We start from the raw sequence: 56,621 nt of genomic DNA, 5'->3' as shown, positions 1-56,621 counted from the left end.
CCAGCTCGGCGATGGCGGCCCGGTCGGCCGACGGATAGGCCAGCAGCACGTCCTCGAACCCGGCCCGTGCCAGCCACAGCGACTCCGCCAGCGTGAACGACATGATCCCGGCGAAACCGGGCCGCGCGAGCACCCGCTCCAGCAGGGTCCGGCAGCGAACCGACTTGCTCGCCACGCGGATCGGCTTCCCGCCCGCCCGGCGGACGAGATCCTCGGCATTGGCGTCGAACGCGTCGAGATCGACTATGGCGATCGGGGCGTCCAGATGGGCGGTGGCCCGGTTGTAACGGGTCCGGTCAGCGGCACGGGCAGTCATGGCCGCAGCTTGCCAGACGTCCGTACCGCTGGGTAGGGGGATGAACTGCGCAGATCGTCCCGGGCGGGGAACCGCCCGCTCCCGCCGGGGCCGTCCCACCCCGTAGAGTGACGGCACGCGGCAATCAACGGGCCTGCCTGTGAAGTCGATCCGCGCGCGGTACGGAACGGGACCAGGGGGGCGGATGAGTACCGAGGCGCAGCGCGCTCCTGTCCCGCCCCGCCCCACGACCCCGCCACCGACGCCCCCGGCGCAGGGACCCGCGACGACCTCCACGGGCGCGCCCGTCCCGACGAGCCGGAGCACACCCGAGCCCGCGGCCGCCGTCCCGCCCGTGGAGACCACGGCCCGGCTGAGGCCGGTGCCCCCGGCGCCCGCGACCGTCCCGCCCGTCGCGGCCCCTCCCGCCACCGCTCCGCCGCGCCCCGAGCAGCCGCCCACCGCGACCCGTCGGCGGCCCGTCGGTGCCGTGGACCTCACCCCGCGCCCGGGAGCGGTTCCGCCACCGGGCGGGCCGGCCCCCGCCTTCCCGCACGCCTATCAACAGCCGCAGCTGCAGCCGCAATCGCAGCCGTACCGCGTTCCCCCTCCCGAGACACCCGCCGAGACCACCACCCGGCTGCGCCCGATCCGTACCCGGCACCCCGCCAGGACCGCGGCCGCCGCGGCCTGCGTCGTGCTCGGGCTCGGACTGATCGGCGGCGCGGCCACCGGCGCCTGGCTCACCAGCGACTCCTCGGCCGACGCCGCCGCCCACAGCGCCTACACCGTGGGCCGCTCCGCCTGGCACAACGTCCCCGTGGACACCCTCTTCCCCCGCACCCTGACCGGTGACGGAGCGGGCCCCGGCGGTGCCGACCGGGTCTGGACCCGGATCGCCGTCGCCCCGGACAGCGGCTGCCGGGAGGCCCTGGACCCGCTGCTGGCCCGGACACTCGGCCCGGTCGGCTGCGCGCGCATGCTCCGCGCCACCTACACCGACGCCACCGCCAGCAGCGTCACCACGGTCGGGGTGGTCTTCACCGAGGGCGACGAAGCGGCGATGAAGGCGCTGAGCACCCGCTTCGCCGACCAGCACCTCGGCCGGCGCACCGACCTGATGCCCCGCACCTACCCCGTCAAGGGCACCGTCGCCGCCGGATTCGGCGACCGGCAGCGCGCCAGCTGGACCGTCCACGTACTGACCGAGGTGCCCGTCGTCGTGTTCGCCGTGTCCGGCTTCGCCGACGGGCGCACCGTCACCGACCCGCAGCCCGCCGACAGCGCCATGGCCGCGGACGCCACGACGGCCGCCGCCCAGGCCGGACTCGGCCACGAGGCCAAGGGCATCGCCGACCGGATCGAGCGTGGGCTGCGCAGGACCGTCACCGACCTCACGGAGAAACCGGAATGAGCCGCCGCACCCGCCGCCACCGCGCCCTGGGCGCGGTCTGCGCCGCCACCGCGTTCGCGCTCCTGCCCGCCGTGCCGGCCAGGGCCGATGCCATCCGGGACCAGCAGTGGGGTCTCCAGGCGCTCCACACCGACCAGGCGTGGCGGACCACCAAGGGCAAGGGGATCACCGTCGCCGTCGTCGACACCGGGGTCGACGGCAACCTGCCCGATCTGTCCGGCCAAGTACTGCCCGGCAAGGACATGATCGGCTTCGGCGCGGGCCGAGGCGACCGCTCCTGGGCCCGCCACGGCACCGCGATGGCAGGCATCATCGCAGGTCACGGCCATGGAACGGGGCGCAGCGACGGGGTGCTCGGCATCGCGCCCGAGGCAAAGATCCTCCCGGTCCGGGTGATCCTCGAAGCCTCCGACCCGGCCCGCGCCAAGGCCCGGAAGTCACGCGGCACGGCCCTCGCCGACGGCATCCGCTGGGCCGCCGACCACGGCGCCGACGTCATCAACCTCTCGCTCGGCGACGACAGCAAGTCCGCGCACCCCGACCCGGGCGAGGACGCCGCCATCCAGTACGCGCTGAAGAAGGGGGCCGTCGTCGTCGCCTCCGCGGGCAACGGCGGCGAGAAGGGCGACCACATCTCGTACCCCGCCGCCTACCCCGGCGTGATCGCGGTCGCGGCCGTCGACCGGTACGGCACCCACGCCGCGTTCTCCACCCGCCGCTGGTACGCCACCGTCAGCGCACCCGGCGTAGACATCGTCGTCGCCGCGCCCGACGGGCAGTACTACGTGGAGTGGGGGACCTCGGCCGCCTCCGCGTTCGTCTCCGGCGCCGTCGCGCTGGTCCGCGCCGCGCACCCGGGGCTGACGCCCGCCCAGATCAAGAAGCTCCTCGCGGACACGGCCCGCAGCGCCCCGGCGTCCGGCCGGGACGACGCCCGGGGGTACGGCGTCGTCGACCCCGCCGCGGCGATCGAGGCAGGCGCGGCGGTCCGCCCCACCGGCCTGCGCGCCGAATCCACCGAGACCGGCTACCGGAAGCGCTACTTCGGCTCCGGTCCCACCCCCGAGCGGCACGAGAACGGCGCCGCGGGCTGGCTCGCGGCGGGCGCGGGCGGTCTGGGAGCGGTCCTGCTGGCCCTGGCCGTGGTGCTCTGGCGCGGCAGGGGCCGGGGCTTCGTCACCGTACGGGGCTGACCGCCCAGCCCGTACGCACGGGACGGTACGGACCTGTCGGCAAGACGGCACGGCCCAGGCACTAGGCTCGCCCCGTGGCGCAGAAGAACATTCCGGACCCCGGATACTCCGACGACGACGGCACGGCCGACCCGGCACTGGCGGCGGCCCTGGCGGCCTGGGCCGAGGACCGCAAGGCCGTCGGCCCGGTACTCGAAGCCCTCAAGGGCACCCGGCTCCTCGTCCCGGTCGTCGCCGTGCTCGGGGAAGTGGAAGAAGACGAGAACGGGCTGCGTCGCGAGAAGACCAGCGACATGGCCGTCCCCACCCTCCAGGCCGGGGACCGCCGGGCCCTGCCCGCCTTCACCTCGACCGACGCGCTGGCCCGCTGGGATCCGCAGGCACGCCCCGTCGCCGTACCCCTGCACCAGGCGCTGCAGGCCGCCGCGCAAGAGAAGGCGGACACGGTCGTCCTCGATCTCGCCGGCCCGGTCGCGTTCGAGCTGACCGGCCCCGCGCTGCTCGCCCTCGCCGAGGGCCGCACCAGCGCCGACCCGCTCGACGACCCCGCCGTCACCTCGGCGGTGCGCGACGCGGTCGCCGGCGAGCCCTCGGTGCTCCGCGCCCACCTCGGGCCCGGCCGGGCCGACGGCACCCTCGCCCTGGTCCTCGCGCCCGGCACCGACCCCGCCGAGGCGGCCCGCCGGGTCGCGGAAGTGCTGGCGGCCGACGAGGTCCTGCGCGCCCGCCTGGTGCGCGGCCTGGACCTGGCGCTGCTGCCGGCCGACGCCGTCACACCGGGCGAGCCGCTCTTCACGCGCTGACCGCGCCGCAACGCAATCGAGTCCCCTGCCCACCCGGGCAGGGGACTCGATCACGTCGAAGGAGCAGGAACGGGGAGGGGCTCAGCCGAAGACGGGGCCGGTGTACTTCTCGCCGGGGCCCTGACCGGGCTCGTCCGGCACGAGCGAGGCCTCGCGGAACGCGAGCTGCAGCGACTTCAGGCCGTCCCGCAGCGGGGCCGCGTGGAAGGAGCTGATCTCGGTGGCGCTGGCGTCCAGCAGCCCGGCCAGCGCGTGCACCAGCTTGCGGGCCTCGTCGAGGTCCTTGTGCTCGTCGCCGTCCTCGGTCAGCCCGAGCTTCACGGCGGCGGCGCTCATCAGATTGACCGCGACCGTCACGATCACCTCGACCGCGGGCACCTCCGCGATGTCGCGGGTCATGTCGTCGAAGCCGGGGGAATCACTGGTGGGGGTCGCGTCACTCATGCGCCATACGATAGGCCCACGCCGCTGCCGCCCCGTCCGCGGGAGCGCCGGGCGGCAGCCGGTTAGCGCCCGCCCGGGGGAGCTGCTAACCTTGTGTAACGACCGGCTGGGCAGCTATGTGCCCGGCCCACAAGTGGAGGCTCCGATCTCCCACCTTGACCGCCCTTCGGGACGGCGGGTCATCCGGTCAGGCGGTGACCATCGTTCCGTACGGACGATGGGACCGCCCGATGCGCCCCGCGGTTGACCGCGGTGGTTCCGGTTGTTCCAGGAGCCCCGCCTGTGTCCCGTCCGGGGCATTTTTATTGCACTGGTGCGGTTGGTCTCACGAAACAGACGTTACGTGGCTGCCCGCCAGGCGGCCGCGTGGTGCTACCGAGGAGGATCCATCAGCGCCGAGCCCCGCATCAACGACCGGATTCGCGTTCCCGAGGTGCGACTTGTCGGTCCCAGCGGCGAGCAGGTCGGGATTGTTCCGCTTGCCAAGGCCCTGGAACTCGCACAGGAGTACGACCTCGACCTGGTCGAGGTGGCGGCGACCGCCCGTCCGCCCGTGTGCAAGCTCATGGACTACGGGAAGTTCAAGTACGAGTCGGCCATGAAGGCCCGTGAGGCGCGCAAGAACCAGGCGCACACGGTCATCAAGGAGATGAAGCTCCGGCCGAAGATCGACCCGCACGACTATGACACCAAGAAGGGTCACGTCGTCCGGTTCCTCAAGCAGGGCGACAAGGTCAAGATCACGATCATGTTCCGTGGTCGTGAGCAGTCCCGCCCCGAGCTGGGCTTCCGACTGCTCCAGCGTTTGGCTTCGGACGTGGAGGAACTCGGCTTCATCGAGTCCAACCCGAAGCAGGACGGCCGGAACATGATCATGGTTCTGGGCCCGCACAAGAAGAAGACCGAAGCCATGGCCGAGGCCCGCGAGGCCCAGGCCGCCCGCAAGGCGGGGCGTCAGGGTTCCACCCCCGACGCCGAGGCCGCGGGCGAGGCTGCCGAAGCGCAGCCCGAGGCTCCGGCCGAGACACCTTCCGAGGCCTGACCTCAGGGGCCGCCATCCAGGCGGCCCCGGGTCTCCCCGGAATTCCCACCAAGATCTGACGCCCCTGCTGCCCGGTGCCCGCACCGCGAGGGGCGCCACTGACGAGGAGAGAACGGCGCGATGCCGAAGAACAAGACGCACAGCGGTGCCAGCAAGCGCTTCAAGATCACCGGCTCCGGCAAGGTGCTCCGTGAGCGCGCAGGCAAGCGCCACCTTCTTGAGCACAAGTCGTCCAAGAAGACCCGCTCGCTGACCGGCACGGTCGTAGTGGCTCCGTCCGACGCCAAGAAGATCAAGAAGCTTCTCGGCAAGTGAGTCCGCGGCCCGCGGTGAATCCGCGGGCGGCGTATTCGAGACCGGGACCAATTCGTTTCCGGGCTGGGTGAGTCGACACCACGAACACCAGCCCCGCTACAAGGAGTTAAAAAGTGGCACGCGTCAAGCGGGCAGTAAACGCTCACAAGAAGCGCCGGGCAATCCTCGAGCAGGCCAGCGGCTACCGCGGCCAGCGCTCCCGCCTGTACCGCAAGGCGAAGGAGCAGGTCACCCACTCCCTCGTCTACAACTACAACGACCGCAAGAAGCGCAAGGGCGACTTCCGTCAGCTGTGGATCCAGCGCATCAACGCCGCTGCCCGCCAGAACGGCATGACGTACAACCGCCTCATCCAGGGTCTGAAGGCCGCCAACATCGAGGTGGACCGCAAGATCCTGGCCGAGCTCGCGGTCAACGACAGCAACGCGTTCGCCGCCCTCGTCGAGGTTGCCCAGAAGGCCCTCCCGAGCGACGTCAACGCCCCGAAGGCCGCCTGATCCAGGTCGCACTGTCTTCCGTTCCGGACCCGCAGGCGCTCGCCGTCTGCGGGTCCGGTGCGTTGCACGACGCATTCCGTACGTCCGACACCTCCGTACGCAGAGAGGCTCGCCGCCGACCATGGGCACCCCCGAACTGATCTCCCCGCGATCGCCGCGCGTCACCGCCGCCCGGCGGCTGGCCAAGCGCAACTTCCGCGGCAAGGAGCGCAGGTTCATCGCCGAGGGGCCGCAGGCCGTGCGCGAGGCCGCCGAGCACCGCGGCAGCGACGGCGAGCCGACCCTGATCGAGCTGTTCGCCACCGTCGAGGCGGCCGAGCGGTACGCCGACATCGTCGCCGCCGCCCACGCGGCCGGCGCCCGGGTGCACCTCGCCGACGGCGACGTGCTCGCCGACGTCTCGCAGACCGTCACCCCGCAGGGCCTGATCGGTGTCTGCCGCTTCCTCGACTCCCCGTTCGACGCGATCCTCGCCGCGAAGCCGAAGCTGGTCGCCGTCCTCGCCCACGTACGCGACCCCGGGAACGCCGGGACGGTGCTGCGCTGCGCCGACGCGGCGGGCGCCGACGCCGTCGTGCTCACCGACGCCTCGGTGGACCTGTACAACCCCAAGTCGGTCCGGGCCTCGGTGGGTTCGCTCTTCCATCTGCCGGTCGCCGTCGGTGTCCCGGTCGAGCAGGCCGTGCAGGGGCTGCGGGCGGCGGGCGTACGGATCCTCGCCGCCGACGGCGCGGGCGACGACGACCTCGACGACGAGCTCGACGCGGGCACCATGGGCGGGCCGACCGCCTGGGTCTTCGGCAACGAGGCCTGGGGCCTGCCGGAGGAGACCCGGGCCCTGGCCGACGCGGTCGTGCGGGTGCCCATCCACGGCAAGGCGGAGAGCCTCAACCTGGCGACGGCGGCGGCCGTGTGTCTGTACGCCTCCGCGAGGGCCCAGCGTCCGCGGTGACAACGCAGGGTGTCGCCGCGTCACCGACGACTAGTAGGGTGGCGAACTCGGGGGCCCACTGCACCGGTTCGAGAGGTGGGGTACGGGATATGGCTGTCGGCATGAGCACGCCGCGCGAGACACATGCCGCCGTCGTGCGCGCCGAATCCGCCGCCGAGGCGGACGACGCGGCCGAGAGCCCCGAGCCCGCGGCCGCCGGCCCGGGAATCGATCCCGACGACCTGCCCGACGGCCTGGTCGTCGCCGACGGGACCGGCCGGATCATCTGCTTCAACGCCGCGGCCGCCCGGATCACCGCGATGCCCCGGGCCGCCGCCCTCGGCCGTTCCCTGGAGCACGTACTGCCGCTGGAGGACCTCAAGGGCCGCCGCTGGTGGGCCCTGACCGACCCCTACGGCGGCCTCGCCACCCGGGTCGGCCAGCCCGAACGCAATCTGCTGCTGCCCGGCGGCCGGGAGGTCCTGGTCTCCGCCCGCTACGTGCGCGAGCACCCGACCGGACCGGTGCGCCGGGTGGTGGTCTCGCTGCGCGGCACCGAGGCCCGCCGCCGCAACGAACGCAGCCACGCCGAGCTGATCGCCACGGTCGCCCATGAGCTGCGCTCCCCGCTGACCTCCGTCAAGGGCTTCACCGCGACCCTCCTCGCCAAGTGGGAGCGGTTCACCGACGACCAGAAGCGGCTGATGCTGGAGACGGTCGACGCCGACGCGGGCCGCGTCACCCGGCTCATCGCCGAACTGCTCGACATCTCCCGGATCGACTCCGGACGCCTGGAGCTGCGGCGCCAGCCGGTGGACCTCTCCCTCGCCGTCGAACGCCACGTCCAGGCCCTCACCGCGACCGGCCAGAACCCCGACCGCTTCCTCGTCCGCACCTGCCAGCCGCTGCCCGCCGTCTGGGCCGACCCGGACAAGGTCGACCAGGTGCTCGGCAACCTGCTGGAAAACGCGGTGCGCCACGGCGAGGGAACCGTCACCATTGAAGTCGCACCCGCACCCGCGAAGAGCGACGAGAAGGGAACGGCGGTCACCGTGAGCGACGAAGGCCCCGGCATCCCCGAGGAGTCGATGGGCCGTGTCTTCACCCGCTTCTGGCGGGGGAGCAAGCGCGGCGGTACGGGCCTGGGCCTCTACATCGTCAAGGGCATCGTCGAGGCGCACGGCGGCACGATCACGGTCGGCCGCGGCCCCGGCGGCGGCGCGGAATTCCGATTTATCCTGCCCGTGAGCACGCCGGCCTACCTGGTCTGAGCGGGCCCACGGGCCTCCCACACATCCTGTGGCCCTTAGACTCGACCTTTGGCACCTTTGCGTCCTCCAGTCGTCGATCGGGGCCATGGGGGTCCGGGGCCTTCCCCGGTAAGCGCAGTATCAGCCAATCGGAAGCACGGGAAGAGATGTCGGCACCGAACAAGTCGTACGACCCAGTCGAGGTCGAGGCACTGAAACCGGAAGAGATCGAGCGCATGCGGGACGAGGCGTTCGCCGCCTTCGCCGCCGCCGGTGACCTCGACGCGCTCGCCCAGGCGAAGACCGCGCACACCGGGGGCACCTCACCGCTGTCGCTCGCCAACCGCGAGATCGGCGCACTGCCGCCGCAGGCCAAGGCCGAGGCGGGCAAGCGCGTGGGCCAGGCCCGCGGCGCCGTCTCCAAGGCCCTCGCCGCCCGTCAGGCGGAGCTGGAGGCCGAGCGGGACGCCCGCGTGCTGGTCGAGGAGGCGGTGGACGTCACGCTGCCCTACGACCGCACCCAGGCCGGCGCCCGCCACCCGCTGACGACCATCATGGAGCGCGTCGCGGACGTCTTCGTGGCCATGGGCTACGAGGTCGCCGAGGGCCCCGAGGTCGAGGCGGAGTGGTTCAACTTCGACGCCCTGAACTTCGTGCCCGACCACCCGGCCCGGCAGATGCAGGACACCTTCTTCGTCCAGGGCCCCGACGGCGCCAGGAACGACGAGTCCGGGGTCGTGCTGCGCACCCACACCTCGCCGGTCCAGGCCCGCTCCCTGCTCGACCGGGAACCGCCGGTCTACGTCGTCTGCCCCGGCCGCGTCTACCGCACCGACGAGCTCGACGCGACGCACACCCCGGTCTTCCACCAGATCGAGCTGCTGGCCGTCGACGAGGGCCTCACCATGGCCGACCTCAAGGGCACCCTCGACCACATGGTCCAGGCGCTCTTCGGCCCCGACATGAAGACCCGGCTGCGGCCGAACTTCTTCCCGTTCACCGAGCCGTCCGCCGAGATGGACATGGTCTGCTACGTCTGCCGCGGCGCGTCCGTCGGCAACCCGGACCGCCCCTGCCGCACCTGCGGCAGCGAGGGCTGGATCGAGCTCGGCGGCTGCGGCATGGTCAACCCCAAGGTGCTCATCGCCTGCGGCGTCGACCCCCAGAAGTACAGCGGATTCGCCTTCGGGTTCGGCATCGAACGGATGCTGATGTTCCGCCACAACGTAGAAGACATGCGAGACATGGTCGAGGGTGACGTCCGGTTCACCCGGCCGTTCGGGATGGAGATCTGATGCGCGTCCCGCTTTCCTGGCTGCGGGAGTACGTCGACCTGCCGGCGACGGAGACCGGCCGTGACGTACAGGCCAAGCTCGTCGCTGTGGGTCTGGAGGTCGAGACCGTCGAGCAGATCGGCGCCGGCCTCAAGGGCCCGCTGGTCGTCGGACAGGTACTGACCATCGAGGAGCTGGAGGGCTTCAAGAAGCCCATCCGCTTCTGCACGGTCGACGTCGGCAGCGCCAACGGCACCGGCGAGCCGCAGGAGATCGTCTGCGGCGCCCGTAACTTCTCCGTCGGCGACAAGGTCGTCGTGGTCCTCCCGGGCGCCGTGCTGCCCGGTGACTTCGCGATCGCCGCCCGCAAGACGTACGGCAAGACCTCGCACGGCATGATCTGCTCCACCGACGAGCTCGGCATGGGCGACGACGGCACGCACGGCATCATCGTGCTGCCGCCGGAGCACGAGGTGGGCACCGACGCGATCGAGCTGCTCCAGCTCGTCGACGAGGTCCTGGACATCGCCGTCACGCCGGACCGCGGCTACTGCCTGTCCATGCGCGGCGTCGCCCGCGAGACCGCCATCGCGTACGGGCTGCCGCTGCGCGACCCGGCGCTGCTGGACGTGCCCGCGCCGAACGCGTACGGCTACCCGGTCAAGGTCGCCGACCCGATCGGCTGCGACAAGTTCACCGCGCGCACCGTGGTCGGCCTCCAGCCCGAGGCCCGCTCCCCGATCTGGCTGCAGCGCCGCCTGCAGAAGGCCGGGATGCGCCCGATCTCGCTCGCCGTCGACATCACCAACTACGTGATGCTGGAACTCGGCCAGCCGCTGCACGCCTACGACCGCACCCGCGTCGACGGGCCGATCGGGGTGCGCCGCGCCCAGCAGGGCGAGAAGCTCACCACCCTCGACGGCACGGTCCGCGTCCTGGACGCCGAGGACCTGGTCATCACGGACAACCGCGGGCCGATCGGCCTCGCGGGCGTCATGGGCGGTGCCAACACCGAGATCGCGGACATCGACGGCGAGCACCACAGCGCCGAGGTCGTCATCGAGGCCGCGCACTTCGACGCGATCTCGATCGCCCGGACCGCGCGCCGCCACAAGCTGTCCTCCGAGGCGTCCAAGCGCTTCGAGCGCGGATCCGACCCGCAGGCCGCCGCGGCCGCCGCACAGCGCACCGTCGACCTGCTGGTGCTGCTCGCCGGCGGCACCGCCGAGGCCGGGGTCACCGAGGTCAGCGCACCGTCGGCGCCCCGCACCATCGCGATGCCCGCGAACCACCCCGACAAGGTGGCCGGTGTCGAATACGGCCGCGAGACCGTCGTACGCCGCCTCCAGGAGGTCGGCTGCGACGTCTACGGGCAGGACGAGCTGATCGTCACCGTGCCGTCGTGGCGCCCCGACCTCAGCGAGCCGAACGACCTCGCCGAAGAGGTCATCCGCCTGGAGGGTTACGAGAACCTCCCGTCCACCCTCCCGACCCCGCCGTCCGGCCGCGGGCTCACCGACCGCCAGCGGCTGTACCGCAGGGTCGGCCGGGCGCTCGCCGGAGCCGGCTACGTCGAGGCGCTGAACTACCCGTTCATCGGTGAGGCCGCGCTCGACCAGCTCGGGCTCGACGCCGAGGACGCCCGCCGGCGCACCGTCAAGCTCGTCAACCCGCTCTCCGACGAGGAGCCGGCGCTGCGCACCACGCTGCTGCCGGGCCTGCTCGGCGCACTGCGGCGCAACGACGGCCGCGGCAGCCACGACCTCGCGCTCTTCGAGACCGGCCTGGTCTTCCGGCCCACCGGCACGGAGACGAAGGCAGTCCGGCTGCCCGTCGACCGCCGTCCCACCGCCGAGGAGATCGCCGGGCTCGACGCCTCGCTGCCGCGTCAGCCGCGCCGCGCCGCGGTCGTCCTCGCGGGCGCCCGCGAGCAGGCCGGCTGGTGGGGCAAGGGCCGCCCGGCCGACTGGGCGGACGCCATCGAGGCCGCCCGCACCATCGCCCACGAGGCCGGTGTCGAGGTGACCGTGCGCAGTGACCGGCACGCGCCGTGGCACCCGGGCCGCTGCGCCGCGCTGTACGTCACGGTGAACGGTGAGGAGACCCTGTTCGGTCACGCCGGTGAGCTGCACCCGCGGGTCGTCAAGGACCTCCACCTGCCCGAGCGGACCTGCGCCATGGAGGTCGAGCTCGACGTCCTGGAGCAGGCCGTCGACGGTGTGCTCCAGGCGCCGCGGATCTCCACCTTCCCGGTGGCGACCCAGGACGTCGCGCTGATCGTCGCGGAGAACGTCCCGGCCGCCGACGTGGAGCGGGCGCTGCACGAGGGCGCGGGCGAACTGCTCGAATCGGTGCGGCTGTTCGACGTCTTCACGGGTGAGCAGATCGGTGCGGGCCGCAAGTCGCTCGCGTACGCGCTGCGCTTCCGCGCGGCGGACCGCACGCTGACCGTGGACGAGGCCTCGGCCGCGCGCGACGCGGCGGTGGCCCTGGCCGCCGAGCGGACGGGCGCGGTGCTGCGCGGCGCGTAGCGTTTTCGCGCACAGACGGCGAGGAGGGGCGCATCCGGTGACCGGATGCGCCCCTCCTGCCATGCTCGCCGAACGGCGTGGACCGCACGCGGGCCCCGGCACGGCCCGGGGGAACCCGGCTCCGAGCCGACCCCGCAGCCACCCTCCGATCCGTGGGCAGTGGGCCGTGCGGTCCGGCGCCGTCCGCGCTGCCACGGAGTGTCGGGCAGGTCGGCAGGGCGGACGGCGCGGTTGCGGGTCGTCGTACTGTACGAGGGGGAGCAGACGACCCGTCCGCCTCTTGCGAGACGACTGATTCAACCCATCCGCGCACCGGCGCAACAGGGTGCGCAGCGGGACGGTTCGGGCATTGCGTTCACACCCCGTGTGAATCGTGCTCCACTGGTGCGACACGCCTCGGCGTGCCGAACCACCGGAGGGGCACATGGGGGCAACGGAGCCCAACATTCTGCTGGCTGCCCTGATCGAGGAGGCGGGCGTCTCCCGGGCGGGTCTCGCCGCGCACATCAACCGGGCCGGCCGCCCGCGCGGACTGTGCCTGCGCTACGAACACACCGCGGTGGCCCGCTGGCTGAAGGGCCAGCGCCCGCGCGGCCAGGTGCCCGACCTGATCTGCGAAGTGCTCGGCAAGCGGCTGACCAGGCCCGTCTCGCTGGACGACATCGGCATGGCGGCCCCGGGGACCGGCTCGCCCGTGCCCGGCTCCCCGCTCACCGGCTTCGTCGAGCGGGCCACCGCGCTGTGGCGCTGCGACGAGGCGCAGCGCGCGCAGGCCCTCGACCCGGCCGCCGTCACGGGCACCACGGCGGTGATGCCGGTCTGGGAGTGGGAGAACCCGCCGGAGGACGCCGACGTCTCGCGCGAGGGGCCGACCCGGGTCTCCATGGCCGACATAGAGACGCTGCGTGCGGCCCGCACCCACTACGAACTGATGTACCGCCGGGCAGGCGGAATCGCGACCCGTTCCCGCATCGTCGGCTTCCTCAACGCCGAGACCGCCCCGCTGCTGCGCGGCGGCTGCAGCGACGCGATGGGCCGCCGGCTGTACCGGGCGGCGGGCGGCCTGGTGGCGGTCGCGGGGATCTGCGCGTACGACTCGGACGCGCACGGGCTCGCCCAGCGCTACTTCCACCAGGCGCTGCGGCTGGCCAAGGCGAGCGGGGACCGGGGGCTCGGCGGCTATGTGATCGCCCTGCTGGTCAACCAGTCGCTCCACCTCGCCGACTACCGGCAGTCCGTGGCCTTCGCCCAGGCGGCACTGCGGGCCGCCACCGGACACATCAGCCCGGCGCTCGTCGCCGACCTGTACGCGATGCAGGCCAAGGCGTACGCCCGGCTCGGCGACGCGAGCGGGGCCCGGGAGTGCATCCGGCGGGCCGAGTCGGAGGCCGGGCGCATCCGGCCGGACCAGGAACCGGACGAGACGGGGTACGTCCAGCCGGGCCTGGTCGATGTGCAGGTGGCCGAGGCGCTGCTCGGCATCGGCGATCTGCCGGGCGCCCGGGAGCACGCGGCCAAGGCGGTGCGGATCCCGGCGCACGACCGGGGCCGGGTGCACCGGCTGGCCATGCTGACCCATGTCGAGCTGCGCCGGGGCGAGGCGGACCGGGCGGCGGCCACCGCCGTGGAGATGGCGGAGCAGGCCGCGGGCATGGAGTCGCGGCGGCTGCGCGACCGGATGCGCGCCGTGCGCGAGGACCTGGTCGCGAGCGGCTGCGCCGGCGCGGGGCGGGCGGCCGAACTGATCGACGGGGCGTTGCGCGTACCGCTGTGAGCGCGCTGGACGGCTCGTACTCACGGGGACCGGTACGTTCCGTTCCGGTGCCGCTCCTGCTGCGATGTTGCCACCTATTTGTCGAAAGGTGGCAGAGCCGTGCAATGGACGAACCTGAACGAACAAACCGTGTATGAGAATCGCTGGTTGCGGGTCAATCTGGCAGACGTGGTCATCCCCGATGGCAGCCATCTCGACCACTTCGTCGTCCGGCTCCGCCCTGTCGCGGCGGCCACCGTCGTCAACGGGGCCGATGAGGTGCTGCTGCTCTGGCGCCACCGGTTCATCACGGACAGCTGGGGCTGGGAACTCGCCGCCGGCGTCGTCGAGGACGGCGAGGACATCGCGGCCGCCGCCGCCCGCGAGATGGAGGAGGAGACCGGCTGGCGCCCCGGACCGCTGCGCCCGCTGCTGACCGTGGAGCCCTCGAACGGCCTCACCGACGCCCGGCACCACCTCTACTGGTCCGAGGAGGCCTGCTGGACCGGCCCGCCCAGCGACGCCTTCGAGTCCTCGCGCCGCGAGTGGATACCGCTCAAGCTGGTGCCCGGCCTGATCGCCCGAGGCGACGTCCCGGCCGCCGGAATGGCCGCCGGGCTGATGATGCTCCGTCACTTACGGCTGGGGTGAGGCGCCGCACGGAGGCGCGGCCACGCACAACCGCGTACGGGGCCGGCCGGGGATCGCCCGGACCGGCCCCGTACGGGCACGACGAAGGATCAGGAGTACGGGTAGAAGCCCGAGCCCGTCTTGCGGCCGAGCCTGCCCGCGTCCACCATGCGCTGGAGCAGCGGCGGAGCGGCGTACAGCGGCTCCTTGAACTCCGCGTACATCGAGTCGGCGACCGAGGCCACCGTGTCGAGACCGATCAGATCGGAGAGCTTGAGCGGGCCCATGGGGTGGGCACAGCCGAGCTCCATGCCGTTGTCGATGTCCTCACGGCTGGCGATCCCCGACTCGAACATCCGGATCGCGGAGAGCAGATACGGGATCAGCAGCGCGTTGACCACGAAGCCGGAGCGGTCCTGGGCGCGGATCGGGTGCTTGCCGAGCACGTCCTGCACCAGGGCCTCGGAGCGCTTCACCGTCTCGTCGGACGTGGTCAGCGCCGGGATCAGCTCGACGAGCTTCTGCACCGGGGCCGGGTTGAAGAAGTGGATGCCGATGACCTGGTCCGGGCGGGAGGTCGCCACGGCCAGCTTCACCAGCGGGATGGAGGAGGTGTTCGAGGCGAGGATCGCGTCCTGCCGGGTCACCACCTGGTCGAGCACCTGGAAGATCTCGGTCTTGACCTGCTCGTTCTCCACGACGGCCTCGATGACGAGGTCGCGGTCGGCGAACTCACCGAGGTCCGTGGTGAAGCTCAGCCGGGCGAGCGTCTCGTCGCGCTCCTCGGCTGTGATCTTGCCGCGCTCGGCGGCCTTCGAGAGGGAGTTGTGCAGCCGGGTGCGGCCGATCTCCAACGCCTCTCCGGTGGTCTCGGCCACCATGACCTCAAGACCGCTGCGCGCGCACACCTCCGCGATACCCGCGCCCATCTGGCCACAGCCCACCACTCCGACGCGTGCAATGTCGGCCATAGAGTCCGTCACCTCGTGCCTTTCGCTGTTCTGCGTGTCGCAGGTTCCCGTCTGATTCCGGTGCCCGCCCCGACCCCACGACGTTACTCCGCGGCCTACGGGTCATTGCGGGCCGGGGCGGGCATGCTCTGCGTTACGCCTGATTACAGGGGCGATGGACGATGGTGACGATGACAGAGAGACGGCAGGTGCAGCTTTATGCGGCAAATGGCCCGAAGAAGCTTTGTTGCGGGGGCGGCCGGGGTGGTCGCGGGGATGGTGAGCACCGTCACCATGGCCGGTGACGCCTTCGCGGATCCGCCCCGGCGGACCGAAGTGCCGGAGCGCTCCGGCCGCCGTCATGCCGCCCGGCGCGAGCTGCGCGGCATGTGGGTCGCCACCGTCGCCAATCTCGACTGGCCCTCGAAGCCGGGCCTGACGGCGGCCGCGCAGCAGGCCGAACTGATCGCGTACCTCGACGAGGCCGTCGAGCGGCGGCTGAACACCGTGATCCTCCAGGTCCGGCCGACCGCCGACGCGCTGTGGCCCTCGCCGTACGAGCCGTGGGCCCAGTACCTCACCGGCGTCCAGGGCAAGGACCCCGGCTGGGACCCGCTGGGCACCGCCGTCCGCGAGGCGCACAGCCGAGGCCTGGAACTGCACGCCTGGTTCAACCCGTACCGGGTTGCCAACCACACCGACCCGTCCCGGCTGACCGCCACCCACCCGGCCCGGCTGCACCCCGACTGGGTCCTGCCCTACGGCGGGAAGCTCTACTACAACCCGGGGATTCCGGAGGTCCGCCGCTTCGTCCAGGACGCGATGCTCGACGCGGTCCGCCGCTACGACATCGACGCCGTGCACTGGGACGACTACTTCTATCCGTACCCCGTGGCCGGGCAGGTCTTCGACGACGACGCCACGTACGCCAAGTACGGCGCGGGCTTCCCGGACAAGGCCGCCTGGCGGCGCGACAACACCGACAAGCTGGTGCGCGAGACCGCCGAGCGGATCAAGAAGATCAAGAAGAACGTCCAGTTCGGGATCAGCCCGTTCGGGGTGTGGCGCAACGCCGCGACCGATCCGCTCGGCTCCGACACCAGGGCGGGGGTGCAGACCTACGACGATCTGTACGCCGACACCCGTGGCTGGGTCCGGAAGGGCTGGATCGACTACATCTGCCCGCAGGTCTACTGGAACATCGGCTTCGCCGCCGCCGACTACGCCAAGCTGGTGCCCTGGTGGAGCGAGGTGGTACGCGGCACGGAAGTCGACCTGTTCGTGGGGGAGGCGCTCTACAAGGCCGGTGACCCGGCCCAGCCCGCCGCCTGGCAGGACCCGGCCGAACTGTCCCGGCACATCGACTTCGCCGCCAAGTACGACCAGGTGCGCGGTCACGTCTACTTCTCCGGGAAGGACGTGGTCGTGGACCGGATCGGGGCCATGGACCGGGTGGTCGCCGACCACTACCGCAACAGGGCGCGCCCACCCCGCTGACCGAAGGGCGGAGTGGACGCGATGGGTGATCGGGGCGGGCCGCCCGGGAACGGGCCGGCCCGCCCCCGGCCCGGGGGCGAAGAGCAGTGCCGAACGCCGGAGGCCGCTACGGAGTCTCCTAGGGCTGCTTCCGGGTTTCGGTGTGCTGTACGACGCTGTCGGGACCGGGTGAAACCAGGTGTTCGTGTCCGTCCTCGAAGCGGACGCGGTACGGGGGAGAGCCCCCGGCACCGAGCACTTCGACGATCTCTGCGACCTTGTCGTGCTGCCCCACGGTCCTGCCGTGTATCAGCAGCCGGTCGCCCGTGTGTGCCTCCATCGGGACTGACCTCCTCACGGGTGGCGGTCCATGTCGACAAGTCTATGGCCGAAAGCCGACTTCGCCCGGTGGGGGAGTACGGACAGTTCATCGCTGGGGTGTACGGACCGCTCACCGCGGCCGCCGGTCACGCCCCGCCCGCTGGGTGGCCGCGATGCAGACGAGCACCGCTACCGCGGCCACCGGCGCCGCCGCCGGGACCGTCTCGCCGAGCAGGAGGAACGACCACAGCAGGGTCAGCAGGGGCTGCCCGAGCTGGAGCTGGCTGGCCTGCGGCACCCCGATCTCCGCCATCCCGCGGTACCAGACGTACAGGCCGAGGAAGGTCGAAACGACTGCCACCCAGACCAGACCGATCACCCCGTGCGCCGTCAGCCGCACCGGCTCGGCCGGCAACGCGACCGCCGCCGCCACCACCGCGAGCGGCAGGCAGAGCACCAGCGCCCAGCCGACCACCTGCCAGCCCGGCATGACCCGGGCCAGCCTGCCCCCCTCCGTGTAACCCGCAGCGCACACCAGCAGCGCGCCGAACAGATACAGATCGCCGCCGGACAGCTCGCCGCCGCTCTGCTGCACGGTGAACACGATCACCACGGCCGCACCGGCCAGCGCCGCGGCCCAGAAGGCGCGGGGCTGCCGCGCTCCCGTCCGCAGCGAGGAGAACACCGCGGTGGTCAGCGGCAGCAGCCCCACGACCACGGCCGCGTGCGAGGTCGTCGAGGTCCGAAGGGCCAGCGTGGTCAGCAGCGGGAAGCCGATCACCACGCCCGCGGCGACCACGACGAGCCCGGCCCAGTGCCGGCGGTCCGGCATCGCGACGCGGCCCAGGAGCAGCGCGCTGCCCGCGATCGCAGCGGCGAGCAGGGTGCGCAGCGCCACCAGCGACCAGGGGCCGAAGCTCTCCAGCCCCCAGGCCGTGGAAGGAAAGGTCAGCGAGAAGGCGAGGACACCGAGCCCGGCGAGCACGAGACCGCCGCGGGACGACTTGCGGCCGGTGGCGGTACCGCTGCCGGTGCCGGTGGTCCGGGTGACGGGATCGATACCGGCCGATGGGCCGACCGCTATCGTACTGTCGTTGATAGCGCTACTCTTAGCTCTCATGCATGAGCGTAGCAGCGTCGCCGACCTCGTCGGATCTCTACGGAGCGAGCTGAACCGCTACTCACCCGGAGGAAAGCTGCCGTCCAGTCGCGCTCTCGTCGAGCGCTTCCGGGTCAGCCCTGTCACCGTCTCCCGGGCCATCGCCCAGCTCGTTGCCGAGGGGCTCGTGGTCACCAGGCCCGGCTCCGGCGCGTTCCGGGCACAGCCCCGTACCGAGGTGTCCCCGCCGGGCGACACCTCCTGGCAGGAGATCTCCCTCAGCGGCGACGGCGGGCCCGAAGCGGTGCCACGCACCGTCGACGCCTCCGGGGTCCTGGTCACGCTCGCCGCACCGCCGCCCGGAGTCATCGAGCTCAACGGCGGCTACCTCCACTCCTCCCTCCAGCCGGAGCGGGCGCTCGCCGCCGCCCTCGCCCGCGCCGGCCGCCGCCCCGGCGCCTGGGACCGGCCGCCCACCGACGGCCTGACCGAACTGCGGTCTTGGTTCGCCCGCCGGATCGGGCCCGCTCTCACCGCCGCCGACGTGCTGATCACCGCAGGCGGCCAGAGCGCCCTGGCCACCGCGCTGCGCGCGCTCGCCCCGCCCGGCGCCCCGCTGCTGGTCGAGTCGCCCACCTACCCCGGCATGCTGGCGGTCGCCCGCGCCACCGGACTGCGGCCCGTGCCGGTGCCCGTGGACGCCGACGGCGTACGGCCCGAGCTGCTGGACGCGGCGTTCCGGGCCACCGGCGCCCGCGTCTTCGTCTGCCAGCCGCTCTTCCAGAACCCGACCGGCGCGGTCCTCGCCCCCGAACGGCGCGCAGAGGTCGTCCGGATCGCCCGTGCGGCGGGCGCCTTCGTCGTCGAGGACGACTTCGCGCGCCGGCTCGTCCACGACGACGCCGGACCGCTGCCCGCCCCGCTGGCCGCCGACGACCCGGACGGGGTGGTCGTCCATGTCTGCTCCCTCACCAAGATCGCCTCGCCGAGCCTGCGGGTGGGGGCGCTCGCCGCCCGCGGGCCGGTGCTGGGCCGGCTGCGGGCCATCCAGGTCGTCGACAGCTTCTTCGTCCCCCGGCCGCTCCAGGAGGCCGCGCTCGAACTCGTCGGATCCCCGGCGTGGAGCCACCATCTGCGTTCCGTGTCGGCCGGGCTGCGCAGCCGCCGCACCGCCATGACGACGGCGCTGGGCCTGGAACTGCCCGGACTCACCCTCCCGCACATCCCCGCGGGCGGCGGCAGCCTGTGGCTGCGCCTGCCCGAGGCTGAGGCCGGTACGGACGAGTCCGCGGTGGTCTCGGCGGCCCTGCGTGCGGGCGTCGCCATCGCGCCCGGCCGCCCGTACTTCTGCGCCGAACCTCCGTCCCCGCAGATCCGGCTGAGCTTCTCCGCAGCCGCCGGGGAGTCCGAGATCGCCGAAGGGATCCGCCGGCTGCGCACCGCCTGCGACGAAGTCCTGACCGGTTCCGGGGGCGGCCGCCGGCCCTGACCGGGGCGGCCCGCACGCCCCATGAGAAGGGCGGTTCCAGCCAATCGGGGACGGGTGCCGCGGGATCCGCCTCGCCCCGGGCCGGGTCGGACGGACTTGTGGAGGCCCTCTTGACCGGAAGAGTGTTCGGATCCACGATCGCCGCCATGACTTCCAGAGTCTCGTTGGTCGCCGCGGCGCGCAGCTCCACCCTGCTTGCCGAGCGCTTCGACGACGACCGGCCGCTCGACCACACCGGTCTGTACGAGATACAGCTCGCCGCGCCCGCCCTCATACCGCTGGGCGCCGCCGAGCTGCGCTACTGCTCGCCGACGCCGCGCAGCCGCGCCACCGGCGACGCACTCGGCTTCGCCCCGCTCGTCCAGCCGGCCCTGCGCGACTGCGACATGGGCCGCTGGCGGGGCTGCACCCTCGCCGATGTCACGGCGTGCGAACCGGCGGCGGTCGACGCCTGGCTCGCGGACCCGCGCTCCGCCCCGCACGGCGGCGAACCGCTGCTCGCGTTCATCTCGCGGATAGGGGGCTGGCTGGACACCCGCCCCGCGTGCGACGGCGCCATCGTCGCCGTCGCCGAACCGGCGGTCGTCCGGGCCGCGCTCGTGTACGCGCTCAAGGCCCCGCCGTCGACGTACTGGAACGTGGATGTCGGGCCGCTCTCCACGGTCACTCTCACCGGAATGCCGGGCCGCTGGAGCCTCAGGCTCGAAGCGGGAGTCCGCTGACCGCTCGCCGCGACGGCCGGCAATCCGCGGTCCGCGCCCGCTCCGGAGGCGGGAGGCCCAGGCCCGACAGGAGCGGGAGTCCCTGGTCAACGGGACCGGAGCTCCTGGTCGACGTACGGTCCACGACCGGAGGCCGCCCGCTCCGCGCGCCATTTCGGCGGTGGCCGGGGCCGCCGTGGCCTCGCCGCCCCGGCCGCCGTGCACTGGCCGGAATTCGCCGCGACCGGCGGGGGAGGCCGCGTGCCGGCCGCCGTCACACGACGGCCGGCGCCGCCCCGCTCAGTCGTTCTCCTTCGGGGTGGTGAGCAGGGACAGGGCCTCGGCGATGGCGGCCTCGGCGGCCGCCTTGCCGATGCCGAGACCTGTCAGCACTCCCGTACCGTCCTCCTGTTCCAGCAGCGCGAGCAGGATGTGCTCGGTGCCGATGTAGTTGTGGCCCATCCGAAGGGCCTCCCGGAACGTCAGTTCCAGTGCCTTGCGGGCCCCGGCGTCGTACGGGATCAACTCCGGCAGCTCGCCGGCCGCGGCCGGCGGCAGCGCCTCGGTGGCGGCCCGGCGGACGTCCTCCAGGGTGATGCCCTGGGCCTTGACGAACGCGGCGGCCAGTCCTTCCGGCTCGCTGAGCAGCCCCAGGACCAGGTGCGCGGTGCCCACCTCGTCGTTGTGTGCCGTGCGGGCCTCGTTCTGCGCGGCCATCACGACGTTCTTGGCCCGGGGGGTGAAGCGGCTGAACCCCTGACTGGGGTCGAGGTCCGACACCTCGCCGGGGTCCTTGGCCACGAACCGCTTCTGGGCGGCCTGCCTGGTCACCCCCATGCTCTTGCCGATGTCGGTCCAGGAGGCGCCGGAGCGCCGGGCCTGGTCCACGAAGTGGCCGATCAGATGGTCGGCCACGTCACCGAGGTGGTCTGCGGCGATCACCGCGTCCGAGAGCTGGTCGAGGGCGTCGGTGTGAACCTTCTTGATGGCCTCGATCAGGTCGTCGAGGCGCACGGGATGCGTCGGGCGTACGGGATTCACCATGTGTCAACCTTAGGTTGACAGTCCCGGGGTGTCAACCATCGGTTGACAGTGGGGGTGATGAAGGGATGCGCCACGGAATCAGCGGGGCTCATCGGACCGGTTGCAGAAGACGCATGCGTCCCAGTTCGCCGGCGCGCACAGCACGCGGTGCCGTACGCATGAGGCCATGGCGGCCTCCTCCGGGCCGGGGAAGGGGGACCTGCCGCTCTGCGGTTCGGCGCCGGAGGGGTCGAACGCCTCGACCATCTCCCGGTACTGCCGCAGTTGTCCCTCGGCGAAGGGTGGCTCGTAACCCAGTTCGTCCCACCGGTGTCTGCGCAGTGCCAGATCGATCACTCGCAGGATGAAGCTCTTCGCCGTGGCCCGCTCGTCGGCGGAGCCGCCCCAGTCGATCTCCTCCAGGTCGAATCCGACCACCCCGCGCCCCACGGCGCCCTGGTCCTGGAGGGTGAGCAGGGTGGCGAAGCGGTACTCCCAGACGCTCTCGGCGAGATCGGACACGGCCAGCACGAGTACGTCGACGAAGACGTCCGTGCTCCCGTTGGACATGGACAGGCTGCGGCCACCGCCGTGGAATGTGTTTCCCATCCCGGCACCGTACCGAGGGGGCGGGGGTCGTCCGGGCGCCGGTACGACGGAGCGCGCCGCCCGGCGGGACTGCCGGGCGGCGCGCTCGATTCAGCGGTTGTGGATGCGGGTCAGAGGACGCCGCTGTCCGCGATGGTGATCTTCGCCTGCGGGCGGCCGCTCTGCGTGCCGAGGGCCTCGATCTTCTTGACCAGGTCCATGCCGGCCTCGTCGTCGACCTCGCCGAACACCACGTGCTTGCCGTCCAGCCACGACGTCACGATCGTCGTGATGAAGAACTGCGAGCCGTTGGAGTGGGGGCCGCTGTTGGCCATGGACAGCTGGCCCGGCTTGGTGTGCTTCAGCTTGAAGTTCTCGTCCGGGAACTTGGCGCCGTAGATGCTCTTGCCGCCGGTGCCGTTGCCCGCGGTGAAGTCGCCGCCCTGGAGCATGAAGTCGGGGATGATGCGGTGGAACGAGGACCCCTTGTAACCGAAGCCCTTCTCGCCGGTCGCCAGCGCGCGGAAGTTCTCCGCCGTCTTGGGAACGATGTCGTCGAACAGTTTGAACGTGATCCGCCCGGCGGGCTCGTCGTTGATGGTGATGTCGAAGTAAACCTTGCTCGTCATGGAACCATCCTGACATCGACGCCTCCGGCATCGACGGGCGGGCACGGTCACAGCGCGGCGCGGGGGCGGCGCCGGGGCCCACCGGACCCGTACCGGCTTCAGCGGATGCGTTGCAGATGGGCGCCGATCTGCAGGAACGCGGGGACGAGCGGGGCCACGGGGACGGCCGGGGACATCACCTGGGATCCGTAGTGGACGATGACGGTCTCCAGCCCGGGGGAGACGAAGAGGCGCTGGCCGTGGATGCCGCTGGCCATGAAGGATCCGTAGGGGTCGTTCAGGATCCACCAGTAGTCGTGGTACGAGAGCGTGGCGGGGGTGCTGGGCGGGGCGGCGGGGAAGCGGACGCGCCCGGCGTAGCCCTCCGGGGCGTCGGGGATGGCGGCGGTCACCGCGGCGGGCACGATCTGCCGGTCCCCGACAGCGCCCCCGCAGCGGATCATCTCGCCGAGCCGGGCCACGTCGCGGGCGGTGGCGCTGAATCCGCCGCAGGCGGCCTCGGTGCCTTCGCCGTCCAGGACGTAGTAGGCGTCCTCGTCGGCGCCGAGCCGGGACCAGATCATGTCGCTCAGCAGGGCCGAGGTGGTGGTGCCGGTGACACGGCGGAGGATTTCGGCGAGCGCTTCGACGTTGCCGTTCTCGTAGCGGAACTCGGTCCCCGGCGCGGCCGTCGCGCGTGCGGTGGCGAGGTGTTCGCGGATGCTGGTGGGGCCGCTGTAGCCGTAGGGGCGCAGGGGCGGTGCGACGACCGCGAAGTAGCGCTGGGCCTCGACGGGCTTGTCGAAGGGGCGCCCGGCGTACGAGACGTGGGTTCCCATGTGCAGCAGGTGGTCGACGGTGCTGTCCCCGAAGGCGGTGCTGGCGAGTTCGGGGACGTACTCGGAGGCTTTTGCGTCGCGGTCGAGGGTTCCCCGATGGGCCAGGGTGGCAGCCAGCAGACCTGTGTACGACTTGGCCGCCGAGGCGTTGAAGTGGGCGTCGTGGGACCGGAGTCCGTGCGGGTATGTCTCGTGGACGAGGGTGCCGCGGTGCATCACCAGGAGGGCATCGGTCTGGGCGGCCGCGAAGAGGTCCTGGAGGGTCAGGGTGCGACCGTCGGGCGCGGTGATCGTGAGCAGGTCGAGGCCGGCGGTGTCCGTCGGCAGGCTGCGGGCGGGACCCGGCCCGCGCCACACCCGGCGGCTGGGCAGTAGCTCCCGGCCCGCCGTGGTGTAGCGGCGCACCCATGCCGGGTCGGTGTAGCCGCGGGACCAGTGGAGATCAGCCAGCGGTGCGTCGGTCATGTGCGCTCCTCGATATTGAGTGACGTCCTGATCGCTACCATACACATCGTCTATTTTCGTGAGCGGCCTGCGCTCTGGCTCGATCGGCTGCGCGTGCCTGACCAGCGTGCGGCGTCCTGCCTGCCATGGAGGCATTGACCGGAAGTGGCCAGCACGTTACGTTGCCGAATCAGCAGCCCGTTAATGGACGCTTCGTTCAATTGATTTCTCGTCGCACCCCGACAGGCCGTGCCCGGACGGGAGTGGTGCCGCTGCCCGCGTGCGCCCGATGCCGAACCTCCCGCCACCGGAGCATCGCCCCCTGCTTCTCCCGAACCGCAGGAGTCTCCCTATGCCCTCGCAGCCATCACCGTCGCTGGAACTCGACGAGTCCGGCGGCCTCGGGCCGCCGGCGTTCGACCGGCGCCGCGCCTGGCTCGTCACCGCGCTGATCGTCACGTTCATGATCGTCAACTTCGCGGACAAGTCGGTGCTCGGGCTGGCGGCCGACCCGATCATGGAAGAGCTGGACATCAGCCACAGCACCTACGGCTTGATCTCCAGCTCCTACTCGATCCTGTTCAGTCTCTCCGGACTGGTCGTCGGCTTCTTCTCCTCGCGCGTCTCCAGCCGCGTGCTGCTGTTCGTGATGTGCCTGGTGTGGGGCCTGGCCCAGTTGCCCGTCCTGATCGTGGCGGCCGTACCGGCGCTGGTCGCCGGCCGGGTGCTGCTCGGCGCGGCGGAGGGGCCGGCCACGCCGATGTCGATGCACGCCCTCTACAAGTGGTTTCCGGCGGGCCGCCGCGGTCTGCCCTCGGCCCTGCAGATCAGTGGCGCCGCCCTCGGCACTCTCATAGCGGCGCCCGTGGTCACCTGGCTGATCACGCAGTTCGGGTGGCGTTCGGCCTTTGCCGCGCTGGCCGTGACGAGTCTGGCGTGGAGCGCGGTGTGGTGGTTCGTCGGGCGCGACGGCCCCTACGACCAGCCCCCGGCGCGCGTACGGACCGAGGCCGGCGGGTCCGCCCGCGTCCCCTACCGCCGACTGCTGCTGTGCGGCACGGTGATCGGGAGTGTGGCCAGCGCTTTCGGGGCGTCGTGGGCGATGGCCCTCAGTCAGGCCTGGCTGCCGTCGTATCTCAGGAACGAACTCGCCATGAGCCCGGGAACGGCGGCGGCGGTGCTCAGTGCCGTGTCCGCCCTCAGTTTCGTGCTGCTGCTGGCGCTGTCCCCCGTGATCGACCGGCTGACCCGGCGTGGCGTGTCGATGCGCCTTTCCAGCGGTGTGCCACAGGGCCTCGCGGTGGCGTGTGCCGGGACGGCGATGGCGGTGTTCCCCTTCGTCGGCCCGCTGCCGGTGCGGCTCGCCCTGATCGCGGTCGCCTTCGCGGTGCACTCCATCGCTTTCCCGCTGCACTACATGACGGCCGCGGCGGTCGTGCCCGCCTCCCGGCGCGGCGCGCTCTTCGGGATCGTGGCCGCGACGGGGACACTGCCGGGGCTGCTGGCCCCGTCCCTGACGGGTCATCTGCTGGATTCCGCGCCCTCGGAGGGCGCGGGCTACACGCAGTCGTTCGCGCTGGCGGCGGTCGTCATGATCATCTGCGGGGTCGTGGCCGCCTGCTGTATCCGCCCGGCACGGGACGCCGCACGACTCGGCGCCCTCTGAGGGCTGTCCGGCGGATCGGGGCAGGACAGGGACCGGGGCCGGTCAGCCCTGGTCCGGGGCGGTGAATCCGCTGGCCCAGTACCGGCCGTGCAGGGCCAGGTCGAGCAGCATGCGCACGGCCTCCTCGGCGGGCATCGGCGGGGTGTCCTGCTCGGCCCACCAGCGCAGTACGGCGATCTGCTCGCCCACCCAGACCCGGGCCAGCAGGTCGGCGTCGATGCGCGGCTGGACGTTGTTGCGTTCGGCGCGGGCCTTGAACTCCTGCGCCGTCGCGGCGGCGCAGGCATCCACGAACATCTGCAGCGGCTTGCCGTCCCCTTCGCCGCGCAGGATGACCCGGTAGACGTCCCGTTCGTCGCTGACATGCCGCAGCATCTCCAGCAGCGGCTTGCCGGTGAAGCCGATGGAGCTGCTGGCGACCACCGGCTCCAGACGCTGCGCGAGCTGCTCCAGCAGGTCGGTGGTCACCCGCGCGAACAGGTCGTCCTTGCCCTTGAAGTGCGCGTAGAACGTGGCGCGCGCGACATCGGCCTGCTCGGTGATGTCTTCGACGGTGAGTGCGCTGAAGCCGCGCTCCAGCACCAGCTCCACCAGTGCTCCGCCCAGCGCCCTGCGGGTACGCCTGGTGCGCCTGTCCTCGGCCATGAGGCCCCCTTCGCCCTGTCGTGGTCCGCGCACAGTCTAGATGGCTCTTGACAGCCCACAAGATACAAAACATTGTGTCTGTAAACGTTCTTGCTGTATTCAATTGGTCGGACCGTAAGGCTGGAGATCGTTGATGAACCTCGGCACCTATCTCACCCGCAGCGCCCGCTACTGGCCCGACGCCACCGCCCTGGTCTGCGGCGAGCGTTCCTGGACGTACGCGGAACTGGACGGCGCGACCAACCGTCTCGCCTCGGCCCTGACCGCCCGCGGACTGCGCCCCGGCGACGCGGTCGCCTCCCTGGCCTGGAACCGCGGGGAACTGGTCGAGGTCGAATTCGCCCTCTACAAGGCCGGACTGGTGCGCGCGCCGATCAACGCCCGGCTGGGGCGCGGCGAGATCGAGCACATCCTGCGTTACGCGCCGGTGCGCGTCCTCGTGTTCGACGCGGCGCACCGGGAGGACGCGCTTGCCGCCATCGAGGCCTCGGGCACCGGCTGTCTCCCCGTACTCCTGGAGGACGGGGAGGCCGCGGACGCGATACCGGGCGGTGCGGTCCTCGGATACCGGGCCCTGCTCGGCGAGGGGGACGCCGCCCCGGTCGCCACCGACGTGGACGAGGACGCTCCGTGCGTCCTCAACTTCACCTCCGGATCCACCGGAGCGCTCAAGGCGGCCGTCCAGACCTTCGGTAACCGTCTCGCGAACATGCGTAAACTCCTGATGAGCGACGAGTCCCGGCCCCGGCCGGGCACCCGCTACCTCGCCTGCGGCCCGATCACCCATGCCACCGGCATGACGCTGCTGGCCAACGTCTTCGCCGGGGCGGCCACCTACGTACTGCCGGCCTGGAGCGCCGGGGCGTTCGTGGACACGGTGGAGAAGGAACGCATCACCGCGACGTTCCTCGTCCCCGCCATGGTCAACATGGTGCTGGCCCACCCGGACGCGGCCGGGCGGGACCTGTCCAGCCTGACCGGCGTACGCGTGGGCGGCGCACCCATCTCGCCCCAACGCCTGCGCGACGCCGTGCGGTTCTTCGGCCCGGTCGTGGCACAGGGCTACGGCCTCGGCGAGACCACCAGCGTGGTGGCGGGGCTGAGCAGCCAGGAGATCGCCCACGCCGTCGCGGACGACCCCGAACTGCTCCAGTCCTGCGGCCGGGCGACGTACGACACCGAGGTCCGGATCGTCGACGAGACCGGCCGGCCGCTGCCGCCCCGCGAGGTGGGCGAACTCATCGTCCGCGGCCCCGACTGCGTACGCGAGTACTGGCAGGAGCCGGAACTGTCGGCGCAGACCTTCCGCGACGGCTGGGTCCACACCGGCGATCTCGCCTGGATGCGCGAGGACGGCTACCTGTTCCTCGTCGACCGCAAGAAGGACATGATCATCTCCGGCGGGTTCAACATCTACTCGACCGAGGTCGAGGCCGTCCTCTACGAACACCCCGGTGTCCAGGAAGCCTGCGTCATCGGTGTGCCCGACGAGACGTGGGGCGAGGCGGTGAAGGCCGTCATCGTGCCCCGCCCCGGCCATGCGCCGAGCGGCGACGAGATCACCGCGTTCTGCGCCGAGCGGCTCGACCGCTTCAAGAAGCCGAGGACCGTGGACTTCGTCGCGGAACTGCCCCACAACCGCAACGGAAAGCTCGACCGCAAGGCCGTGCGCGAACCGTACTGGGCCGACGCCGACCGCCGCGTGAACTGACGGGCGCCTGAACGGCCGTCTCCCGCACCGACTGCCCCCGCACCGACCCCGCCCCCGACCGGCAAGGACCACCCCGACATGACCTTCTCCCTGCGCCCCGCCTACGACGACGACCCCCGGCTCGCCGGCCTCGTCGACCGGCTCCGCGCATACCTCGACGGCGAACTGGCCGACTACGAACGAGGCCGCGGCATCACCCACGAGAGCCGCCTCACCCGCGCCGACCTCGAACCTGTCTGGCGGCGCAGCCGCGAACTGGGCTTCTACGGCATCCACTTGTCCGAGCAGCACGGCGGCCAGAACCTCTCCCACACCGCGCTGGCCGCCCTGAAGGAAGAGATCGGGGCCAGTGGACGCGTGCTCGGGCACAGCGTGCTGGGCGACATGGGCGGCCCGCTGCGCGCCGGCGACATCCTGCGGCACGCCACCGAGTACCAGCTGGACACGTACCTGCTGCCCCTGGTGCGCGGCGAGCGCGCCTGCTGCTTCTCGCTGACCGAGACCGATGCCGGCTCCGACGTCCGGTCCATGCGCACCACCGCCACCCGCGACGGCGACGGCTACCGCCTGAGCGGTCACAAGGTCTTCAGCTCGGCGGGCCCGTTCGCGGACTTCGCCATCGTCGTGGCCCGGATGGCGGGGACCGGCGGACAGGAGGGCGACAAGCCGGCCTTCTCCGCCTTCCTGGTCGACCTGGACAGCCCCGGCTGCAAGGTGCTCGACGGCGCCACGCCCATGTCCGGCGAGCACATCGAGAGCGACATCGTCCTGGACGACTGCTACGTCCCCGCCCAGAACCTCCTCGGCGAGGAGGGCAAGGGCATGCGGATCGCGCTCGGCCGCGTCACCACCAACCGGCTCCTGCACTGCCCCACCGTCATCGGCGCCACCCGCCGGGCCCTCGACCTCACCCTGGAACGCGCCCGCACCCGCAAGGTCGCCGGCGGCCGGCCCCTGCTGACACTCCAGTCGATCCAGCACAAGGTCGCCGACATGGCCACCGAGCTGTACGCGGCCCGCTCCATGACCTATGCGGCGCTCGCCGCGCTCGACCGGGGGAACGACGTACGCACCGAGGCGTTCATGAGCAAGCTGTTCGTCGCCGAGTCCGCCTTCCGCATCCTCGACCAGGCCGTCCAGATCCACGGCAAGGAAGGCCTCACCCAGGGCAATGAGATCGAGTTCCTGTTCCGCAAGATCCGCATGTTCCGCATCCTGACCGGAACCTCCGAGATCCAGCGCAACGGCATCGCGCACGGCCTCGCCTTCATGGCCTGACCCGCCTCCCCGACCCACTCACGGCAGGACAGGTGCACCTGATGACACCCCCTTCCCACTCCTCGGCCCCCGCCTGGTCGTCGCTGACGGGCAAGCGCATCCTCGACCTCTCCCGGCTGCTGCCCGGCCCCTACGCCACATCCCTGCTCGCCGACCTCGGCGCCGACGTCATCAAGGTGGAGCCCCCGCACTCCGGCGACCCCCTGCGGATGGCCCCCGACCTGTTCGACGCGCTCAACCGCAACAAGCGGTCGATCACCCTGGACCTGCGCGACGAGGAGGGCCGGAACACCTTCCTGGACCTGGTCCGCACCGCCGACGCCGTCGTGGAGAGCTTCCGCCCCGGTGTCCTCGACGGGATGGGACTGGGCTTCGCCGCACTCCACGAGGCCAATCCGCGCCTGGTGCTGTGCTCGCTCAGCGGCTACGGGCAGAGCGGACCCTACGCGCAGAAGCCCGGCCACGAGCTCAACTTCCTCGGCCTGTCCGGGTTCTTCACCGTCCCCGGACGGCTCGACGGCGAGATCATCCGCCCCGGCGTCCGGATCGGCGACATGGCCGGAGCCATGCACGCGGCCCTCGCCCTGACCGCCGCCCTCGGCCCCGGGACCGGCACCCGGACCCGGGGCCAGCACATCGACGTATCCCTCAGCGAATCCATCACCGCCTGGTGCTCCCTCTTCGCACTGCCGCTGCGCGACATCCCCGACCCCCTCGAAGCGGGCCTGGTGCAGGGCGACAACGACACCTTCACCACCGCCGACGGACGCCGCCTCTCCCTCGCCACGTTCGAGGACAAGTTCTGGCACCGCTTCCGCACCGGACTGGCCGCGGAATTCCCGGAGTTGAACACCGATGCCTACGACCGGCGCGCCGCTCGAACTGCCGCGAGGCGGGCCGTGAGCGACTTGCTGCACGGAATCTTCCGCACCCGTGACCACGCCTGGTGGCAGGAACGCCTGGACGCCCTCGACGCCCCCTGGGCCCCTGTCCTCACCACCCCCGGCGAACTCCTGACCGACCCCCACAACACCGCCCGGCAACTGTTCGGCACCCCCGCCGATCCCGCCGCCTGCCCACAGGCCCGCTTCCCCGTGACCTTCGGGGCCGGCCTTGAAACCTTCCGCACCCCGGCCCCGTCCCTGGGCCGCCACACCGAGCAGCTGCTGGCCCAGCTCTCCACCGGCCGAATCCCGGCCGATGACCTGCCCGTCGGCCGGCCGGCACCGGGCGGTTCGTTCTGAGCGCACCACCGCGCTCAGGGCGCCGCTTCGCTCCGGCGATCGAGTGCCCCGCTCCCGCCGTCGCGTCGACGAACCCGCAGCCGTAGTCCCGTCGGAGAGCGCGGGGCGGCCCGTCCCCACGCGCGTCGAAGGCAAATGCGTCGACCTGTGCGTCCGCGCCCGGAAGCCTCACCGAGTCGCACAGTTGTGCGGTGATCGACATGGTTCGAAGATGACGGAGCACACTGACAGCGTGGCCGGTGGCGAGTGGCCGGGCGAAAGCTTTGTATAAAAGTGCAGGACTGCGTATAGTCATGCCATCGACGAGGAGGTTTCGATGGTGGTACGTGCGGCAGTGGCAGGGGCGAGCGGATACGCCGGTGGGGAGCTGCTCCGTCTCCTGCTGGTTCACCCCCGGGTCGAGATCGGGGCGCTCACCGCCAACTCCAACGCGGGGCAGAAGCTCGGCGCGCTCCAGCCGCATCTGCGGCCGCTCGCCGACCGGGTCCTCCAGCCGACCACCCCCGAGGTCCTCGCCGGGCACGACGTCGTCTTCCTCGCCCTCCCGCACGGGCAGTCGGCCGCCGTCGCCGAACAGCTCGGCGACGAGGTGCTGGTCGTCGACATGGGGGCCGACTTCCGGCTCAAGGACGCGGCGGACTGGGAGAAGTTCTACGGTTCCCCGCACGCCGGCACCTGGCCCTACGGCCTGCCCGAACTGCCGGGCGGGCGCGCCGCGCTCGCCGGTTCCAAGCGGATCGCGGTGCCCGGCTGCTACCCGACCGCCGTATCGCTCGCGCTCTTCCCGGCGTACGCGGCCCAGCTGGCCGAGCCCGAGGCCGTGATCGTCGCCGCGTCCGGCACCTCCGGAGCGGGCAAGGCGGCCAAGCCGCATCTGCTCGGCTCCGAGGTGATGGGCAACATGTCCCCGTACGGCGTCGGCGGCGCCCACCGGCACACCCCCGAGATGATCCAGAACCTCAGCGCGGCGGCCGGTGAACCCGTCACGGTCTCCTTCACGCCGACCCTGGCGCCGATGCCCCGCGGCATCCTCGCCACCTGCAGCGCGAAGGCCAGGCCCGGGGTGAGTGCCGAGTCCGTCCGCGACGTGTACGAGAAGGCGTTCGCCGACGAGCCCTTCGTCGAGCTGCTCCCCGAGGGGCAGTGGCCCGCCACGGCGTCCGTCTACGGTTCCAACGCCGTACAGATCCAGGTCGCCCACGACGAGGCGGCGGGCCGGATCATCGTGATCAGCGCCATCGACAACCTCGCCAAGGGCACCGCCGGCGGTGCCCTGCAGAGCATGAACATCGCCCTCGGACTTCCCGAGGACACAGGTCTTTCCACGATCGGAGTCGCACCGTGAGCGTCACGGCAGCACAGGGGTTCTCCGCGGCGGGCATCGCCGCGGGAATCAAGGAGAGCGGTAACCCGGACCTGGCCCTCGTGGTCAACCACGGTCCGCGTCGCGCCGCCGCGGGCGTCTTCACCTCCAACCGCGTCAAGGCCGCCCCCGTCCTATGGTCGGAGCAGGTGCTCAAGGGCGGCGAGGTCACCGCCGTCGTCCTCAACTCCGGTGGTGCCAACGCCTGTACGGGCCCCAAGGGCTTCCAGGACACCCACGCCACCGCCGAGAAGGCCGCCGAGGTGCTCACCGGCCACAACGCCGGTGAGATCGCGGTCGCCTCGACCGGGCTGATCGGCACGCTGCTCCCGATGGACAAGCTGCTGCCCGGCATCGAGCAGGCCGCCGCCGCCCTCAGCGAGCACGGCGGCGAGAAGGCCGCCATCGCGATCAAGACCACCGACACCGTCCACAAGACCGCCGTCGCGGGCGGCGAGGGCTGGACCGTCGGCGGCATGGCCAAGGGCGCGGGCATGCTCGCCCCGGGCCTCGCCACCATGCTGGTCGTCCTCACCACCGACGCCGACGTGGACGCCGCCGGGCTCGACTCCGCGCTGCGCGCTGCCACCCGCACCACCTTCGACCGGGTCGACTCCGACGGCTGCATGTCGACCAACGACACCGTGCTGCTGCTGGCCTCCGGGGCGAGCGGAATCACCCCGGAGCAGGACGAGTTCGCCGAGGCCGTACGGACCGTCTGCGCGGACCTGGCCCGCCAGCTCATCGGTGACGCCGAGGGCGCCTCCAAGGACATCCGGATCGAGGTCATCAACGCCGCGACCGAGGACGACGCCGTCGAGGTGGGCCGCTCCATCGCCCGTAACAACCTCCTCAAGTGCGCCATCCACGGCGAGGACCCCAACTGGGGCCGGGTGCTCTCCGCGATCGGCACGACGAAGGCCGCCTTCGAGCCCGACCAGCTGAACGTCGCCATCAACGGCGTCTGGGTCTGCAAGAACGGCGGCGTCGGCGAGGACCGCGATCTGGTCGACATGCGCTACCGGGAGGTCAAGATCACCGCCGACCTCGCCGCCGGCACCGAGTCCGCCGTCATCTGGGCCAACGACCTCACCGCGGACTACGTCCACGAGAACAGCGCGTACAGCTCATGAGCGCGGCGCGGAAACACACCGCACTCCCGAAGGCGCAGATCCTCATCGAGGCACTGCCCTGGCTGACCCGGCACAACGGCAAGACCGTCGTCATCAAGTTCGGCGGCAACGCCATGATCGACGACGAGCTGAAGGCGGCCTTCGCCCAGGACGTGGTCTTCCTGCGCCAGGCCGGCATCAAGCCCGTCGTCGTGCACGGCGGCGGCCCGCAGATCAGCGCCCAGCTCGACAAGCAGGGCCTGGTCAGCGAGTTCAAGGCGGGGCTGCGCGTCACCACGCCCGAGGCGATGGACGTCGTAAGGATGGTGCTGGCCGGCCAGGTGCAGCGCGAACTCGTCGGCCTGCTCAACCAGCACGGCCCGCTCGCCGTCGGCATGACCGGCGAGGACGCCCACACCATCACCGCCGTCCAGCACCGGCCCACCATCGACGGCGAGAGCGTCGACATCGGCCGGGTCGGCGAGATCACCGCCATCGACACCGGAGCGATCCAGGCGCTGCTGGACGACGGCCGGATCCCGGTCATCTCCTCCATCGCCCGCTCCGCCGACGACAACCACGTCTACAACGTCAACGCCGACACCGCCGCCGCGGCGCTCGCCGCCGCGCTGAACGCCGAGACGCTGATGGTCCTCACCGACGTCGAAGGCCTCTACGAGGACTGGCCCAACAGCGACGACGTGATCAGCCGGCTCACCGCGGCCGAGCTGGAGAAGCTGCTGCCGGAACTCTCCAGCGGCATGGTGCCGAAGATGCAGGGCTGCCTGCACGCCGTGCGCAACGGCGTCGAGACCGCCCGCGTCATCGACGGCCGGGTCCAGCACTCGATCCTGCTGGAAATCTTCACCGACGAAGGAATCGGCACGATGGTCGTGCCCGACGCACGGCCCGACGCGCAGGGGGAGTCATGAGCAACCAGGAACTCGCACAGCGCTGGAGCCACGCGCTGATGGACAACTACGGGACCCCGAAGCTGTCCCTGGTCCGCGGCGAGGGCGCCCGGGTGTGGGATGCCGACGGCACCGAGTACCTCGACTTCGTCGGCGGTATCGCGGTGAACGCGCTGGGGCACGCCCACCCTGCCGTCGTCGAGGCCGTCTCCACCCAGATCGCCTCCCTCGGCCATGTCTCCAACCTCTTCATCGCCGAGCCGCCCGTCCGTCTCGCCGAACGGCTGCTCCAGCTCTTCGGCCGGAGCGGCCGTGTCTACTTCGCCAACTCGGGCGCCGAGGCCAACGAGGCGGCCTTCAAGATCGGCCGGCTGACCGGGCGGACCCACATGGTCGCCACCGACGGCGGCTTCCACGGCCGGACCATGGGCGCGCTCGCACTGACCGGCCAGCCCGCCAAGCGCGACCCGTTCCTCCCGCTGCCCGGTGACGTCACACACGTCCCGTACGGCGACGCGGAGGCCCTGCGGGCCGCCGTCACCACCGACACCGCGCTGGTGATCATCGAGCCGATCCAGGGCGAGAACGGTGTGGTCGTACCGCCCGCCGGGTATCTGGAGGCCGCCCGGGAGATCACCCGCGCCACCGGCACCCTGCTGGTGCTCGACGAGGTGCAGACCGGCATCGGCCGCTGCGGCCAGTGGTTCGAGCACCAGGCCCACCAGGGCATCGAGCCCGATGTCGTCACCCTTGCCAAGGGCCTGGGCGGCGGACTACCGATCGGCGCGGCCGTGGCCTTCGGCCCGGCCGCCGAGCTGCTGAAGCCGGGCCAGCACGGTACGACGTTCGGCGGCAACCCGATCGCCTGCGCCGCCGGTCTCGCCGTCCTGGACACCCTGGCCGCCGACGGCGCCCTGGACCGGGTGAAGCGGCTCGGCGAGAAGATCCGGGACGGAGTGGAGGGCCTCGGCCATCCGCTGGTGTCCCACGTAAGGGGCTCCGGACTGCTGCTGGGTATCGTGCTCACCGAGCCGCTCGCGCCCCAGGTGCAGCAGGCGGCTCAGAGTGCCGGAATCCTGGTGAACGTACCCGCCCCCGATGTCCTGCGGCTCATGCCGCCGCTGATCATCGGCGACGCGGAAGTGGACGCGTTGCTCCAGGCGCTGCCCGGCGCTCTCGACGCGGCACAAGGGGACGGACGATCCGGAGAATGAGGCGACGACGATGACCGAGGCGCAGGAATCCGAGTACGGCGGGCCGTCCGTGCCGCAGACCCGCACCGCACGCCACCGCCGGATCGTGGACATCCTGAACCGGCAGCCGGTGCGCTCGCAGAGCCAGCTGGCCAAGCTCCTCGCCGACGACGGGCTGAGCGTCACCCAGGCGACGCTCTCCCGCGATCTGGACGAGCTGGGTGCGGTGAAGATCCGCAACACCGGCGGCGAGCTGATCTACGCGGTGCCGAGCGAGGGCGGATTCCGCACCCCGCAGGCGCCGTTGGGCGGGTCCGCGAAGGAGGAGCGGATGCGGCGGCTCTCCGCCGAACTGCTCATCTCCGCGGAGGCGTCGGCCAACCTCGTGGTGCTGCGCACCCCGCCGGGCGCGGCCCAGTTCCTCGCCTCGGCCATCGACCAGGCCGAACTGCACGACATCCTCGGCACCATCGCGGGTGACGACACCCTGATGCTGATCAGCCGCGACCCGTCGGGCGGCCAGGCGCTCGCCGACCATCTGCTGCGACTGGCGCAGAACGAGCGCTGAGCGCACCGGTGTTGCCGGGCCGCGTCAGTAGCGGGTGATCGCGGTCGGGCCCGAGCCGGTCCCGATCGCGATGTGCGGACGGCGGGCCGGATTCACCCAGTCGAGGATCCGGTCCATCGCGGCCGCCGGTACGGAGACGCAACCGGCGGTCGCGCCACGCCCGTTGACGTGGAGGAAGATCCCCGCGCCGCGACCCCGTACCGGCCGTTCGTAGTTGAACCCGATGACGAGCGCGCGGGCGTACTGCGTCGGGTACGCGATCAGATGCTCCGCCTCGCCCGCCCGGCAGTCCGCGGGCCGTGGCTCCACCCAGCGGTTGTAGTCCCGCGCCGTGTTGTCCTGGCACCACCACGACCGGTCGTTGACCCGGCGGTAGGGATGGACGGTGCCGGCCGGTGCGGGCTTGATGCCGAAGGCGTACGGCAGGTCGTACAGGCCGGTGGGGGTGGTGTTCGTGCCCTGCTTGCGCGACGCCCCCTCGGCCAGGCCCTTCGAGCCGAAGCGGGCCGGCGTGGAGCCGCCCTTCACCCAGCTGCCCCGGCGCAGGTTCCACCAGGTCACGGTGCCCGTGGTGGAGCCCGTGGCCGGGGCCTCGGCAGTGATCAGCTGGGTGCCGCCGCCGGTGTCGGCCATCAGGTGCGGAAGCGGCGGGGCGGCGGCGGGCCGGGCCGCGACGGAGCCCGCCAGCGCGAGCAGTACCGAGAGGGTCACCAGGGATCTGCGCATGCCCGGACGGTAGACCCTCCGGGCGGGTGCCACCCGCGGATCTGCTCCGTACGGCTCAATCGCGTCCCGTCCGCGGCATGGCCGGCAGTGGGAGCGGCAGCCCCGGGAGCCCGTCGATGCTCGACGCGATGTGCTCCTTCTTCTCGAAGTAGGCGCTGAGCGAGGCGTCGTCCTCGCGGGCGAAGCGCTTGGCGTGCAGCGGACGGTCCTCGTCGTACGACATGAACGGCACCGCGTAGCCGCAGCTGTCCCGGATCAGTTCGGCCCGCACCACGATGACGGCGCGCAGCCCGTGGAGGCCGGGGTCCACGCCCGGGAAGTGGGTGAGCAGTGTGCCGAACCGGGGATCGTCCCGGAAGACCGGCTCACCGCGGCCGTGCACCCGCACGATGTTCGGCGGCCCCTGGAAGGCGCACCACATCAGTGTGATCCGGCCGTTCTCGCGGAGGTGGGCGACGGTCTCGGCATGGCTGCCCGCGAAGTCCAGGTAGGCCAGGGTCAGCTCGTCGATCACGGCGAACGAACCGCTGACGCCCTTGGGGGAGAGGTTGACCGTGCCCTCCCCGTCCAGGGGCGCCGTCGCCGTGAAGAAGATGTGCTGCTCCTCTATGAAGGTCCTGAGCCGTCCATCGATGCGTTCATATGTTTTCCCCATGGCTGTCATTCTCGTCGCCGACTCCGGTGCCGAGGAGGTGATTTCGACTCGTGGGACGCCCTGGTGCCCCGAGGGTCGGTGGGGAGCGGCGCATATCTTTGACAAAACATACGGAGGTCTGCATAGTTATACCCATCACTCGGGCGGCACGACGGCGAAGCGTGACCTCGCCCTACCCCCGGTAGTTACGTCACCGCCTCTTCGGCCCTCCGCGCGGGGAGGCGGTCGTACACCCATCACCCTGTTCTTCCGAGGAGCACGCAGTGAGCAACGGCAACGGCAAGAGCGACGTACGCCTCTGGGGCGCCCGCTTCGCCGACGGTCCGGCCGAGGCGCTGGCCAAGCTGTCCGCCTCCGTCCACTTCGACTGGCGGCTCGCGCCGTACGACATCGCCGGTTCCCGCGCCCACGCGCGCGTGCTGAACAAGGCGGGCCTGCTCACCGAGGACGAGCTGAGCCGCATGATCGCCGGTCTCGACCAGCTCGAAGCCGATGTCGCCGACGGCTCCTTCACCGGCACCGTCGCCGACGAGGACGTCCACACCGCGCTGGAGCGCGGGCTGCTGGAACGCCTCGGCCCCGACCTCGGCGGCAAGCTGCGGGCCGGCCGGTCCCGCAACGACCAGATCGCCACGCTCTTCCGGATGTACCTGCGCGACCACGCCCGGATCATCGGCGGCCTGATCGCCGAGCTCCAGGACGCGCTGGTCGGCCTCGCCGAGGCGCACCCGGACGTCGCGATGCCCGGCCGTACCCACCTCCAGCACGCCCAGCCGGTGCTCTTCGCCCACCACGTCCTGGCCCATGCGCAGTCCCTGTCCCGGGACGCCGAGCGGCTGCGCCAGTGGGACGAGCGGACCGCCGTCTCGCCGTACGGCTCCGGCGCCCTCGCCGGGTCGTCCCTCGGTCTCGACCCGGAGGCGGTCGCCGCCGACCTCGGCTTCGAGCGCGGCTCCGTCGGCAACTCCATCGACGGAACGGCCTCCCGCGACTTCGTCGCCGAGTTCGCCTTCATCACCGCGATGATCGGTGTGAACCTCTCCCGGATCGCGGAGGAGGTCATCATCTGGAACACGAAGGAGTTCTCCTTCGTCACCCTGCACGACGCCTTCTCCACCGGCTCCTCGATCATGCCGCAGAAGAAGAACCCGGACATCGCCGAGCTGGCACGCGGCAAGTCCGGCCGCCTGATCGGCAATCTGACCGGTCTGATGGCCACGCTGAAGGCCCTCCCGCTCGCGTACAACCGCGACCTCCAGGAGGACAAGGAGCCGGTCTTCGACTCCTGCGACCAGCTGGAGGTCCTGCTGCCCGCCTTCACCGGCATGATGGCCACGCTCACCGTGAACCGCGAGCGCATGGAGGAGCTGGCCCCGGCCGGCTTCTCGCTCGCCACCGACATCGCCGAGTGGCTGGTCAAGCAGGGCGTGCCGTTCCGGGTCGCCCACGAGGTCGCCGGTGAGTGCGTCAAGGAGTGCGAGCAGCACGGCATCGAGCTCGACCAGCTGACCGACGAGCAGTTCGCCAAGATCTCCGAGCACCTCACCCCCGAGGTCCGCACGGTCCTCAACGTGGCCGGCGCGCTCGCCTCCCGCAGCGGTCGCGGCGGTACGGCCCCGTCGGCCGTGGCCGTCCAGCTCGCCGAGGTGAAGGCCGACCTTGCGGTCCAGCAGGCCTGGGCCACCGCGAAGGACTGACCGCGCCGAGGGCGGCACCGGAAGGCGGGGAGCGCACGTATGCTCCCCGCCTTCCGGTTTCCGTGCGCTGGGTTACGTTGACGGGGAGCGCACCGACCGAGGAGGAGCCCCACGATGCCTTTCGCCCGGCTGGCCACAGCGACGACTCCGACCGCCCACATCGGGCTCGGCCTGGCGGCGGTCGGCAGGCCCGGCTACATCAATCTCCACCGCGACCGCGACCTGCCCGACGACCGCAGCGTCGAGGCGATGCGCGCACGCACCCACGAGCTGCTCGACGCCGCCTACGCCCAGGGCGTCCGCTACTTCGACGCGGCCCGTTCCTACGGCCGCTCGGAAGAGTTCCTGGCCCAGTGGCTGACGGCCCACCCCGAGGTGGACGATGTCGTCATCGGCAGCAAGTGGGGCTACACCTACACGGCCGACTGGAGCGTCGACGCCGAGGCGCACGAGGTCAAGGACCACAGCCTCGCCACCTTCCTGCGCCAGCGGGCCGAGACCGACGCGCTGCTCGGCGACCGCCTCGACCTCTACCAGATCCACTCGGTCACCGCCGACAGCCCGGCCCTCACCGACAAGGAACTGCACGCCCGGCTGGCCGCGCTCGCCGCCGAGGGCGTCAGCGTCGGCCTCTCCACCAGCGGGCCCGCCCAGGCGGACGCGATCCGGGCCGCCCTCACCGTCACCGTGGACGGCGAGCCGCTCTTCCGTACGGTCCAGGCCACCTACAACGCCCTGGAGACCTCGGCCGGGACGGCGCTCGCCGAGGCCCATGCGGCCGGACTCACCGTGATCGTCAAGGAGGGCATGGCCAACGGGCGGCTCGCCGGGACGGAGGCCCCCGCCGTGGTCCGGGAGATTGCCGCCGACGCCGGTCTCGGCAGCGACGCGGTCGCCCTGGCCCTGGTGCTGCACCAGCCCTGGGCCGGGGTGGTGCTCTCCGGTGCGGCGACCGTCGGCCAGCTCGCCGGGAACCTGCACGCGGCCGTCGTCGATCTCGACGAGGAGCGGCGCGCCCGGCTGGACGCGCTGGTGGAGGAGCCCGAGGCGTACTGGCGGCATCGCGCCGGGCTGCGCTGGAGCTGACCGGAGCCGGTCCGGGCGGACCACGGACGGGGCCCGGCCCTCGTCCGCAGGACAGGCCCAGGGGATCGGCGCCGGCCGTCCGTCACATCGGCGGGGTTCCGTCCGTCAGACCTGTGATGGAACACGACGGAGGAATGTGGCTGTGGACGGAAATGAGTTCCTGGCGGGGCGGTTCGAGGAGAACCGGGACCGGCTGAAGGCCGTGGCCTACCGGATGCTCGGTTCGACGAGCGAGGCGGAGGACGCCGTCCAGGAGGCGTGGATCCGGCTCAGCCGTTCGGACGACCGGGCGATCGACAATCTGGGCGGCTGGCTGACGACGGTCGTCGGGCGGGTGTGCCTGGACCTGCTCCGCTCCCGCCGCTCCCGCCGTGAGGAACCCCTCGGCACCGGGGCGCCCGAGGAGCCGGCCCCCGGCCCGGACCTCGGTGACCGGCCGGGGGCCGACCCCGAGCAGCAGGCGCTGATGGCCGACTCGGTCGGTCTCGCGATGCTCGTGGTGCTCGAAACGCTCGATCCCGCCGAGCGGCTGGCCTTCGTGCTGCACGACATGTTCGCCGTGCCGTTCGACGAGATCGCCGGTGTCGTGGACCGCACCCCGGCCGCGGCCCGGCAGCTCGCCAGCCGGGCGCGGCGCCGGGTGCAGGGCGCGGAGCCGGTGCCGGACCCGGATCTCGCCCGCAAGCGCGAAGTCGTCAACGCTTTCCTGGCCGCCGCCCGTGACGGTGAATTCGAGGCCCTCCTGGCCGTGCTCGATCCGGACGTGGTGGTGCGGTCCGACATCGGCGCCGGCACTGCCGGTGCGGCAGGCCCGGTACGGGGTGCGGCGGCCGTGGCCCGGCAGGCGATGATGTTCGCGCCGTTCGCGCGGTCCTCGCAGCGGGCCCTGGTCGACGGGGAACCGGCCGTCATCGCGGCGCGCGAGGGCCACCGGTTCTCGGTCATGATCTTCATGGTCGCCCGGGGCAGGATCGTCGAGATGTCCGTGATCACCGATCCGGCCCGCCTCCCCGGCCTCGATCTGACGGTCCTCCCGGAGGCCACCCCTCCTCAATGAGACAACTCTGTCTCATGTGGTCTACAATTGTCTCATGAGTCTCGACCGTGAACAGGTACTGCGCAGCGCCGCCGCCCTGCTGACCCGTAAATCGACCGCCACCATGGACGAGGTCGCCAAGGCCGCAGGCATCGGACGCGCAACCCTGCACCGGCACTTCGCCGGACGGGACGCCCTGGTCAAGGCGTTGGAGAACCTGGGCATCCAGGAGTTCGAAGCGGCGCTGGACGCCGCTGCCCTCGACGAGGGCAGCGCGCCGGAGGCGCTGCGCCGTCTGGTCGCGGCCGTCGAGCCGAGCGCGGGACTGCTCTCCTTCCTCGTCACCGAGAACCAGCTCTTCGAGGGCCAAGAGGTGAACGAGGGCTGGAACCGACTCGACGCCCGGGTCTCCGCCCTGTTCAGACGGGGCCAGGAGCGCGGCGAAATTCGCATCGACCTCACCCCCGCCTGGCTGACCGAGGCCCTCTACGGACTCATCTCCAGCGGCGCCTGGGCGGTCCAGGACGGCCGGGTCGCGAGCCAGGACTTCCAGTACATGATCGTCGAGTTGCTGCTCGGCGGTGCACGCCGGAGCGTGGAGCAATGAGTCGTATCGAACAGCGCGTGGCATCCCCGGACGAACTGCACCGTCCCGGGCGGTGGATCGCGCTGTCCGTGCTCGTCCTCGCGGTGCTGCTCGTGGCGATCGATGCCACCGTCCTGGGCCTCGCGACCCCGTTCCTCACCGAGGACCTCGAACCGACCGGCACCCAGCTGCTGTGGATCGGCGACGTCTACTCCTTCGTCATCGCCGGCCTGCTGGTCTCGATGGGCAGCCTCGGCGACCGCATCGGCCGCAAGAAGCTGCTGCTGTGCGGTGCGACGGCGTTCGGCGCGGTCTCCGTGCTCAACGCCTACGCGCACACCCCCGAGATGATGATCCTGGCGCGGGCGCTGCTCGGTGTCGCGGGCGCCACCCTGATGCCGTCCACCCTCGCCCTGATCCGGAACCTCTTCCACGACCCGCGCGAGCGCAGCCTCGCCATCGGGATCTGGGGAGCGATGGCCTCCGCCGGGGCGGCCGTCGGCCCGGTGGTCGGCGGACTGCTGCTGGAGCACTTCTGGTGGGGCTCGGTCTTCCTGATCAACCTGCCGGTCATGGCGGTCCTCGTGGTCGTCGGCGCGAAGACGATCCCCGAGTCCAGGAACCCGGCCCCGGGCCCCTGGGACCTGGCGAGCGTCGCGCTCTCCTTCGTCGGCATGATCGGTGTCGTGTACGCCATCAAGGAGCTGGCGGCACACGGCCCGAGCACGGGGACCATCGCCGCGGGCATCGGTGGTGCGGCGGCACTCTGCTGGTTCGTACGCAGGCAGCTCACGCTCCCGGCGCCCCTGCTGGACATGCGGCTCTTCCACCACCGGGGCTTCTCCGCCGCCGTCCTCGCCGACCTGCTGACCATCCTCGGCCTGTCCGGACTGGTCTTCTTCCTCTCCCAGTTCCTCCAACTGGTGCAGGGGCGCGGGCCGCTGGAGGCCGGTCTCGCCGAACTGCCCGCGGCCGTCGGCGCGGTCGTCGCCGGTCTGATCGCGGGCCGGGCGGCCCGCCGCTTCTCGGTACGTTCGGTGGTGAGCGGCGGCCTCGCGGCGATCGGCCTGGCCCTCGCCGCGGTCACCCTGATCCACAAGGAGACCTCCTACCCGCTGATCGGGGCGGTGCTGCTCGTCGTCGGCGTGGGCGCGGGCTTCGCCTTCACCGTCACCTCCGACGTGATCCTTTCCAGCGTCCCCAAGGAGCAGGCGGGTTCCGCCGGCGCGGTCTCCGAGACGGCGTACGAACTCGGCGCGGCCCTCGGCATCGCCCTGCTCGGCTCCATCGTCACCGGCGTCTATCAGGAGTTCGGCACACCCCCGGGCGTCCCGTCGGGCCCCGCGGCGGCGGCCCATGAATCGCTCGGCGGCGCCGTCGAGGCGGCCCACGGACTGCCGGCCCAGCAGGGGCAGGCACTGGTATCCGCGGCGCAGGAGTCGTTCGTCCAGGGACTGGGCCTCGCCGCGGGCATCGGCGCGGTGGTCCTGCTGGCGACGGCCGTGGCCGCCTGGTTCCTGTTGCGCGGTCAGAAGCTGGAGGACGGCATCGTGCACCAGTAGCCGTCCCGGCCCGGACACGCGGAAGGGCCCGTACCACCGGGAAGCCGGGGTACGAGCCCTTCCGCGTGTCCTGCCGTGGGCGCTTCGCGCGCCTCAGCTCACGCGGCCTTGGCCTTCGTGGCGTACATGTCGACGTACTCCTGACCGGACAGCCGCATCACCTCGGCCATCACGGAGTCGGTCACCGCCCGCAGCACATAACGGTCGCGGTCCATGCCCTCGTACCGGGAGAACTCCATCGGCTCACCGAAACGGACCGTCACCTTGCCGGGACGGGGCAGGCCGGCCCCGCCGGGCTGGAGCTTGTCCGTGCCGATCATCGCGAACGGCACCACCGGAGCGCCCGTCATCAGCGTCAGCCGGGCGATGCCGGTACGGCCCCGGTACAGGCGGCCGTCGGGGGAGCGGGTGCCCTCGGGGTAGATGGCGAACGCCTTGCCCTCCTCCAGCACCCGACGGCCCGTCATCAGCGCCGCAACACCGCCGCGCCCGCCGTCCCGGTCCACCGGGATCATGCCGCAGCCGGTGAAGAACCAGGCCATGGCCCGGCCCTTGAGCCCCTTGCCCGTCACGTACTCGTCCTTGCCGATGTAGAACACCGGCCGGTCGCAGCAGATCGGCATGATCATCGAATCGATGAACGTCAGATGGTTGCCCGCGAGGATCACCGGACCGTCCCCGGGAATGTTCTCCACACCTTCCACCTGGGGGCGGAACATCAGGCGCAAGATCGGTCCGAGCACTGCCTTGATGAGTGCGTGTCGGGACAACGGTTCCTCCGGTGTAGTGGCCGGGGCCGGCCGAGGTGCGGGATCGTGACGGTCCATGCAGGTGAGGACGATACTCGCGGCCGCTCACAGATCGCACATCGGGCTCACGGAACGGATATGCGGTGTTGACGTGAGTTTCCGCCATGTTCGTCCAGGGGCTGCCTCCACGACGGTACTGCTGCTTACGCTCGGGCCCCGTCCGACAGGTGCCGGACATCACACGCGAGGAGCATTCATGACTGAGCGCGCGCAGACCGGTCCCGGCCGCAGAACCATGCTGGGAGCGGGAGCCGCCGTACTGGGCACCGCCGCCCTCGGGCTGGCCGGAGGCCCGGCCGACGCCGCGGGCGGCACCGCGGAGAATCTCTCCGAACGGCACGGCGGCCACGGATTCCGCCTCGACCTGCCGGTGCCCACCATCATCGGACACCGCGGCTCCAGCGGCTACCGGCCCGAACACACCCTCGGCTCCTACCAGCTGGCCCTCGACATGGGCGCGCACATAGTCGAGCAGGACCTGGTGCCGACCCGCGACGGCCATCTCGTATGCCGCCACGAGAACGACATCACCGCCACCACCGACGTCGCCGACCACCCCGAGTTCGCGAGCCGCAAGGCCACCAAGAAGGTCGACGGCGTCTCCCTCACCGGCTGGTTCACCGAGGACTTCACCCTCGCCGAACTCAAGACGCTGCGGGCCAAGGAGCGCATCCCCGGCACCCGTCAGAAGAACACGCTCTACGACGGCCGCTGGGAGATCCCCACCTTCGAGGAGGTGCTCCGCTGGGCCGACCGGGAGGGCCGCAGGCGCGGAAAGCCCGTCTGGCTGTACGTCGAGACCAAGCACCCCACCTACTTCCGGGGCCTCGGCCTCGGTCTGGAGGAGCCGCTCGCCAAGCTGCTGCGCCGCTACGGCCGGCACCGTCAGCAGTCGCCGCTCATCCTCCAGTCCTTCGAGCCCGGCAGCATCCAGCGGCTGGCCCGGCTCGTCGCGACCCCGCGCGTCGTACTGCTCTCCGGCGCGGGCGAGCGCCCCTGGGACTTCGTGACGTCCGGCGACCCGCGCACCGTCGCGGACCTGGTGAAGCCCGAGGGGCTGAAGTGGATGGCCTCCTTCGCCCAGGGCATCGGCCCCACCCTGGACCTGGTCATCCCCAAGGACGCCTCGGGGCGGCTCACCGCACCGACCACCCTGGTGAAGGACGCGCACGCGCAGGGCCTGGTCCTGCACCCCTACACCATGCGCAACGAGAACAGCTTCCTGCCCGCCGACTTCCGGCGCGGCACGGACCCCACGGCCTACGGCGACGCGTTCGGCGCGTTCCGGACGTACTTCGCGACGGGCATCGACGGAATCTTCTCCGACAACCCGGACACCGCCCTGCTCGCCGCCGCGGACCACAACGCGAGGTGACCACCGCGTCAGCACCCGGCCGGGGCGTGCCCCGGTCGGGTGGTGCCCGCCGGGTACGGCAACCGGCCGCCGCCGCGGGCGCGTCGGCCGGGGCATGACGCTTCTCGATCTTGTTCCGGCAGGACCCGCCCCCGCGGCCGTCGTCCGTGCTCTGTACCCGCTGGTGAGCGCCGAGGCCAGGGCGGAGGCGGCCGCCTCGGTGACGGGTGCGGCGGTCGAACCGGCCGACCTCGAACAGGCCGTCTGGCTGCGGCTGCTGGAGCTGCTCGCGGGGGAGGGGCCACCGGTGGACCCGGCCCGCTGGGTGCGGGACGCGGTACGGGCGGAGGCCCGCAGGGCCCGCCGCACCGCCCGGCACGAACGCCCCTACCGCGACGAGACCGCCGCGGACCCGGCCGGCTGCCCCGAACGGCTCGCCCTCGGCGCCGACGAACGCCGGGCGCTGCGCGCGGCGGTGGACCGGCTGCCCGGCAGGTGCGCGCGGCTGATGGCGGCGATGCTCGCGCCCAGCGACCCCACCTACCGGGAAATCGCAGGGAAGTTGGGTATGTCACAGGGGAGTTTGGGTCCGATCCGTTCCCGTTGCCTTGGATGTCTGCGCAGAATGCTCGCGGCGGAGGTTGCTGCTCCTGAACTGCGGGGAAAGGAGCGTTAGACAACCGGTGGATCAGGTGGGCGGAGGCATGCGCGGATGGGCATGAGCGTGATCATCTCAGCAGCGACGGCGCAGGACGCCGAACAGATCTTGAAACTCCAGTACCTCTGCTTCCAGAGCGAGGCGGAGCTGTACGGGAACTACCGGATCGACCCGCTCGTCCAGACCCTCGACTCGTTGCACGCCGAGATCGCCACGAACCTGGTGTTCGTGGCGCGGCTGGGCGACGAGGTCGTGGGCTCGGTCCGGGGGGCCGTCGGCGAGGACGGGGCGGGGGAGATCGGCAGGCTCTGCGTCCACCCCCGGCTCCAGGGGCACGGTCTCGGTGCCCGGCTGCTGCGGGCGGCGGAGGCGGGACTCACCGACGAGCGGTCGGCCACCCTGTTCCGGCTGCACACCGGCCACCGCAGCGAGAGCAATCTGCGGCTCTACCGCCGTGCGGGATACGCCCCCGTGGGCAACGAGACCGGCCGGGACGGCGTCCTGATGATCCTTCTGGAGAAGGACGCCACGAAACCCGCGTACGTCGCCAGCGCTTGAGCGTCTACGCCTGCCTGGCCCGGCGCAGCCACATCATCCCGGTGATCGGCAGGATCACCGGGATGAACAGGTAACCCATGCCGAAGTCGGACCAGACGGTGGCGTCCGCGAACGCCGAGGGCTCCACCATCGTCCAGGTCCCGACGACCAGCACGCCCAGCAGCTCCGCGGCGCAGCACACCAGCGCCGTCCTGCGCGCCTTCTCGCCCCCGCGCACCAGCGAGTACGTGATGAACCCGTACACCAGCGCGGCGACGGCCGACAGCACGTAGGCGAGCGGTGCCTTGCCGAAGTCCAGGATCATCTGGACGATCGAGCGGGAGGCGGCCGCGACGGTGAACACCCCGTAGAACCAGAGCAGTACCCGGCCGGGACCCGTCCCGAGGTCGAAGGGCTGCTTCTCGCCGGTGGCCGCCGCGGGGGTGCGATCGGTGTCGGTCACGGTCAGTTTCCCCAGATGTCGTAGAGCCGTACTTCGAGGACGGCCAGCACGACCGCGCCCGCCGCCACCGTCACCGAACCCCACCGGGTCCGCTCGGTCAGCGAGAGGAAACCGGCCGCGGGAACCGCGAGGAAGGCCCCGATCAGATACGCGATGAAGATCGTCATGCCCTGCTCGGGCCGTTCGCCCCGGGACAACTGCACGATGCCCACCACCAGCTGGGCCAGCGCCAGCAGCGAGACCACGGCCATCCCGATGAAGTGCCAGTCCTTGGTCGGCTGGTCCCGGTAGGCGGCGAATCCGCACCAGGCGGTGAGGGCGAGCGCGGTCACGGCGACCGCGACCGTCAGGGCGTCAAGCATGTGGTGAGGGTATTACGGACCAATCGGCCCCCTGCGTGCGCCCCCGCGCCCCGGGAACGGGGGCCGTGGCCTTTGCCACAGCCCATGAGCGTTCCGGGCCGGTCGCGGCTGCCGTCGTCGCCGGCCTCTGCGTGGCCTCTCCGCCGTATCGGCGCAGGTCACAGCCGGGCGAGTGGGAATCACGGCAAGCGGACGGGCCGTCTCACCGCACCATCCACGTCTGTCCGCTATTCGGACAGGCTGGTCGGGCGGAACGTTACGTCTGTTTTACTTGGCCCATGACCACGACGAGCAGCCGCATCCTTGCGACCGAGGCGATCACGACGCCCGGTGCTCGTTGTATGTGTCGAATGCGCACCTTCTGAGGGCCCCCGCCCGATCCTCGCGCCCCGAAGCGAGACCGAGCCCGAGCCGTCCGCATCCAGCGGAACGAGCCTGCCCCAGCACCGCTGCCCGGCCACCCGCCGCCGCCCTGAGCCGTGCCGAGATCCCAGCTTGGAACGTCCGATCGAAACGTCCAACCAGTCTCATCAGACGAATGCCCCGTGCCCGGCGGACATCGCGCCGCGCACTCGACAGTGACGGAAACCCCTGTGATCACCACTTCGGGCCTCACGAAGGTCTACCAGTCGCGCGGCCGCGAGGTCACCGCCCTGGACGGCGTCGACCTGCACGTCCGCGAGGGCGAGGTGTACGGCGTCATCGGACAGAGCGGCGCCGGCAAATCCTCCCTGATCCGCTGCGTCAACCTCCTGGAGCGCCCCACCTCCGGCACCGTGACCGTGGCCGGCCAGGACCTCACCGCACTCGCCGGACGCGGCCACCGGGCCGGCAAGGAACTGCGCGAGGCACGCAGCCGCATCGGCATGGTCTTCCAGCACTTCAACCTGCTGTCCTCCCGCACCGTCCGGGACAACGTCGAACTCCCGCTGGAGATCCTCGGCGTCCCGGGCCGGGACCGCTCCCGCAAGGCCCTCGAACTCCTCGACCTGGTCGGCCTCGCCGACAAGGCCAAGGCGTACCCCGGCCAGCTCTCCGGCGGCCAGAAGCAGCGCGTCGGCATCGCCCGCGCCCTCGCCGGGGACCCCAAGGTCCTGCTCTCCGACGAGGCCACCTCGGCCCTCGACCCCGAGACCACCCGCTCCATCCTCCAGCTGCTGCGCGACCTCAACCAGCAGCTCGGCCTGACCGTCCTGCTCATCACGCACGAGATGGACGTCGTCAAGACGATCTGCGACTCCGCCGCGCTGATGCAGAAGGGACGCATCGTCGAGTCCGGCACCGTCGGCGAACTGCTCGCCACCCCCGGCTCCGAACTGGCACACGAGCTGTTCCCCGTCGGCGGTACGGCCTCCGGCCCCGACTGCACGGTCGTCGACGTCACCTTCCACGGCGACGCCGCCGGCCGGCCGGTGATCTCCCAGCTCTCCCGTACGTACAACATCGACATCTCGATCCTGGGCGCCGCGATGGACACCGTCGGCGGCAAGCAGATCGGGCGGATGCGCATCGAGCTGCCCGGCCGCTTCGAGGAGAACGTCGTCCCGATCGGCTTCCTGCGCGAGCAGGGCCTCCAGGCCGAGGTCGTGGAGCACGACGGCCCCGTCATCCCGGTACAGACCCCCGCCCCGCTCACCAAGGAGGTGGCGAAGTGACCTGGTCCGAAATGCAGCCGCTGCTCACCCAGGGGACCATCGACACCCTCTACATGGTGCTCTGGTCCACGGTCGTCACCGTCCTGGTGGGACTGCCGCTCGGCGTCCTGCTGGTCCTCACCGACAAGGGCGGACTGCTCCAGAACACCCCGGTGAACAAGGTCATCGGCGTGATCGTGAACATCGGCCGCTCGCTGCCGTTCATCATCCTGCTGATCGCCCTGATCCCCTTCACCACCTGGGTCGTGGGCACCTTCATCGGCCCGACCGCGATGATCGTGCCGCTCTCCGTCGGCGCCATCCCGTTCTTCGCCCGGCTCGTCGAGACCGCCGTCCGCGAGGTCGACCACGGGCTCGTCGAGGCCGTCCAGTCGATGGGCGGATCCATCCCGACGATCGTCCGCAAGGTCCTCCTGCCGCAGGCGCTGCCCTCGCTCATCTCCGGCGTCACCACCACCGTCATCGTGCTCATCGGCTACTCCGCGATGGCCGGCGCGGTCGGCGGCGAAGGGCTCGGCTCCAAGGCCGTCACCTACGGATTCCAGCGCTTCGACAACCAGTTCATGCTCATCACCGTCGCGGTGCTGATCGTCATCGTGACCGTGATCCAGCTGATCGGCGACCTGGCCGTACGCCTGCTGGCCCGCCGGGGCCGCGCCACCACCTGAGGGCCTGTCGGGGTGACCTTTGATCGGGCGATCGAAGGCCACCCGACAGGCTCTGAGACCTCCACTCCGCTCACAAGCCCGAACTCCTTGTCCGGGCGCACCACCATCACCACCGGAAAGAGGCACTTTTCGTGCGTAAGAACATCAAGATCACCGCTGCTGCCGCCGCCACCGCCGCCATCGCCCTCGGCCTCACCGCCTGCGGCACCTCGTCCGACCCGGGCGCCAAGAGTGAGACCGGTGCCAAGGCCGACACCTCCAAGGCGCTCGTCGTCGCAGCGTCCCCGACGCCGCACGCCGACATCCTGGACTTTGTCAAGAAGAACCTGGCCGAGAAGGCGGGCCTCAAGCTGGAGGTGAAGGAGTTCACGGACTACGTCCTGCCGAACACCGCCACCGAGACCGGCCAGGTCGACGCCAACTTCTTCCAGCACCAGCCGTACCTGGACGACTTCAACAAGAAGAAGAACACCCACCTGGTCTCCGTCGGCACCGTTCACCTGGAGCCGCTCGGCCTCTACTCCAAGAAGGTCGAGGACCTCAAGGACCTCAAGGCCGGCCAGACCGTCGCCGTCCCCAACGACACCACCAACGAGGGCCGCGCCCTCCAGCTCCTCGCCGAGAACGGCCTCATCACCCTCAAGGACGGCGTCGGCACCAGCGCCAAGCTGAGCGACATCACCGACAAGAAGGGCCTGGAGTTCAAGGAGCTGGAGGCCGCCACTGTGCCCCGCGCCCTGAACGACGTCGACGCCGCCGTCATCAACGGCAACTACGCGATCGAGGCCGACCTGAAGCCCGCCAAGGACGCCCTCGCGCTCGAAAAGGCCGACGGTAACCCGTACGCCAACATCATCGCCGTGAAGAAGGGCAACGAGAAGGACCCCCGCGTCCAGAAGCTCGTCGAGCTCCTGCACTCCGACGAGGTCGAGAAGTTCATCGAGGACACCTACCAGGGCTCCGTCATCCCGGCCTTCGGCACCGCCGCCAAGTCCTGACACCCGCACGGCATCTGTCCGAAGAGCCCCGCACCCCGCCAAGGGGGTGCGGGGCTCCGCCGTGCGGACCCGCCCATGCGCGGCACGGGCCCGATGCTGCATGCTGTGCCTTTAACGGTCTTCCGTATGGAGCTGCGCATGACTTCCACCTTTCCGGACATCTCCATCAGCACGGATCGGTTGGTGCTGCGCCCCTTCGACATGGCGGACGCCCCCGCGTACATCGAGATGATGAACGACGAACTCGTCGTCGCCTGGACCGAAGCCCCGCACCCCTACACCCAGGTCGACGCCGAACGCTGGATCCGCAGGATCGCACCCGCCCAGCGCACCACCGGTGACGGCATCGTCCTCGCCGTCACCGAATTCCTCACCCAGCGGCTGGTCGGTTCGGTCCGGCTCCGCAACACCGACTGGCGCACCCGCGCCACCGAGGCCGCCTACATCACCGCCCCCTGGGCCCGCGGCGAGGGATACGCCACCGAATCCGTACTGGCACTGGCCCAGTGGCTCTTCCGCGACCAGGGCTTCGAGCGCATCGAACTGCGCACCGCCGCCGACAACACCGCCTCCCAGCAGGTCGCCCAGAAGCTCGGCTGCATCAGCGAGGGCGTCCTGCGCAACGCCCGGATAGCCCGCACCCGGACCGACAACGGCACGGACGGAGGCTGGACCGACATCAGGACCGACCTGATCGTCTGGGGCCTGCTGCCCGAGGACCTCGAAGGCGTCGCCGAACAGCTCGCCGACGCGGGCGGCTACAGCGCCTACAACGACTGGAACTGACCCCGCGAAGGGGCCCCGACACCACGCCGGTGCGGACCGGGTACTCTCACCCTGCCCACCCCCACCTGCGACGACTCCAGGAGACTGACGACAGATGGCCGATCGGGTCACCGTGATCGGCTGGGACGGCTCGCCACTGACCAAAGCGGCCACGGCCGCCCTCTCGGCCGCCACGCTCGTCGCCGGAGCCGCCCACCACCTCGCACTTCCCGAAGTCCCGGCGAACGCCGAACGCATCCGCCTGGGCTCCATCGACCTGGCCGCCCGCCGGATCGCCGGCCACCGGGGCAGCGCCGTGGTCCTCGCCGACGGGGACCCGGGCTTCTTCGGAGTCGTGCGCAACCTCCGCGCACCCGAACACGGCCTTGAGGTCGAGGTGGTCCCGGCCGTCTCCTCGGTCGCCGCCGCCTTCGCCCGCGCGGGAATGCCGTGGGAGGACGCCCGGACGGTCGTCGCCCACCCCCGCACCCTGCGCCGCGCCGTGAACGTCTGCCGCGCCCACCACAAGGTCGCCGTCCTCACCTCGCCCGGCGCCGGCCCCGCCGAACTCGCCCTGCTCCTCGAAGGCGTCCACCGCACCTTCGTCATCTGCGAGGAACTCGGCACCAGCCGCGAACAGGTCACCGTCGTCACCTCCGAGAAGGCCGCCGACCACGTCTGGCGCGACCCCAATGTGGTCGTCGTCATCGGCGGCGGCCCCGAACCGCGGGCCGCCGGAGCCTGGATCGACGGCGGCCTCCCCGCCCACCCCCATGACGTGCGCGGCTGGGCACTGCCCACCGAGGCGTACGCGGGGGACGCCGGCGGGCGCGGCACGTCGAGCGGTGAGGGCGATTCCCCGGGGCTGCGCGCCGCCCAGCTGGCCCACCTCGGCCCCCGGACCGGCGACCTCCTCTGGGACATCGGTTCCGGCAGCGGGGCCCTGGCCGTGGAGGCCGCCCGCTTCGGCGCGGCGGTCCTGGCGGTCGACAGCGACCCGGCCGCCTGCGCCCGGACCTCGGCGGCGGCACGGGCGTTCGGCGTGCAGCTCCAGGTCGTCGAGGGCCGGGCCCCCCATGTGCTGGAACGGCTGCCGGAACCCGATGTCGTACGGATCGGAGGCGGCGGAGTCCCCGTCGTCACCGCCGTCACCGAACGGCGGCCGGAACGCATCGTGACCCACGCGTCGACGCGGGACGAGGCCGAGGCGCTCGGCGCCGCCCTGGGCGGAAACGGATACACCGTCCGGTGCTCGCTCCTCCAGTCCGTCGAACTCGACACGGCAGCCTGGTCGGAGCGCGAACGCTCGGTCGTGTTTCTCCTGTCTGCGCTGCGTTCCGACCTCGCCCCGTGACCCGGTCGGCGTACAGCGAGAGGTAGGCTGGCCGATCGTTGCACCGCGCCCGGACGTTCGTCGCTTCGTTCGTCAATGTCCGGAAAGGGGGACCGTTTTGGCCCCCGTTGTGGTACGGCAGAACCGGGGGATGCGCGACGTGGCGCAGTCCACAGCGGGCCGTGGCGAAATGAGCTGCCGCGGCGGCGAACGGCCGCGAGAATGCAGTATGTCCGCGACCGATTCGTGCCGCGCGGCGAGCCCGCTCGTTCTTGTTGACGAGCGCCGGCGTGCCGTGTTCGGGCGTCCCGGGCGAAGGGCCGAAGGAGCACTGACGATGGGCGAGGGGTACGCATGAGTGACACCGGCCAGATCCCGGTCGAGGGACTGCCGGAGAACGCAGGCACGGTGGAGCAGCCGGGCGTCGCCGCCCCGGACGCCTACACCTACCTCGCTCCCTCCGAGCATGTCTCCGAGGACGACGACATCCTTCTGATGCCGAGCCCGCAGGGTGCCTGGAGCGACCCGCAGGCCGTACCGGCCCCGGGCCAGTACCCCGAGGGCGTCGTCGCCCAGGCGCCGCTGCCCGCGCAGGGTGCCTACCAGGCCCAGCCGATGGCACAGCCCTATGCCCAGTCGCCCGGCGAGACTCCGGCGCAGCCCCAGGGCCCCGTCCAGGTCCAGGAGCCCGTTGTGGCCCAGGCCGCCGAGGCGTACGTCGCCCAGCAGGCGGTGGCCGAGCCGCTGCCCGCGAACGGCCAGGGGACGCACGAGTCCGGTGGCCGCGACTCCGGTTCGGTCGACCTGACGGGCGTCCGTATCCCGTCGCCCGCCCCCGCTCCGGCCGCCCAGGCCCAGCCCCAGACACCGGTGCGCCGGCCGCTGCACCGCGGCCCGGCCGTGCCCGACGGCACGCCGTCCTACGGCGGGACGCCGACCGGCGGAGTGGTCCGTTCGCTCGCCGACCGAGGCCCCGCGGGCGCACCCCAGGCGCAGGCCCGTACCCAGGCCCCGGCGCGGCACGCCGGACCGCCGACCACCGGCCCGGAGTACTTCGAACTGCCGGGTGACGACGCGTCGGCACTGCCGGGTCCGCAGCTCGGCGAGATCCTGCCGCAGGGCGGCAGCCCGTGGGGGGCCCAGGCCTCTCAGCAGGTGGCAGCAGAATCGGTCGTTCCGGAGCAGGCCGCCCCGGCGGAGGTCCTTCCGGAGCAGATCGTTCCGGAGCAGGTCGTTCCGGTGCCGGTCGCCGAGCCCGTTGCGGACCAGGCCACCGAGCCGGTTCAGGCGCCCGCGCCGCAGCGGGTTCAGGCCGTCCCGGCCGTGGCGCCGGAGGCCGTGGCCGCTCCCGCCGCCGAACCGGTACCCGCCGCGGTCGAGATGCCCGCCGAGGCGCACGCCGAGGTCCCGGACGGGATCCCCGCCGAGGCGATCGCGCCGCAGGAGATCGCGGAAGCCGTCCCCATGGGCAAGTTCGTGCCCGTGGAGGGTTCGGTGCCGACGACTCCGCACCTGGCCCCGACGCCCGTGGCCGGGACGAGCGCCGAGGCGGAGCCCGTGGCAGGGGCCGAGGCCGAACCCGAGGCCGAGCGCGTGCCGATCGCCATGGAGCCCGTGGCGCCGGTGGAGCCCGTCGTGGCAGAGGTGGCCGTCGAGCCTTCCGCGCCCGCTGCGGACGCCGAGCCGGTCGAGCCCGTGGCGATCGCCGAAGCCCCCGTCGTCGTACCCCCGCCCGTCCCCGAGGCCGAGGTCCTGACGGTGTCCGAGCCGGAGCCCGAGCAGGGCCCGGAGGTCATCGAGACCCCGGACATCACGCCCGCCACGGACACCGTGGAGTCCGTGGCGGACGCCGCCGTCGCGGAGACCGGTCAGGTGGATTCCGTACAGCCCGAGGCCCTGCCCACCGAAGCCCCGGCCCAGGAGACCGCCGGGGCGGTCCAGGTCCAGGCCGCTGCCGCTGGCACTGCTCCTGAGCCGGAAGCCGCTGAAGCCGAGGCCCCTCAGGCCCAGGGGACCCCCGAGGCCACCGAGCCGTCCGAGGCCGACGAGGCCGAGGTCCCCGCCGGTCCGCCGGCCCCCGGCTACGACGACGCCGAGCGCGAGGCGGTGCTCCGCGTCATGCGTGAGCGCCGTGACATCCGCAACGGCTTCCGCAGCGACCCCATCCCGCACGAGGTGCTGCTCCGCGTCCTCGAAGCCGCGCACACGGCGCCCAGCGTCGGCCACTCGCAGCCCTGGGACTTCGTCGTCATCCGCTCGGCGGAGACCCGTCGCTCCATGCACGAACTGGCACAGCGTCAGCGTGACGCGTACGCCAAGTCGCTGCCCAAGGGCCGGGCCAAGCAGTTCAAGGAACTGAAGATCGAGGCCATCCTCGACACCCCGGTGAACATCGTCGTCACCGCCGATCCCACCCGCGGGGGCCGCCACACCCTCGGCCGGCACACCCAGCCGCAGATGGCCCCGTACTCCTCCGCGCTCGCCGTCGAGAACCTGTGGCTCGCCGCGCGCGCCGAGGGGCTCGGCGTCGGCTGGGTCAGCTTCTTCGACGAGCGCGAGATGGTCCGGGCCCTGGGGCTGCCGGAGCACCTCGAAGTCGTGGCGTACCTGTGCGTCGGTTACGTCGACGAGTTCCCCGAGGAGCCCGAGCTGATGCAGGCGGGCTGGTCCAAGCGCCGCCCGCTGTCCTGGGTCGTCCACGAGGAGACGTACGGCCGCCGTGCCCTGCCCGGCGAGGAGCCGCACGACCTGCTGCAGGAGACCATCTCCAACATCCGCCCGCTGGACGCCAAGGCGCTCGGCGAGGCGTGGGAACGCCAGAAGCGGATGACCAAGCCGGCCGGCGCGCTCGGCATGCTGGAGATCATCTCGGCCCAGCTGTCCGGGCTCTCCCGGCTGTGCCCGCCGCCGATCCCCGAGCCCGCGGCCGTCGCGATCTTCGCGGGCGACCACGGTGTGCACGCCCAGGGCGTCACGGCCTGGCCGCAGGAGGTCACCGGCCAGATGGTGGCCAACTTCCTCGGCGGCGGCGCGGTCTGCAACGCGTTCGCGGCCCAGGTGGGCGCCGAGGTGTGCGTGGTCGACGTCGGCGTGGCCATGGAGCTGCCCGCGACGCCCGGCCTCCTGCCCCGCAAGGTGCGCGCCGGAACGGCCGACTTCACCACCGGCCCCGCGCTCACCCGCGAGGAGGTGCTCGCGGCGATCGAGGTCGGCATCGAGACCGCCCGCGATCTGGTCGCGGCAGGCAACAAGGGCCTGCTCACGGGTGAGATGGGGATCGCCAACACGACGGCGTCGGCTGCGCTGATCTGCGTGTACACGGGCATGGACCCGGCCGAGGTGACCGGCCGTGGTACCGGCATCAACGACGAGATGCACGCCCGCAAGGTGGACGTCGTCCGCCGCGCCCTCGAACTGCACCAGCCCGACCCGGCAGACCCGATCGGGGTCCTGGCCGCGGTCGGCGGCCTGGAGCACGCCGCGATGGCGGGCTTCCTGCTGGGCGGCGCCTCGCTCCGTACGCCCGTCATCCTGGACGGCGTCAGTGCGGGTGCCGCGGCCCTGGTCGCGCGGGCGATCGCTCCCGAGGCCCTCGCCGCCTGCATCGCGGGCCACCGCAGCGCCGAGCCCGGCCATGTCGCCGCCCTCAACAAGCTGGGCCTGCGCCCGCTGGTCGACCTCGACCTCCGGCTCGGCGAGGGCACCGGAGCGCTGCTGGCGCTGCCGATCGTGCAGAGCGCGGCGAGGGCGATGCACGAGGTCGCGACGTTCGACTCGGCGGGCGTCACGGAGAAGTAGACCGGCCCGGGGGTGGGGGGGGGGGGGGGGGGGGGGGGGGGGGGGGGGGGGGGGGGGGGGGGGGGGGGGGGGGGGGGGGGGGGGGCGGGGGGGGGCCCCGGCCCCGGCCCCCGCCCCCCCCCCGCCCCCCCCCCCCCCCCCCCCCCCCCCCCCCCCCCCCCCCCCGCCACTCTGGCTGCCGGGACCGTCAGCCAGAGTGGCGGCTCCTCCCGCGGCTGACCCGCGCAACGCACCGGCGCCGCCGTCGAGTTCCCGGACCGACCCGGGAACTC

At 71.8% G+C, this 56,621-nt stretch carries 53 protein-coding genes (1 of these 53 running past the window's edge); 38 read left to right on the top strand and 15 right to left on the bottom strand.

Going from position 1 to position 56,621, the window contains the following annotated elements; genetic code table 11:
• Positions 1-316, bottom strand: the 5' end (the start) of a protein-coding gene (locus ACFYY7_RS27045; protein WP_388665314.1) for an amino acid deaminase/aldolase. 887 nt of this gene lie to the left of the window's left edge; only the first 316 of its 1,203 coding nucleotides appear in the window; the start codon lies at positions 314-316; the stop codon falls past the left edge of the window.
• A 469-nt stretch (positions 317-785) separates the two neighbouring features.
• Here ACFYY7_RS27045 and ACFYY7_RS27040 point away from each other — a divergent pair, with 469 nt between their 5' ends.
• The 3 genes from ACFYY7_RS27040 (at position 786) to ACFYY7_RS27030 (ending at position 3,705) form a co-directional block, all read left to right on the top strand.
• On the top strand, positions 786-1,709 hold the full coding sequence (locus ACFYY7_RS27040; protein ID WP_388665611.1) for a hypothetical protein: 924 nt from the start codon (positions 786-788) through the stop codon (positions 1,707-1,709).
• Positions 1,706-2,902, top strand: coding sequence for a type VII secretion-associated serine protease mycosin (gene mycP, locus ACFYY7_RS27035; RefSeq protein ID WP_388665312.1), 1,197 nt, complete (start codon positions 1,706-1,708; stop codon positions 2,900-2,902). The genes ACFYY7_RS27040 and mycP overlap by 4 nt, the downstream gene beginning before the upstream one ends.
• 74 nt (positions 2,903-2,976) lie before the next feature.
• Positions 2,977-3,705, top strand: coding sequence for an SseB family protein (locus tag ACFYY7_RS27030; protein ID WP_388665310.1), 729 nt, complete (start codon positions 2,977-2,979; stop codon positions 3,703-3,705).
• A gap of 81 nt (positions 3,706-3,786) precedes the next feature.
• On the opposite strand, the gene ACFYY7_RS27025 is transcribed toward ACFYY7_RS27030, so the two are convergent.
• Positions 3,787-4,149 carry a DUF1844 domain-containing protein gene (locus tag ACFYY7_RS27025; protein ID WP_388665308.1) on the bottom strand — a complete coding sequence of 121 codons (363 nt, stop codon included), beginning with the start codon at positions 4,147-4,149 and terminating at the stop codon, positions 3,787-3,789.
• 343 nt (positions 4,150-4,492) lie between these two features.
• Between ACFYY7_RS27025 and infC the strand changes: the two genes are divergently transcribed.
• The 9 genes from infC to ACFYY7_RS26980 all read left to right on the top strand — a co-directional run bounded on the left by infC (position 4,493) and on the right by ACFYY7_RS26980 (position 14,393).
• On the top strand, positions 4,493-5,191 hold the full coding sequence (gene infC / locus ACFYY7_RS27020) for a translation initiation factor IF-3 (protein ID WP_388665307.1): 699 nt from the start codon (positions 4,493-4,495) through the stop codon (positions 5,189-5,191).
• A 120-nt stretch (positions 5,192-5,311) separates the two neighbouring features.
• Positions 5,312-5,506, top strand: a complete 195-nt coding sequence (rpmI, locus tag ACFYY7_RS27015; RefSeq protein ID WP_072484441.1) for a 50S ribosomal protein L35 — start codon at positions 5,312-5,314, stop codon at positions 5,504-5,506.
• Positions 5,507-5,619: 113 nt separating this feature from the next.
• A complete protein-coding gene (gene rplT, locus ACFYY7_RS27010; RefSeq protein ID WP_072484442.1) occupies positions 5,620-6,003 on the top strand; it encodes a 50S ribosomal protein L20 in 384 nt (127 codons plus the stop codon).
• Positions 6,004-6,124: 121 nt separating this feature from the next.
• Complete coding sequence (locus ACFYY7_RS27005) at positions 6,125-6,955, top strand: RNA methyltransferase (protein ID WP_266736009.1); 831 nt, start codon at positions 6,125-6,127, stop codon at positions 6,953-6,955.
• Between the two features lie 89 nt (positions 6,956-7,044).
• Positions 7,045-8,205, top strand: a complete 1,161-nt coding sequence (locus ACFYY7_RS27000; protein ID WP_388665305.1) for an ATP-binding protein — start codon at positions 7,045-7,047, stop codon at positions 8,203-8,205.
• Positions 8,206-8,351: 146 nt separating this feature from the next.
• Positions 8,352-9,479, top strand: coding sequence for a phenylalanine--tRNA ligase subunit alpha (gene pheS / locus ACFYY7_RS26995; RefSeq protein ID WP_388665303.1), 1,128 nt, complete (start codon positions 8,352-8,354; stop codon positions 9,477-9,479).
• Positions 9,479-11,989, top strand: coding sequence for a phenylalanine--tRNA ligase subunit beta (gene pheT / locus ACFYY7_RS26990; protein WP_388665301.1), 2,511 nt, complete (start codon positions 9,479-9,481; stop codon positions 11,987-11,989). The genes pheS and pheT overlap by 1 nt, the downstream gene beginning before the upstream one ends.
• Positions 11,990-12,413: 424 nt before the next feature.
• Entirely contained in the window at positions 12,414-13,763 is a 1,350-nt protein-coding gene (locus ACFYY7_RS26985; RefSeq protein ID WP_388665299.1) for a transcriptional regulator, read from the top strand.
• A 99-nt stretch (positions 13,764-13,862) separates the two neighbouring features.
• Positions 13,863-14,393, top strand: a complete 531-nt coding sequence (locus ACFYY7_RS26980; protein ID WP_388665298.1) for an NUDIX domain-containing protein — start codon at positions 13,863-13,865, stop codon at positions 14,391-14,393.
• Between the two features lie 89 nt (positions 14,394-14,482).
• On the opposite strand, the gene ACFYY7_RS26975 is transcribed toward ACFYY7_RS26980, so the two are convergent.
• Positions 14,483-15,343, bottom strand: a complete 861-nt coding sequence (locus ACFYY7_RS26975) for a 3-hydroxybutyryl-CoA dehydrogenase (RefSeq protein WP_072484448.1) — start codon at positions 15,341-15,343, stop codon at positions 14,483-14,485.
• Positions 15,344-15,541: 198 nt separating this feature from the next.
• On the opposite strand from ACFYY7_RS26975, the gene ACFYY7_RS26970 reads away from it, so the two are divergent.
• Complete coding sequence (locus ACFYY7_RS26970) at positions 15,542-16,819, top strand: glycoside hydrolase family 10 protein (RefSeq protein ID WP_388665296.1); 1,278 nt, start codon at positions 15,542-15,544, stop codon at positions 16,817-16,819.
• 118 nt (positions 16,820-16,937) lie between these two features.
• Here the strand turns inward: ACFYY7_RS26970 and ACFYY7_RS26965 are convergent, their stop codons facing one another.
• Together ACFYY7_RS26965 and ACFYY7_RS26960 are read right to left on the bottom strand one after the other, a co-directional pair.
• Entirely contained in the window at positions 16,938-17,138 is a 201-nt protein-coding gene (locus ACFYY7_RS26965; protein ID WP_388665294.1) for a DUF1918 domain-containing protein, read from the bottom strand.
• Between the two features lie 111 nt (positions 17,139-17,249).
• Positions 17,250-18,239 (bottom strand): DMT family transporter, encoded by a 990-nt coding sequence (locus ACFYY7_RS26960; protein WP_388665293.1) that lies wholly within the window; start codon positions 18,237-18,239, stop codon positions 17,250-17,252.
• On the opposite strand from ACFYY7_RS26960, the gene ACFYY7_RS26955 reads away from it, so the two are divergent.
• Entirely contained in the window at positions 18,238-19,707 is a 1,470-nt protein-coding gene (locus ACFYY7_RS26955) for a PLP-dependent aminotransferase family protein (protein ID WP_388665291.1), read from the top strand. The two genes, ACFYY7_RS26960 and ACFYY7_RS26955, sit on opposite strands and share 2 nt — an antisense overlap.
• 146 nt (positions 19,708-19,853) lie before the next feature.
• Positions 19,854-20,429, top strand: coding sequence for a histidine phosphatase family protein (locus tag ACFYY7_RS26950; protein ID WP_388665289.1), 576 nt, complete (start codon positions 19,854-19,856; stop codon positions 20,427-20,429).
• A 279-nt stretch (positions 20,430-20,708) separates the two neighbouring features.
• Here ACFYY7_RS26950 and ACFYY7_RS26945 read toward each other — a convergent pair whose 3' ends face one another.
• From ACFYY7_RS26945 to ACFYY7_RS26930, 4 genes are all read right to left on the bottom strand, one after another.
• Positions 20,709-21,452 (bottom strand): Clp protease N-terminal domain-containing protein, encoded by a 744-nt coding sequence (locus ACFYY7_RS26945; RefSeq protein WP_388665287.1) that lies wholly within the window; start codon positions 21,450-21,452, stop codon positions 20,709-20,711.
• Between the two features lie 78 nt (positions 21,453-21,530).
• The gene (locus ACFYY7_RS26940) at positions 21,531-22,040 is read right to left on the bottom strand and encodes a hypothetical protein (protein WP_388665285.1); all 510 of its coding nucleotides are present in this window, start codon (positions 22,038-22,040) and stop codon (positions 21,531-21,533) included.
• A gap of 110 nt (positions 22,041-22,150) precedes the next feature.
• The gene (locus tag ACFYY7_RS26935) at positions 22,151-22,648 is read right to left on the bottom strand and encodes a peptidylprolyl isomerase (protein WP_266735993.1); all 498 of its coding nucleotides are present in this window, start codon (positions 22,646-22,648) and stop codon (positions 22,151-22,153) included.
• 98 nt (positions 22,649-22,746) lie between these two features.
• On the bottom strand, positions 22,747-23,931 hold the full coding sequence (locus tag ACFYY7_RS26930; protein ID WP_388665283.1) for a serine hydrolase domain-containing protein: 1,185 nt from the start codon (positions 23,929-23,931) through the stop codon (positions 22,747-22,749).
• Between the two features lie 331 nt (positions 23,932-24,262).
• Between ACFYY7_RS26930 and ACFYY7_RS26925 the strand changes: the two genes are divergently transcribed.
• The gene (locus ACFYY7_RS26925; protein WP_388665281.1) at positions 24,263-25,576 is read left to right on the top strand and encodes an MFS transporter; all 1,314 of its coding nucleotides are present in this window, start codon (positions 24,263-24,265) and stop codon (positions 25,574-25,576) included.
• A gap of 42 nt (positions 25,577-25,618) precedes the next feature.
• On the opposite strand, the gene ACFYY7_RS26920 is transcribed toward ACFYY7_RS26925, so the two are convergent.
• A complete protein-coding gene (locus ACFYY7_RS26920; protein WP_388665280.1) occupies positions 25,619-26,221 on the bottom strand; it encodes a TetR/AcrR family transcriptional regulator in 603 nt (200 codons plus the stop codon).
• A 133-nt stretch (positions 26,222-26,354) separates the two neighbouring features.
• Here ACFYY7_RS26920 and ACFYY7_RS26915 point away from each other — a divergent pair, with 133 nt between their 5' ends.
• The 8 genes from ACFYY7_RS26915 to ACFYY7_RS26880 all read left to right on the top strand — a co-directional run bounded on the left by ACFYY7_RS26915 (position 26,355) and on the right by ACFYY7_RS26880 (position 35,601).
• Entirely contained in the window at positions 26,355-27,932 is a 1,578-nt protein-coding gene (locus tag ACFYY7_RS26915) for an AMP-binding protein (protein WP_388665278.1), read from the top strand.
• 78 nt (positions 27,933-28,010) lie between these two features.
• Positions 28,011-29,210, top strand: a complete 1,200-nt coding sequence (locus tag ACFYY7_RS26910) for an acyl-CoA dehydrogenase family protein (protein ID WP_388665276.1) — start codon at positions 28,011-28,013, stop codon at positions 29,208-29,210.
• A gap of 41 nt (positions 29,211-29,251) precedes the next feature.
• Entirely contained in the window at positions 29,252-30,454 is a 1,203-nt protein-coding gene (locus ACFYY7_RS26905; RefSeq protein WP_388665274.1) for a CaiB/BaiF CoA transferase family protein, read from the top strand.
• A 316-nt stretch (positions 30,455-30,770) separates the two neighbouring features.
• Positions 30,771-31,799 (top strand): N-acetyl-gamma-glutamyl-phosphate reductase, encoded by a 1,029-nt coding sequence (argC, locus tag ACFYY7_RS26900; protein WP_388665273.1) that lies wholly within the window; start codon positions 30,771-30,773, stop codon positions 31,797-31,799.
• Complete coding sequence (gene argJ, locus ACFYY7_RS26895; protein ID WP_388665271.1) at positions 31,796-32,950, top strand: bifunctional glutamate N-acetyltransferase/amino-acid acetyltransferase ArgJ; 1,155 nt, start codon at positions 31,796-31,798, stop codon at positions 32,948-32,950. Before argC ends, argJ begins: the two co-directional genes overlap by 4 nt.
• Positions 32,947-33,861: an acetylglutamate kinase gene (argB, locus tag ACFYY7_RS26890; RefSeq protein ID WP_388665269.1), complete on the top strand. Its 915-nt coding sequence runs from the start codon at positions 32,947-32,949 to the stop codon at positions 33,859-33,861. Before argJ ends, argB begins: the two co-directional genes overlap by 4 nt.
• The gene (locus ACFYY7_RS26885; RefSeq protein ID WP_383714063.1) at positions 33,858-35,054 is read left to right on the top strand and encodes an acetylornithine transaminase; all 1,197 of its coding nucleotides are present in this window, start codon (positions 33,858-33,860) and stop codon (positions 35,052-35,054) included. Before argB ends, ACFYY7_RS26885 begins: the two co-directional genes overlap by 4 nt.
• A 10-nt stretch (positions 35,055-35,064) precedes the next feature.
• Positions 35,065-35,601: an arginine repressor gene (locus ACFYY7_RS26880; protein WP_266735980.1), complete on the top strand. Its 537-nt coding sequence runs from the start codon at positions 35,065-35,067 to the stop codon at positions 35,599-35,601.
• A 24-nt stretch (positions 35,602-35,625) separates the two neighbouring features.
• Here the strand turns inward: ACFYY7_RS26880 and ACFYY7_RS26875 are convergent, their stop codons facing one another.
• The gene (locus ACFYY7_RS26875) at positions 35,626-36,327 is read right to left on the bottom strand and encodes a L,D-transpeptidase (RefSeq protein ID WP_388665268.1); all 702 of its coding nucleotides are present in this window, start codon (positions 36,325-36,327) and stop codon (positions 35,626-35,628) included.
• A gap of 55 nt (positions 36,328-36,382) precedes the next feature.
• Positions 36,383-36,982, bottom strand: a complete 600-nt coding sequence (locus tag ACFYY7_RS26870; protein WP_388665266.1) for a pyridoxamine 5'-phosphate oxidase family protein — start codon at positions 36,980-36,982, stop codon at positions 36,383-36,385.
• Between the two features lie 263 nt (positions 36,983-37,245).
• On the opposite strand from ACFYY7_RS26870, the gene argH reads away from it, so the two are divergent.
• From argH to ACFYY7_RS26845, 5 genes are all read left to right on the top strand, one after another.
• Positions 37,246-38,679 (top strand): argininosuccinate lyase, encoded by a 1,434-nt coding sequence (gene argH, locus ACFYY7_RS26865; protein WP_376316395.1) that lies wholly within the window; start codon positions 37,246-37,248, stop codon positions 38,677-38,679.
• Positions 38,680-38,793: 114 nt separating this feature from the next.
• Positions 38,794-39,765: an aldo/keto reductase gene (locus ACFYY7_RS26860; protein WP_388665264.1), complete on the top strand. Its 972-nt coding sequence runs from the start codon at positions 38,794-38,796 to the stop codon at positions 39,763-39,765.
• A gap of 142 nt (positions 39,766-39,907) precedes the next feature.
• Positions 39,908-40,822 (top strand): sigma-70 family RNA polymerase sigma factor, encoded by a 915-nt coding sequence (locus ACFYY7_RS26855; RefSeq protein WP_388665262.1) that lies wholly within the window; start codon positions 39,908-39,910, stop codon positions 40,820-40,822.
• 34 nt (positions 40,823-40,856) lie between these two features.
• Positions 40,857-41,408, top strand: coding sequence for a TetR/AcrR family transcriptional regulator (locus ACFYY7_RS26850; protein ID WP_351252422.1), 552 nt, complete (start codon positions 40,857-40,859; stop codon positions 41,406-41,408).
• Complete coding sequence (locus ACFYY7_RS26845; protein ID WP_388665260.1) at positions 41,405-42,949, top strand: MFS transporter; 1,545 nt, start codon at positions 41,405-41,407, stop codon at positions 42,947-42,949. The genes ACFYY7_RS26850 and ACFYY7_RS26845 overlap by 4 nt, the downstream gene beginning before the upstream one ends.
• Before the next feature lie 98 nt (positions 42,950-43,047).
• Here the strand turns inward: ACFYY7_RS26845 and ACFYY7_RS26840 are convergent, their stop codons facing one another.
• Positions 43,048-43,719 (bottom strand): 1-acyl-sn-glycerol-3-phosphate acyltransferase, encoded by a 672-nt coding sequence (locus ACFYY7_RS26840; RefSeq protein ID WP_124718788.1) that lies wholly within the window; start codon positions 43,717-43,719, stop codon positions 43,048-43,050.
• A 235-nt stretch (positions 43,720-43,954) separates the two neighbouring features.
• On the opposite strand from ACFYY7_RS26840, the gene ACFYY7_RS26835 reads away from it, so the two are divergent.
• From ACFYY7_RS26835 to ACFYY7_RS26825, 3 genes are all read left to right on the top strand, one after another.
• Positions 43,955-45,133: a glycerophosphodiester phosphodiesterase gene (locus tag ACFYY7_RS26835; RefSeq protein WP_388665259.1), complete on the top strand. Its 1,179-nt coding sequence runs from the start codon at positions 43,955-43,957 to the stop codon at positions 45,131-45,133.
• 94 nt (positions 45,134-45,227) lie between these two features.
• Positions 45,228-45,788: a sigma-70 family RNA polymerase sigma factor gene (locus tag ACFYY7_RS26830; protein WP_388665257.1), complete on the top strand. Its 561-nt coding sequence runs from the start codon at positions 45,228-45,230 to the stop codon at positions 45,786-45,788.
• A gap of 36 nt (positions 45,789-45,824) precedes the next feature.
• A complete protein-coding gene (locus tag ACFYY7_RS26825; protein ID WP_124718791.1) occupies positions 45,825-46,328 on the top strand; it encodes a GNAT family N-acetyltransferase in 504 nt (167 codons plus the stop codon).
• A 4-nt stretch (positions 46,329-46,332) separates the two neighbouring features.
• Here the strand turns inward: ACFYY7_RS26825 and ACFYY7_RS26820 are convergent, their stop codons facing one another.
• A complete protein-coding gene (locus ACFYY7_RS26820) occupies positions 46,333-46,770 on the bottom strand; it encodes a hypothetical protein (RefSeq protein WP_388665255.1) in 438 nt (145 codons plus the stop codon).
• 2 nt (positions 46,771-46,772) lie between these two features.
• On the bottom strand, positions 46,773-47,132 hold the full coding sequence (locus ACFYY7_RS26815) for a hypothetical protein (RefSeq protein WP_351252416.1): 360 nt from the start codon (positions 47,130-47,132) through the stop codon (positions 46,773-46,775).
• A gap of 593 nt (positions 47,133-47,725) precedes the next feature.
• On the opposite strand from ACFYY7_RS26815, the gene ACFYY7_RS26810 reads away from it, so the two are divergent.
• From ACFYY7_RS26810 to cobT, 6 genes are all read left to right on the top strand, one after another.
• On the top strand, positions 47,726-48,787 hold the full coding sequence (locus ACFYY7_RS26810; protein ID WP_266735966.1) for a methionine ABC transporter ATP-binding protein: 1,062 nt from the start codon (positions 47,726-47,728) through the stop codon (positions 48,785-48,787).
• Complete coding sequence (locus tag ACFYY7_RS26805; RefSeq protein WP_388665253.1) at positions 48,784-49,455, top strand: methionine ABC transporter permease; 672 nt, start codon at positions 48,784-48,786, stop codon at positions 49,453-49,455. The genes ACFYY7_RS26810 and ACFYY7_RS26805 overlap by 4 nt, the downstream gene beginning before the upstream one ends.
• A 131-nt stretch (positions 49,456-49,586) precedes the next feature.
• Positions 49,587-50,453, top strand: a complete 867-nt coding sequence (locus ACFYY7_RS26800) for a MetQ/NlpA family ABC transporter substrate-binding protein (protein WP_388665251.1) — start codon at positions 49,587-49,589, stop codon at positions 50,451-50,453.
• Between the two features lie 138 nt (positions 50,454-50,591).
• Entirely contained in the window at positions 50,592-51,239 is a 648-nt protein-coding gene (locus ACFYY7_RS26795; protein ID WP_388665249.1) for a GNAT family N-acetyltransferase, read from the top strand.
• 94 nt (positions 51,240-51,333) lie between these two features.
• Entirely contained in the window at positions 51,334-52,572 is a 1,239-nt protein-coding gene (cbiE, locus tag ACFYY7_RS26790; protein WP_388665247.1) for a precorrin-6y C5,15-methyltransferase (decarboxylating) subunit CbiE, read from the top strand.
• Positions 52,573-52,905: 333 nt separating this feature from the next.
• Entirely contained in the window at positions 52,906-56,349 is a 3,444-nt protein-coding gene (gene cobT, locus ACFYY7_RS26785; protein WP_388665245.1) for a nicotinate-nucleotide--dimethylbenzimidazole phosphoribosyltransferase, read from the top strand.
• Positions 56,350-56,621 lie beyond the last annotated feature (272 nt).

This window comes from Streptomyces sp. NPDC001933 (genome assembly GCF_042890955.1).
Classification (GTDB): Bacteria; Actinomycetota; Actinomycetes; order Streptomycetales; family Streptomycetaceae; genus Streptomyces.
This window is presented reverse-complemented; position numbering and strand designations above follow the sequence as displayed.

Excerpts from the sequence above, each read along its gene's own strand:
- mycP (WP_388665312.1), top strand. The coding sequence starts at position 1,706 with ATGAGCCGCCGCACCCGCCGCCACCGCGCCCTGGGCGCGGTCTGCGCC.
- ACFYY7_RS27025 (WP_388665308.1), bottom strand. The coding sequence starts at position 4,149 with ATGAGTGACGCGACCCCCACCAGTGATTCCCCCGGCTTCGACGACATG.
- rpmI (WP_072484441.1), top strand. The coding sequence starts at position 5,312 with ATGCCGAAGAACAAGACGCACAGCGGTGCCAGCAAGCGCTTCAAGATC.
- ACFYY7_RS27005 (WP_266736009.1), top strand. The coding sequence starts at position 6,125 with ATGGGCACCCCCGAACTGATCTCCCCGCGATCGCCGCGCGTCACCGCC.
- ACFYY7_RS27000 (WP_388665305.1), top strand. The coding sequence starts at position 7,045 with ATGGCTGTCGGCATGAGCACGCCGCGCGAGACACATGCCGCCGTCGTG.
- pheS (WP_388665303.1), top strand. The coding sequence starts at position 8,352 with ATGTCGGCACCGAACAAGTCGTACGACCCAGTCGAGGTCGAGGCACTG.
- pheT (WP_388665301.1), top strand. The coding sequence starts at position 9,479 with ATGCGCGTCCCGCTTTCCTGGCTGCGGGAGTACGTCGACCTGCCGGCG.
- ACFYY7_RS26985 (WP_388665299.1), top strand. The coding sequence starts at position 12,414 with ATGGGGGCAACGGAGCCCAACATTCTGCTGGCTGCCCTGATCGAGGAG.
- ACFYY7_RS26975 (WP_072484448.1), bottom strand. The coding sequence starts at position 15,343 with ATGGCCGACATTGCACGCGTCGGAGTGGTGGGCTGTGGCCAGATGGGC.
- ACFYY7_RS26970 (WP_388665296.1), top strand. The coding sequence starts at position 15,542 with ATGCGGCAAATGGCCCGAAGAAGCTTTGTTGCGGGGGCGGCCGGGGTG.
- ACFYY7_RS26965 (WP_388665294.1), bottom strand. The coding sequence starts at position 17,138 with ATGGAGGCACACACGGGCGACCGGCTGCTGATACACGGCAGGACCGTG.
- ACFYY7_RS26955 (WP_388665291.1), top strand. The coding sequence starts at position 18,238 with ATGCATGAGCGTAGCAGCGTCGCCGACCTCGTCGGATCTCTACGGAGC.
- ACFYY7_RS26960 (WP_388665293.1), bottom strand. The coding sequence starts at position 18,239 with ATGAGAGCTAAGAGTAGCGCTATCAACGACAGTACGATAGCGGTCGGC.
- ACFYY7_RS26950 (WP_388665289.1), top strand. The coding sequence starts at position 19,854 with ATGACTTCCAGAGTCTCGTTGGTCGCCGCGGCGCGCAGCTCCACCCTG.
- ACFYY7_RS26945 (WP_388665287.1), bottom strand. The coding sequence starts at position 21,452 with ATGGTGAATCCCGTACGCCCGACGCATCCCGTGCGCCTCGACGACCTG.
- ACFYY7_RS26940 (WP_388665285.1), bottom strand. The coding sequence starts at position 22,040 with ATGGGAAACACATTCCACGGCGGTGGCCGCAGCCTGTCCATGTCCAAC.
- ACFYY7_RS26935 (WP_266735993.1), bottom strand. The coding sequence starts at position 22,648 with ATGACGAGCAAGGTTTACTTCGACATCACCATCAACGACGAGCCCGCC.
- ACFYY7_RS26930 (WP_388665283.1), bottom strand. The coding sequence starts at position 23,931 with ATGACCGACGCACCGCTGGCTGATCTCCACTGGTCCCGCGGCTACACC.
- ACFYY7_RS26925 (WP_388665281.1), top strand. The coding sequence starts at position 24,263 with ATGCCCTCGCAGCCATCACCGTCGCTGGAACTCGACGAGTCCGGCGGC.
- ACFYY7_RS26920 (WP_388665280.1), bottom strand. The coding sequence starts at position 26,221 with ATGGCCGAGGACAGGCGCACCAGGCGTACCCGCAGGGCGCTGGGCGGA.
- ACFYY7_RS26915 (WP_388665278.1), top strand. The coding sequence starts at position 26,355 with ATGAACCTCGGCACCTATCTCACCCGCAGCGCCCGCTACTGGCCCGAC.
- ACFYY7_RS26910 (WP_388665276.1), top strand. The coding sequence starts at position 28,011 with ATGACCTTCTCCCTGCGCCCCGCCTACGACGACGACCCCCGGCTCGCC.
- ACFYY7_RS26905 (WP_388665274.1), top strand. The coding sequence starts at position 29,252 with ATGACACCCCCTTCCCACTCCTCGGCCCCCGCCTGGTCGTCGCTGACG.
- argC (WP_388665273.1), top strand. The coding sequence starts at position 30,771 with ATGGTGGTACGTGCGGCAGTGGCAGGGGCGAGCGGATACGCCGGTGGG.
- argB (WP_388665269.1), top strand. The coding sequence starts at position 32,947 with ATGAGCGCGGCGCGGAAACACACCGCACTCCCGAAGGCGCAGATCCTC.
- ACFYY7_RS26885 (WP_383714063.1), top strand. The coding sequence starts at position 33,858 with ATGAGCAACCAGGAACTCGCACAGCGCTGGAGCCACGCGCTGATGGAC.
- ACFYY7_RS26880 (WP_266735980.1), top strand. The coding sequence starts at position 35,065 with ATGACCGAGGCGCAGGAATCCGAGTACGGCGGGCCGTCCGTGCCGCAG.
- ACFYY7_RS26875 (WP_388665268.1), bottom strand. The coding sequence starts at position 36,327 with ATGCGCAGATCCCTGGTGACCCTCTCGGTACTGCTCGCGCTGGCGGGC.
- ACFYY7_RS26870 (WP_388665266.1), bottom strand. The coding sequence starts at position 36,982 with ATGGGGAAAACATATGAACGCATCGATGGACGGCTCAGGACCTTCATA.
- ACFYY7_RS26860 (WP_388665264.1), top strand. The coding sequence starts at position 38,794 with ATGCCTTTCGCCCGGCTGGCCACAGCGACGACTCCGACCGCCCACATC.
- ACFYY7_RS26850 (WP_351252422.1), top strand. The coding sequence starts at position 40,857 with ATGAGTCTCGACCGTGAACAGGTACTGCGCAGCGCCGCCGCCCTGCTG.
- ACFYY7_RS26845 (WP_388665260.1), top strand. The coding sequence starts at position 41,405 with ATGAGTCGTATCGAACAGCGCGTGGCATCCCCGGACGAACTGCACCGT.
- ACFYY7_RS26835 (WP_388665259.1), top strand. The coding sequence starts at position 43,955 with ATGACTGAGCGCGCGCAGACCGGTCCCGGCCGCAGAACCATGCTGGGA.
- ACFYY7_RS26830 (WP_388665257.1), top strand. The coding sequence starts at position 45,228 with ATGACGCTTCTCGATCTTGTTCCGGCAGGACCCGCCCCCGCGGCCGTC.
- ACFYY7_RS26825 (WP_124718791.1), top strand. The coding sequence starts at position 45,825 with ATGGGCATGAGCGTGATCATCTCAGCAGCGACGGCGCAGGACGCCGAA.
- ACFYY7_RS26815 (WP_351252416.1), bottom strand. The coding sequence starts at position 47,132 with ATGCTTGACGCCCTGACGGTCGCGGTCGCCGTGACCGCGCTCGCCCTC.
- ACFYY7_RS26795 (WP_388665249.1), top strand. The coding sequence starts at position 50,592 with ATGACTTCCACCTTTCCGGACATCTCCATCAGCACGGATCGGTTGGTG.
- cbiE (WP_388665247.1), top strand. The coding sequence starts at position 51,334 with ATGGCCGATCGGGTCACCGTGATCGGCTGGGACGGCTCGCCACTGACC.
- cobT (WP_388665245.1), top strand. The coding sequence starts at position 52,906 with ATGAGTGACACCGGCCAGATCCCGGTCGAGGGACTGCCGGAGAACGCA.